Source organism: Escherichia sp. E3659, from assembly GCF_005781135.1.
Taxonomy (GTDB): Bacteria; Pseudomonadota; Gammaproteobacteria; order Enterobacterales; family Enterobacteriaceae; genus Escherichia.
This window is the reverse complement of the sequence record NZ_VATQ01000019.1, coordinates 57,672-115,342: the sequence shown is the minus strand read 5'-3', so window position 1 is coordinate 115,342 and position 57,671 is coordinate 57,672. Positions and strand designations below refer to the sequence as shown.

Below are 57,671 nucleotides of genomic sequence, written 5' to 3'. Positions count from 1 at the left end.
CAGGGGCAGATACGCTGCTGGGGTTCTGGCTTGGTCAACAATTATTACAAGGAACACCATGAAAACACTGGTTGTAGCTCTTGGGGGCAATGCCTTACTCCAGCGCGGTGAGGCGCTGACGGCAGAAAATCAATATCGCAATATCGCCAGTGCTGTACCCGCGCTGGCACGCCTGGCCCGTTCTTATCGGCTGGCGATTGTTCACGGCAACGGGCCGCAGGTGGGGCTGCTGGCGTTACAGAATCTGGCGTGGAAAGAGGTAGAACCGTATCCGCTGGATGTGCTGGTGGCAGAAAGTCAGGGGATGATTGGTTATATGCTGGCGCAGAGTTTGAGCGCACAGCCGCAGATGCCGCCTGTCACGACGGTGCTGACGCGCATTGAAGTTTCGCCTGATGATCCGGCGTTTTTGCAGCCAGAGAAATTTATTGGTCCGGTTTATCAGCCAGAAGAACAAGAGTCGCTGGAAGCGGCTTACGGCTGGCAGATGAAACGTGATGGTAAATATTTACGCCGGGTGGTGGCGTCTCCCCAGCCACGTAAAATTCTCGACAGCGATGCCATCGAGTTGTTGCTCAAAGAGGGACATGTGGTGATTTGCAGCGGCGGCGGCGGTGTTCCGGTGACGGATGACGGAGCAGGGAGTGAAGCAGTGATTGATAAAGATCTCGCCGCTGCGTTGCTCGCCGAGCAGATTAATGCCGATGGACTGGTGATCCTCACCGATGCTGATGCGGTATATGAAAACTGGGGAACGCCGCAGCAACGTGCCATTCGCCATGCCACACCGGATGAGTTAGCGCCATTTGCCAAAGCCGATGGTTCGATGGGGCCGAAGGTAACGGCGGTGAGTGGTTATGTCAGAAGCCGTGGTAAACCCGCGTGGATTGGGGCGTTATCGCGAATTGAAGAGACGATGGCGGGCGAAGCGGGGACTTGTATTTCGCTGTAGTGATGAGAGCATCCGGCAATCGGTGCACCATGCCTGATGCGACGCTTGACGCGTCTTATCAGGCCTACAATGGGTACCGGATCTGTAGGTCGGATAAGGCGTTCACGCCGCATCCGGCAAGAATATGAGCACCTGGTTAACTGAACTTACTCTGCGCCCACATCACGCCGCTGGCATACTCTGGCGGCAGCAGCGGGATTAAGGCTTCCAGCGTTGCGGTCAGACGCGATGTGTCGCTGTCGGTCAAATTCAGATGCCCCACTTTACGCCCCGGACGGACTTCTTTGTCGTACCAGTGCAGATGCACCAGCGGCAGTTTCAGCCAGTCATAATTCACATCGCTACCAATCAGGTTGATCATCACCGACGGACTATTCACTACTGGTTGCGGTAACGGCAGATCGGTAATCGCCCGCAGATGTAGCTCAAACTGGCTGATGCTGGCACCGTTTTGTGTCCAGTGACCGCTGTTATGCACACGCGGAGCCAGTTCGTTGATCAGCAGACCTTGCGGGGTGACAAAACACTCCATCGCCATCACGCCCACATAGCCCAGCTCCTGCATAATCGCCGACAGCATCTCTTCGGCTTGCGCTTGCTGCTGCGCATTGGCCTGCGGGAAAGCGACGCTGGTGCGCAAAATACCATCCTGATGCAGGTTATGCGTCAGCGGATAAAACACGGTGCTGCCATCAAAGCCGCGCGCGCCAACCAGCGATACTTCGCCAGAGAAGTTAATGCCTTGCTCGACAATACATTCACCGTAACATTCAGCCGGTAACTGTTCGGTTTCATCGGCGCGTAAACGCCATTGACCGCGACCGTCATAGCCACCAGTGCGACGCTTAACAATCGCCAGTTCGCCTGAACGATCAAACACCGCAGGCCACTCGCTGCGATTAGCAAGTAATTGCCACGGTGCGGTCGGCAGGTGGAGCTTGTCGAAAAGCTGCTTCTGGGTCAGACGGTCGGCAATAATCGGGAACACATCGCGGTTCACAAAGGCCGGATGGCGCGCCAGCTCGCGGGTTAATGCGGTTTCCGGCCAGCGTTCGATCTCAGCGGTAATCACGCTTTGTTGAACAGGCACCGCCGCCGGTTCAGCGTCCAGCCCGACCGGCCAGACAGCAATGCCTAACGGTTCGCCTGCCTGACGCAGCATACGGCCTAACTGCCCGTTCCCGAGGACGCAAACCTGTTTCATGCCGCACCTCGCGGGTCCGGGTTTTCCAGCACTTCGTTGGTCTGGGCTTTGCGCCAGTCATTCAGACGCTGGTGCAGTTCTTTATCGTGAGTTGCAAGAATTTGTGCTGCCAGTAACGCCGCGTTTGCCGCGCCAGCTTTACCAATCGCCAGCGTACCCACCGGAATGCCGCGCGGCATTTGTACGATGGAGTAGAGGCTATCGACACCGCTCAGTGCGGCGCTCTGTACTGGCACGCCCAGCACTGGCACTAGCGTTTTGGCGGCAATCATGCCTGGCAGGTGCGCTGCGCCGCCTGCGCCCGCAATAATCACCTGATAACCGTTCTCTTCGGCGCTTTCGGCGAAGCTGAACAATTTATCGGGGGTGCGGTGAGCAGAAACCACTTCAACGTGGTGCGGGACATTCAGGATTTCGAAGATTTCGGCGGCGAACTGCATGGTAGCCCAGTCGCTTTTGGACCCCATCACGATGGCGACACGCGCCGGATTATTGCGGGAAGACATGCGTCTTAAAACTCCTGTGGTGCACAACTCTCGGCTTTAGAGGGCACAGAGAATAGCACGGAAAGAGAGCAAGGAAAACGGTTGCGTGGCTGTGGAATCAGCAAAGTTGCGGGTTTTTTAAAACGGAAAATGAATCAGCTCAACGTCATCCGCCGTGACTTTCACCATCGAACCTTCCGTATGCCAGGCACCCAGTACCACGCGAAAAGCGGGTTGCTGGTTGGCGATAAGTTCATGTACCGCCGGGCGATGGGTATGCCCGTGAATCAGCCATTGCACCTGATGTTTTTCCATCGCACTGACCACCGCGTTTTGGTTAACGTCCATGATCGCCAGCGATTTACTGCTGTTGGCTTCTTTACTGTTCGCTCGCATTCGCGCGGCAATGCGTTTGCGCACAAACAACGGCAGGGCGAGGAATAGCGTTTGCAGCCAGGGTTTGTGGACTTTGGCGCGAAAAGCCTGATAACCCGCATCATCGGTGCACAGCGTGTCGCCATGCATAATCAACACCCGACGACCATAAAGTTCGAGCACCTTTTCTTCCGGCAATAACGTCATGCCGCTTTCACGGGCAAAGCGTTTGCCGAGCAGAAAATCACGGTTGCCATGAATGAAATAACAGGGAACGCCGGAATCGGACACCGCTTTGATCGCTGCCGCCATCTGGCGATGGAGTGGGTTGGGATCGTCGTCGCCAATCCACGCTTCAAACAGATCGCCAAGAATATACAGCGCGTCGGCATTGCGGGCTTCCCCCGCTAAAAAACGCAGAAAACCGGCGGTGATCGCCGGTTCTTCCACGCAGAGATGAAGATCTGCAATAAAGAGTGTCGCCACGATTACTCGCTAACGGTCACGCTTTCAATGATAACGTCTTCTTTTGGCACGTCCTGGTGCATACCGCTACGACCGGTTGCAACACCTTTGATTTTGTCTACCACGTCCATGCCTTCAACCACTTCAGCAAACACGCAGTAGCCCCAACCTTGCAGGCTTTCGCCAGAGAAGTTCAGGAAGTCGTTATCAACCACGTTGATGAAGAACTGTGCAGTTGCAGAGTGCGGTGCCTGAGTACGGGCCATTGCCAGCGTACCACGGGTGTTTTTCAGACCGTTGTTGGCTTCGTTTTTGATCGGTTCTTTGGTGGCTTTTTGTTTCATGCCCGGTTCAAAACCGCCGCCCTGAATCATAAAACCGTTGATAACACGGTGGAAAATGGTGTTGTTGTAAAAACCTTCGCGGCAGTAGTCCAGGAAGTTTTTAACTGTTTCAGGTGCTTTATCGTCAAAAGTTTTGATGACAATATCGCCGTGATTGGTGTGGAAAGTAACCATTTTTGCATCCTGTTCCGTTTGATTGGTGCTTCAACCCGGTTCGGGTCATATATAGGGTGGTGTTATAGCATAACCGCACGATCGGATCATCTCGCAATGTATGCTGATTCGCGCGGGAAATATGGGTATTATACGCAACTCAATTACCCACACATGTCTAAACGGAATCTTCGATGCTAAAAATCTTCAATACTCTGACACGCCAAAAAGAGGAATTTAAGCCTATTCACGCCGGGGAAGTCGGCATGTACGTGTGTGGAATCACCGTTTACGATCTCTGTCATATCGGTCACGGGCGTACCTTTGTTGCCTTTGACGTGGTTGCGCGTTACCTGCGTTTCCTCGGCTATAAGCTGAAATATGTGCGCAACATTACCGATATCGACGACAAAATCATCAAACGCGCCAATGAAAATGGCGAAAGCTTTGTGGCGCTGGTCGATCGCATGATCGCCGAAATGCACAAAGATTTTGATGCTTTGAATATTCTGCGCCCGGACATGGAGCCGCGTGCGACGCACCATATCGCAGAAATTATTGAACTCACTGAACAACTGATCGCCAAAGGTCATGCTTATGTGGCGGACAACGGCGACGTGATGTTCGACGTCCCGACCGATCCGACTTATGGCGTGCTGTCGCGTCAGGATCTCGACCAGCTGCAGGCAGGCGCGCGCGTTGACGTGGTCGACGACAAACGCAACCCGATGGACTTCGTTCTGTGGAAGATGTCGAAAGAGGGCGAACCGAGCTGGCCGTCTCCGTGGGGCGCGGGCCGTCCAGGCTGGCACATTGAATGTTCGGCAATGAACTGCAAGCAGCTGGGTAACCACTTTGATATCCACGGCGGCGGTTCAGACCTGATGTTCCCACACCACGAAAACGAAATCGCTCAGTCCACCTGTGCTCATGATGGTCAGTATGTGAACTACTGGATGCACTCCGGAATGGTGATGGTTGACCGCGAGAAGATGTCCAAATCTCTGGGTAACTTCTTCACCGTGCGCGATGTGCTGAAATACTACGACGCGGAAACCGTGCGTTACTTCCTGATGTCGGGCCACTATCGCAGCCAGTTGAACTACAGCGAAGAGAACCTGAAGCAGGCGCGTGCGGCGCTGGAGCGTCTTTATACTGCGCTGCGCGGCACAGATAAAACCGTTGCCCCTGCGGGTGGCGAAGCGTTTGAAGCGCGCTTTATTGAAGCGATGGACGACGATTTCAACACCCCGGAAGCCTATTCCGTGCTGTTTGATATGGCGCGTGAAGTGAACCGTCTGAAAGCAGAAGATATGGCAGCGGCGAATGCAATGGCATCTCACCTGCGTAAACTTTCCGCTGTATTGGGCCTGCTGGAGCAAGAACCGGAAGCGTTCCTGCAAAGCGGCGCGCAGGCAGACGACAGCGAAGTGGCTGAGATTGAAGCGTTAATTCAACAGCGTCTGGATGCCCGTAAAGCGAAAGACTGGGCGGCGGCAGATGCGGCGCGTGACCGTCTTAACGAGATGGGGATCGTGCTGGAAGATGGCCCGCAAGGGACCACCTGGCGTCGTAAGTAATTGCGCTATTGCCGGATGCGAGTTTTCGCATCCGGTTATCGTCTGTGCCACCACAACATTCCCATCAGTAGCATCCCCGGCAACCACACCCACATCAATTCAGAAATAATCACCTGATGCCCGTACGGCGTGGTGTAACGAGACAATGCAAACGGCGCGACTTTAATCACCTGCCAGGGAGCGAAAAAGCGTTCATCTGACCACGGCCACAGCCAGCCAACCCCTTTACCGCCAGTGGTTACCGAATCCAGCATGCTGTGCGATAGCAACGAGATGGTTAAAAATAGCCAGCAGCGAATCAACCCAGCCCTGAACCATCGGCGTCCAATCAGCACACATAACAGCGGGACAACAAACGCAAATACCAGCGAATGGGTAAACCCGCGATGACCAAAAACATTGCCGTAAGCAACGCCAAATTTAAACGACAATACGTCGGCGTCGGGCAGCATCGCCAGGATGATTCCGGCAAATAAAAGACGCGGAGGGATGACTTTCGAACCCAACCCTAAACCAATGCAAAGGGGAACGGCGGCGTGCGTAATAACGGTTGGCATGATGGTCGCTTCGGCAAAATGTCGATGCTATCAGCATGGATGAACGGGGCGTAGAGGGCAAAAGTCTGAAAAGAGAACCGGCCTGTTGATACAGGCCGGGAAAGGGATCAGGCAACAACCTGTACGCTGTGACCTGCAAAACTCACTGTCTGACCGGCGACGATTTTGCAGCGTTTGCGCGTTTCAACCGCACCGTCGACTTTCACCTGGCCTTCGGCAATTGCGATTTTCGCCTGCGCGCCGCTTTCGCTCCAGCCTTCCAGTTTCAGCAAGTCGCACAGCTCAACGTGCGGATGTTTACCTAAAGAAAATGTCGCCATGTTACTCACCCTGTGGATCATGATATTCAACGCACGCCTGTAGCGTGTTTTCAATCAGCGTGGCAACCGTCATTGGGCCAACGCCGCCCGGAACAGGCGTAATGTATGAGGCGCGTTTAGCCGCGTCTTCAAACACCACGTCGCCCACAACTTTGCCATTTTCCAGACGGTTGATGCCGACATCAATCACAATTGCGCCTTCTTTGATCCAGTCACCGGGAATAAAACCTGGCTTACCGACGGCAACGATCAACAGATCGGCATTTTCTACGTGATGACGCAGATTTTTAGTGAAGCGGTGAGTCACGGTGGTGGTGCAACCTGCGAGCAACAGTTCCATGCTCATTGGGCGACCGACGATATTCGATGCGCCAATCACCACGGCGTTGAGGCCGAAGGTATCAATGTTGTAACGCTCAAGCAGCGTGACAATACCGCGCGGGGTGCAGGGACGCAGACGCGGCGCGCGCTGGCACAGACGACCGACGTTGTAAGGATGGAAACCGTCCACGTCTTTGTCCGGGTGAATACGTTCCAGCACTTTGACGTTATCAATACCCGCCGGTAATGGCAGTTGTACCAGAATGCCATCGATGGTGTTGTCGGCATTCAGTACATCGATAAGCTCCAGCAGCTCTGCTTCGCTGGTGGTTTCCGGAAGGTCGTATGAGCGGGAGATGAATCCCACCTCTTCGCAAGCTTTGCGTTTGCTTGCGACATAAATTTGCGATGCAGGGTTGCTACCCACCAGCACAACGGCCAGTCCTGGCGCCCGCAGTCCGGCCGCAATACGCGCCTGAACTTTTTGAGCAACCTCAGAGCGCACCTGCTGCGCAATCGTTTTACCATCTATAATCTTTGCTGCCATCAGAGAGAGGATTCCATCTGTTACGTAGGTCGAAGGGGATGCGCCTATTTTGTCAGAAGCGGGGCGCGCTGTCAGGTTTCGTTTTCTGGACTATCCGTAATCCGCTGTTTTTTTTGGCAACAGCGCGTTGCTGGTTTGATAGTTACCCGGCTCATATAAACGCACAATTTTCTGTAACGTAAGAAAATAGTACTCTTTATAAATGAAAAACAGGTTTACCTGTTCCAGACAGAGGGCGGATATGTGTTTCCTTGCTTTCATGGTGAGATAAATAGACACCGCCGTACACTTGTTCAGCAACCGGTTCAAAAGCCATTGACTCAGCAAGGGTTGACCGTATAATTCACGCGATTACAGCATCTCGCGGTGTAATGCGCCCTTAGCTCAGTTGGATAGAGCAACGACCTTCTAAGTCGTGGGCCGCAGGTTCGAATCCTGCAGGGCGCGCCATTACAATTCAATCAGTTACGCCTTCTTTATTTCCCCATAATTTCAGAAATGGAACATCTTTGGGACATCACCACCAAAATGTCGTCTGTTTTCCTCGCGTGCTCCGTCAAATGATTCGGCGCAAGGTGAGCATATCTACGCACCATTTCAATGGATTCTCATCCGCCCATTTCCTGAAGCACTGATGAAAAACATCAATGAATGCACCAGGAGGAAACCAGTGAGTTAGGTTCAAACTGTAGTACAATTCTCTTCGGTATTAACAGGAAAGAATATGCTATGAACCCTTATATTTATCTTGGTGGTGCAATACTTGCAGAGGTCATTGGTACAACCTTAATGAAGTTTTCAGAGGGTTTTACACGGTTATGGCCCTCTGTTGGTACAATTATTTGTTACTGTGCATCATTCTGGTTATTAGCTCAGACGCTGGCTTATATTCCTACAGGGATTGCTTATGCTATCTGGTCAGGAGTCGGTATCGTCCTGATTAGTTTACTTTCCTGGGGATTTTTCGGCCAACGGTTGGATCTACCAGCCATTATCGGCATGATGTTGATTTGTGCCGGAGTGTTGGTGATTAATTTGTTGTCACGAAGTGCACCACATTAAAAATAGTTTCGTTCGAGTTTAATAAAATGCATCAGCCCGTATGTTTATACGGGCTGCTTTTTTACGCTGCAATAATTCAAGTGATAGTGGGCAATAAACACAATCAGTCGATGGGTTCACTGTAGGATGCAACTGCCTGAGCGGTGAAACCCCCGCTCAATTCCTGTCTGAATCCATCATTTTACAGCCAATAATAAGTATTATTTTCTTTATTAAAAGCGTAAATTCTACAAATACCTGCACCCTCACTATTTGTGTTCCATCCACTATTAGCTACATTGCCCCATTCCTGGTAAAGTCCTGCGTTAACTTCTCGCTTGATAATATGCCCTGAATTATGATCATTGTAATCGTAACTATCGATATCCTGCGCCTCAGGAAATTCTCCGTTCATGTTTTCAATCCACGGTAAAATATTTTTAACTGATTTATAAGTTTCTATGCTGTATTTGAAAAAACGCTTCACGAGAAAAGTATAAGCGCCGGCGGATTTATTCGTTATTTTATCAGTGGCAAAAATAGCAAAAATCTTCCAAACGCACTTTTCATCTACGTTCGGAAAAGTCACTGTGCCATCCTGACTCACCGCCAGAGCATTATTGTCTGCATCAGTGCTACAGCTCCATGTTACCTTATCATTATTAACTGGGTCATTATCAATGACCATCTTGAAGGTGGCGCCTGGGAACAGACTATTAGGAAAATTGTAACCACCCTTCATATCATTTTTAATATCATAGATATGGTTATCAACTAAAACACCTGTAATTTCACTCATCATTGACTCTCTTTGTGTATTAGATAAAAGTATATTTCCGTGTAAAGGAATATACTGATACTAATGCAACTGATGAATAATTGGTCTTATTTAAAAGTTATATGGTGGCATGAATATTATTATATAATGCCTCTGAGTAGTGGCTACACCGATTATTTGTGTCCAATTAATATTTGACCAGGAAAGTGAAAAGGAAAGGAGCAAGCAAAGTTGCTCCCTTAAATCATTAATACTCAAGAATGCCGTGAGCGACAGGCAAATAGCGCAGGGAGAAATAGAGCACATCTTTGCCGCAGGAGGAACGTTTCGCTAACAGCGAGGCAATTTCCGCATCCGGTTTCGGTTTTGCTTCAAAGGTTTTACCTTTACCGGCGACAAACAGTTCATAAACAATGCCGCTGGCGGGGGAGAAAGTCTGACAATCGGCACTGGCCTGCAGATAACGCTCACGCTGTTCGGCAGTAAGTTTATCGACGCCGCTACCATCCTGAACCCAGACGTGGATGCCAGTAGATTTCACTTGTTCAAGCAGCTGCCGATAGCCATCGGGTGACATGTTTCCGGCGAAAAAGCTACTGATATAAACCGGTTTTGCCGAAACATCACTGATCAGCCGTTGTGAGTTGTTTAACCACTTCAGCAATGGCTGGCGAGCGGCTTCGCTGCGCCAGTTCAGGTCGTCAATTTCTGCGCTGATATACCAGCCATCCGGCGTAACGCCGGGTGCGGCGCTCCATAATCTGGCCTGCTGGAGATCGGCGACCAGCAGGCGATTAAGATAGCTCTCCAGCGCCGCAGATGACTGCTTCTGATGCAGAAAAAATTCCGGATCGGCATTCAAACCAACAATCAGCTTCAGGCCAGCTTGTTGCGCAGCTGCGGCACGCTTAAACAATAATGCCCGCTGTTCTGGCTGGGTGAACGCATCGCCGTAACGGGTCCATTGCATAATCAGGGTGTCGAATCCTTGCAAATGCAACTGACTCATCAGCCCACGCCACTGGGCGTCGGTGACCTGACTATCGCGGTTTTGTGGTTGCCAGATAATACCTTTCATCGCAAAGGAAAAAGGACTGACCAACAAAAGTGTCAGCAATACGAAAATTAACTTACGCATTTACCAGTGCACTCCAATGGTGAGAAACGCGTTGTTGCGCTCCCCTGTACGTTGATTAATCGCCTTAAAGGTATGTTGATATTCGACGCCGAGACTGACTTTGTGCGGCCAGGCGTCGTAGTGCGTCTCGCCGGTCCAGATATTCCAGCGTACGCCGACGCCGCCCACCTGCGCGCCCTGAGTACCTTTATCCCGATAGCCGTTATCCTGTACGTGAGCGTAAGGTTCAATAGTCTGCCCGTTCGCTACCTTCTGATGCCAGCTCACTCGATAATCTGCCGTCCACGCTTGAATATCCTGACGAAAATATTGCGCCGCATCGAGATACAGATTTTGGGCAAACCAGCCTGAACCGTTCGGGTGCCACTCATCGCTGTATTTTCCGCCGTTAAAGAACGAGGCACTGGCACGCAGCATGGTGTCGGAGGCGCCATTTTGCCCGTTCAGTGGGAACTGCTGCTCAACGGCGAGGAAAAAGATCTGATCGCGCAGGGGCTTCCAGCGCAATCCGGTGCCGGACATCGGATTTTTCACCGGCATCATCACTCCGTTTTCTCCGGTATCGGCAAAGACGCGGCTATAAGCCGAGAGCAGGTCGCCTTCCAGCAGCATATTGCGCCCGATGCGGTACTCAGCTTCCAGTTGCCCGTAACTGCGATAGCTTTTACCTGGCGCCGAACCGCCGACATTATTGTTTGCCGAGCTCATTGCCCCTGAGCGTAACCCGATGGAGGAATCAAAATTAAAACTCCAGCGGCGACCGGTATCCTCATGCAAACGACGGAAATTAAAGCGTTGTTGATTTTGTTCCGGCGTTAGCGGTGTAATCAGCGCCTGATTATCAATGTCATCAATCACCAGCCGGGCGTAGTGCTGCGTCGCAGGCATGTCATCCAGACGCTGGTTCACGTAGGCCAGTTGTCGGATCAGTGCCGGATCGTCCGGTAGCCCTTTATGCGCCTGTTCCAGCATTTCCCGCGACTGCGCGATATCACCGCTATCCCACAGGGCGTAGCCGAGCGCCGCCTGGGTGTTGCTGTTATTGGGCTCCAGTTCAAGCGCGGCGCGCAAATCACTCACCGCCGCTGAAACATTATGACGTTGGCGATAAATTGTTGCCCGCGCGACGTAAGCGTTGGCAGAAGGGGCAATATTGATTGAGCGCGTGAGATCGTTCAGTGCGAGTTCTGGCTGAGCTGGGATATAACGTTGCGCATGCAGCCACCAGTATTGGGCATTGTTTCCCAGCCCACGTTGTTCTGCCTGTTGAAGCCAGCGATCGCGAGCCGCGCCATTTCCCGCTGCCTGAGCGGTATTGGCGGCGGCGAGCAGATCCTCATTGCTCATTTCGTGAAGGCTGATTTTCTCCCAGGCTGCCAGGGCGGTGCTGTAATCTTCCACCTGGTAAGCCTGATAAGCCACGGCGCGATGTTGCCAGGCGTTCGGTTGCCTTTTTTCCGCCTGAAGCCATGCATATAACGCCACGCCGGGGAGTGTTTCCCGATAACACTTCGCCAGGCGGTTCCAGGCGGCAGCATCGTAAGAAGGTGACATATCCCCAAGCAAACGAACGATTGCCGGGCAATTATCCGCAATACCTGGTAACTGGCTTTGCCACTGACGTTGCGCCGCCAGCGGCAAGGGTTTTGATAAAATCGCCACCTTCGCCGGAGTTGCCAGGTAAGGATGACTTTCCAGCAGAGACGCCAGTCGCGCCATTAAAGTCTGGCTGACACGCGCATCGCCCTGGAAAGGATAGCGTTGCAGCAATAAATCGGCAGCTTCGCGTGACTGCTCGTTCTGCATCAGTTGCCAGGTCAGTTGATCCAGGCGGGTAAGATTTGCCGGTTCTTGCTGATACAGCAATCGTGCCAGACGCAGGGCTTCAGCCTTGTTACGGGTCGCTACGCTAACGGCATAACGCTCTTCAAGCATTTCATCGGCGGGGAGGGTAGCGAGCAGTCTTTGCGCCGCGTCGTACTGACCTTCTTTTAACAGCACCGGTAGCGTTGCGCCAACAACATACTGGCGGTTATCGGCAAACTGTACCTGATGATTCGCCAATGCCTGCACGGGATTGGCGCTGTATTTCGATAACAGATAGAGCCAGCTTTTCTCTTGAGCATCAGTGGTAAACAGCGGCGTATTTTCAGCGAGATAACGCTGGAGGCGTGCTTTTTCGCCACGATAAGCCAGCGCGGTCGCGTAAGTAATGTACGACTGTGGATCGGTGAAGATCCCCACTGATTGCAGAGCAAGGATCCGATCATCCAGCTGCCCGGCAAGAAGCACGTCAAACCACTGACGGCGCTCTGCCGCGCTTAATGTGTTCTGCTGGCGTGCTTCATTGTATAGCGTATCTGCCTGCGACCATTGTTTCAGGTAGATTGCTCGTTGCAGCAGATCGGTCCGCAACGTTCTCCCTTCCGGCGATGCGGCAAACTTTGCATCGTCCAGTTGCGCCCTGGCAACAGGCAACTGCGCCAGCCGCAGCGCATTCTGCCCGACTTCGCTGCGACAACGCAGGGTCGGCGCAGCCTCGCACGCTTTTTGCTGGGCGAGCAACTCTTCAACAGTCGTAACGCTTTTCACTTCAACTGGAATTGCCGCCAGACTGCGCTCAAGTCGGGCATCTCCAGGGTGACGTTTCAGTTGATCCTCAAGCAATAATCGCGCGCGGTCATCATGACCAAAATGGCGATAAGCTTCCGCCAGATATAACGTCAACGGAATATTATCCGGCACCTGCTGATGAATATATTCAAATTCGCGGATGGCGGTTGCTTCGTCGTTATTTTTCTGTGCCTTCAGCGCCTTATCGAGACGGGGATAAATAACAAAATGGCGATAGTCACTCAGACCCAGCTCTTCTGCGCTGGTGCCGATATTGTCTGCGAGTGCGCTGGTACTCAATAAGGACGTCAGCAGCAAACCAGACCATCCGATGATGCGATTAAGGTTATTCTCCTTCATTTTCGGACTCCAGTTGTGCAACCTGTTCGGTGGTTAAACCTGCTTTTAGTAATAGTGATTGCATCGAAACTTGTAATTCGCGCTGAATTGACAGTACGCGATCCAGCGTTTCCTGGCTGATAACGCCTTCGGTGACCAAAAATTTGCCGAGCGGCAGAGAGCTGCGTTCATGGCGCAATAACAACACGTTAATGGCTGAACGATTAATATGACCGAGCGTGGTCAGTATTTCGGCGAACAGGAACTGATGCGGCACATATTGCCGCCAGATATCGCTGGCTTGTTGTTCCGTGAGCCACTGATGCTGAACCGCATTGTACAACATTGCCCGTGGATCGTGACCGCGCCGACGTGCATACCAGTGACGTAATCCGGTGACAATTTGTCCACGCAGAACAATGACGTAACGTACTTTTCGTCCGACCTTACGCGCCAGCGCCGCCAGCGAAACGGGGTCAATACCATCTTCACTGCCGACAATTAATTCATCATTTTCCAGACGCAGCGGCAGCACCGCATAATGCAGAGCCACGGAGGCCGGCATCGCGGCAATCAGCGAAGAAGGGATCTGCCAGGCATCGATGGATTCCCACGCTACGCCATTTTGTTCAGCCAGTGCTTGCGCCAGTTGTTCGGCGCTAATAAGTCCTTGCATTAGCATCGAGCCGCCGAGACGTAAACCTTCGACACGATTACGCAGTGCCGTATCGAGTTGTTCTTCGGTGATGACCTGATTTTCCAGCAGAATTTGACCTAACGGGCGCAACGAACGGGTATCGCCAGTTACGCTGGGGAAATCGTGCGTCGTTTTATCCCACGCCACGCGACGCGGATCGCCGTGCTGAAGAACCTGTTTCAGCGCGCGCCAGTTAGCCATAAAGTTAATCAGGTTGCCCCAGAACAGACGCAGGACGGAAAGCAGGCCCTGTGTCAAACCGTAGTAACCGGTGACAAAAATCACCCGCTGCACAATGCGGTTAACCATCAGGCCAAAGTTTAGCCACAGCAGGGTCATAAACCATGCACTGCCGCTGAAGATAGAAAGGAAATGCCAGGCATCGGGCCACAAGCTTTCATACGCCAGCAACAGCAAAAGCTGAATCATCACCAGCATCGCGAGGAAGCTGACAAAGTTACTGATTGCCCCTTTGCGATCGCGCCACAGAAAGTAGTTCAACGTCAGGCTGGAGGTCCATTTGTGGGTTTTAAAGCCCTGGAAAACAATACCGATGATCCAGCGAGATTTTTGTCGAACTGCGGTGGAAAAGGTATCGGGGAAATATTCGCGCACGCAGATCACGTTTGACGTCCGCGCCTGCTGTAAAAATTTACGCTGCTCGCGTTCTTTGGCTTCGTCGACCACTGGAAAACGGACAAAAATTTCCGTCATTCCTTTTTCTTTCAGGCGGAAACCAATATCGTAATCTTCAGTAAGACTCTGCACGTCGAAAGCGATACCGTCACCGTCGGCCAATAGTGCAGTCACGGCGCGGCGGCTAAAGCAGGTGCCGACGCCTGCGCTAGGCACCTGTCCGGCGAGAGCTTCACGCACCGGAACATCTTTGCCATGCAGTTCTGAAAACTCATCGATATAGGTCATGCTGGTGAAGTGCGTCCATTCGCGTTCGAACGGATACACCGGGATCTGAATCAGATCTTTACGCTCAACCAGATAATTGAACAGTCGCAATTCCATTGGCGAAATCACGTCTTCAGCATCATGCAGGATAAAACCAGCAAAGGCGAAATTGGCGCTACGTTCAAACTGGGTAATGGCATCCAGCACATTGTTCAGACAGTCTGCTTTACTGGTGGGGCCAGGACGCGCGCAGACTACCTTATGCACGTTCGGGAAGCGAGCGCACACTTCGTCAACATCACGCTGGGTATCAGGGTCGTTGGGGTAAGTGCCAACAAAGATATGATAGTTTTCGTAGTCGAGCGTGGTTGCCGCCAGTTCGGCCATATTGCCGATGACGCCTGTCTCGTTCCACGCCGGAACCATAATCGCTAACGGTTTTTCATCTGGTTTATACAGTTCGCGGTAACTCATTCGCGGGTAGCGACGATAAACACTCAACCTGCGCTTAATGCGGCGTACCCAGTAGACGACATCAATGAAAAAATCGTCCAGCCCGCTGATGAACATGATGACCGCTAACGTTATCGCGATTACTTTTAAGCCATATAGCCAGGTAGCAAAGACATCAAGAAGCCAGTCCACACAACAACCTTACATTCACTCTGGTTATGGTTAGGGTGGCGTATATTAAGGTTTTTTATGAGTCGTGACAGCTTTTTATCATTAATAGGTAGGATTATTGCGGCACGTTATTTTTACACTGGTTATAAAAGTTGCCTTTTGCTGAATGATTAAGCGGGTAATGTGATAACAAACCTTGTCCCCCGCGCATCTGACGTTACCGCAACCGTGCCTTTATGCGCGACAACAATCGATTTCACTATCGCCAGACCAATGCCGCTACCTTCACCTTTTCGCTGGCGGGAGGGGTCAACGCGGTAGAAACGGTCAAACAATCGCGGTAAGTGCTCGGGCGCAATGGGCGTACCGGGGTTTTCGACGGTAACTTGCACCTGGTGATCGACCGTCTGGCAGCGCACTACAATTGTCTCTCCGGTTGGCGTATAACGCAGGGCATTAGAAAGCAGGTTGCTTAACGCCCGACGCAGCATCAGCGGATCGCCCGCAACCTGACACTCGTCGCCAACAAACCGCAGCTCCACGCCACGATCTTCTGCTAACGCCTCGAAAAAATCGAACACTTTGCCGACTTCATCCGCCAGGTTGAGCATTTTCTTTTCGGGAATTAACTGGTTGTTATCGGCCTGGGCGAGAAACAGCATATCGCTGACCATTTTCGCCATTCGCGTCAGCTCTTCGAGATTAGAGTAGAGTACATCTTCCAGCTCTTTCTGGCTGCGCGACTGACTGAGGGCGATTTCCGTTTGCGTAATGAGATTAGTAATCGGCGTGCGAATTTCGTGAGCGATATCCGCTGAGAAATTGGACTGGCGGGTAAAGACATCCTCAATGCGCTCAATCATATGGTTGAACGACAGTACCAGCTGCTCCAGCTCAATCGGCACGGTCTGCGGGTCGAGGCGAACGTCGAGATCTTTCGAGGTGATATTCTGGATTTGACGGCTGACGCTGCGGATCGGCGCGTGACCTTTATGTACCGCCAACAGCACGATAAAGACGATCAGGATGCTGATGATCGATGCGGTCATAATAAGTTTATTCATCAAATCATTTATGTAATGAAGATGAAAATCGATCGAAAGCGCGATGTAGAGCGTATAAATCGGTTTGCCGTCCACCAACGGGCCAACCGGCAAGTTAATCATCCGCCAGTTGCTGTGTTCCATATGCCCGTGACCGTGGCCTGGCATCATAATCGTCGGGCCGGAAAGGAGATACACCTCGCCGCCCTGTGCGTCTTTATCGGGTATGGCGTCACGCGTAAACTCGCGGATATCCGGCGCACCGGGGGAGTGATACACCGTTTTACCGTGGCTATCTGCCAGGGAAATCAACACATTGGAATAACCACTGACGATATCTTCCAGCGTCATTAAGCGTCGGGCTTGCGTTTCGTCAGGGTGATTTAGTACCCGTTCAAGGGTGGCGCTAATCTCTTTTAAATCATTAATATCCTGCTCGGCAAAATGCACTTTTACCGAGTGGATCATGATCCAGGCAAAGGCGAAAAACGCCGCGATGGTGGCCAGGCTGATAAAAAAGGTCAGGCGGGTTGCCAGCGAAAACGGGCGCTGAAATGGCTTACTGACCATCAGGCACCTCTAGCATGTAACCCACGCCGCGCACGGTCTGAATCAGCTTTGGCTCAAAGTCGTTGTCGATTTTGCCGCGCAGCCGCTTCACCGCCACATCAATGGCGTTGGTATCGCTGTCAAAATTCATGTCCCATACCTGCGAGGCGATAAGCGAGCGGGGCAGCACTTCGCCCTGATGGCGGAGGAAAAACTCCAGCAGAGTAAATTCTTTACTGGTCAGAGTGATGCGTGTGCCGCTGCGGGTGACTTTGCGGCTGACGAGATCGACCATCAAATCGGCAACCTGAAACTGACTTTCGATAATGACCGCCGCTCCGCGCCGCAGTAGAGTACGCACCCGCGCCAGCAGTTCAGCAAAAGCGAACGGCTTCACCAGGTAGTCATCCGCCCCCAACTCCAGCCCCTTGACGCGATGTTCAATGGTGCCAAGCGCGGTAAGCAACAGAATCGGCATCCCTTTATTGGCGGAACGCAACATGCGCACGATATCCCAGCCGTTCACGTCCGGCAGCATAATATCGAGGATTATCAGGTCATAATCACCGGTCATCGCCAGATGGTAGCCATTCAGCCCGTTGTCGGCTAAATCGACCACAAAACCGGCTTCGGTTAACCCTTTGGTCAAGTATTCTCCGGTTTTCTTTTCATCTTCGACAATCAACAGTTTCATATTTCCTCCGCATGTTGCCCGGGCAATTCTAGAGTAGCGGGATCAGATGGCAATCGCTTATTGGCAAAATGACAATTTTGTCATTTTCCTGTCACCGGAAAATCAGAGCCTGGCGAGTAAAGTTGGCGGCATAAAATCACCAGAAATTATGAGCCTATGTCTCCTTGTAAACTTCTGCCATTTTGTGTGGCCCTTGCGCTAACTGGTTGTTCACTGGCACCGGATTATCAGCGTCCGGCAATGCCCGTGCCGCAGCTGTTCTCACTCAGCCAGAACGGCCTGGTTAACGCAGCGGATAACTACCAGAACGCGGGCTGGCGCACCTTTTTTGTTGATAATCAGGTGAAGACGCTGATTAGCGAGGCGCTGGTGAATAACCGGGATTTGCGCATGGCGACGCTGAAAGTGCAGGAAGCGCGGGCGCAATATCGTCTGACCGATGCCGACCGCTACCCACAGCTCAATGGTGAGGGCAGCGGTAGCTGGAGCGGCAATCTTAAAGGCGATTCAGCCACGACGCGGGAGTTCTCAACTGGCCTTAACGCCAGCTTTGATCTCGATTTTTTCGGTCGCTTAAAGAATATGAGCGAAGCCGAGCGACAAAATTATTTAGCCACTGAGGAAGCTCAGCGCGCGGTACATATTTTGCTGGTTTCTAATGTAGCGCAAAGCTATTTCAATCAGCAGCTGGCGTATGCGCAATTGCAAATAGCCGAAGAAACGCTGCGTAATTATCAGCAGTCATATGCGTTTGTCGAAAAACAACTGTTGACCGGTAGCAGCAATGTTCTGGCGCTGGAACAGGCTCGAGGAGTGATAGAAAGTACCCGCAGCGACATCGCTAAACGTCAGGGGGAACTGGCGCAGGCGAATAATGCATTGCAACTGTTATTGGGAAGCTACGGCAAGCTGCCGCAAGCGCAGACAGTAAACAGCGACAGCCTGCAAAGCGTTAAATTACCGGCGGGCTTGTCGTCGCAAATCTTATTGCAGCGCCCGGATATTATGGAAGCTGAACACGCGTTAATGGCGGCTAATGCCAATATTGGTGCTGCTCGTGCGGCATTTTTCCCATCTATAAGCCTGACCAGCGGAATATCAACCGCCAGCAGCGATCTGTCGTCATTATTTAACGCCAGCAGCGGGATGTGGAATTTTATTCCTAAAATTGAGATCCCCATTTTTAATGCCGGGCGCAACCAGGCCAATCTGGATATCGCCGAAATTCGCCAGCAGCAGTCGGTAGTGAATTATGAACAGAAAATCCAGAATGCCTTTAAAGAAGTGGCTGATGCGCTGGCATTACGTCAAAGCCTGAACGATCAAATCAGCGCCCAGCAGCGTTATCTGGCGTCGCTGCAAATTACTTTGCAACGGGCGCGGGCATTATATCAGCACGGCGCGGTAAGTTATCTGGAAGTGCTGGATGCCGAGCGTTCTTTATTTGCAACCCGACAAACTTTACTCGACCTGAATTATGCCCGTCAGGTTAATGAAGTTTCTTTATATACCGCCTTAGGTGGCGGTTGACAGCAATATACTCGTCATACTTCAAGTTGCATGTGCTGCGTCTGCGTTCGCTCACCCCAGTCACTTACTTATGTAAGCTCCTGGGGATTCACTCGCTTGTCGCCTTCCTGCAACTCGAATTATTTAGAGTATGACTTTTAACTCCAGGAGAGAATAAATGAAAAAAGCACTGCAAGTCGCAATGTTCAGTCTGTTTACCGTTATTGGCTTTAATGCCCAGGCTAACGAACATCATCATGAAACCATGAGCGAAGCACAACCACAGGTCATTAGTGCCACCGGCGTGGTAAAAGGCATTGATCTGGAAAGCAAAAAAATCACCATCCATCACGATGCTATTGCTGCCGTGAACTGGCCGGAGATGACCATGCGCTTTACCATCACCCCGCAGACGAAAATGAGTGAAATTAAAACCGGCGACAAAGTGGCGTTTAATTTTGTCCAGCAGGGCAACCTTTCTTTATTACAGGATATTAAAGTCAGCCAGTAACCCAGGTTTAATGAGATGAAAAAAATCGCGCTTATTATCGGCAGCATGATCGCGGGCGGTATTATTTCTGCGGCAGGTTTTACCTGGTTTGCAAAGGCTGAACCGCCCGCAGAAAAAACGTCGACCGCAGAACGTAAAGTCTTATTCTGGTACGACCCGATGTATCCCAATACGCGGTTCGATAAACCAGGTAAATCGCCGTTTATGGATATGGATCTGGTGCCGAAATATGCCGATGAAGAGAGTTCTGTGTCTGGTGTGCGCATTGACCCGACTCAGACGCAGAATCTGGGGGTGAAAACGGCTACCGTCACGCGCGGGCCGCTGACTTTTGCCCAGAGTTTCCCCGCCAATGTCAGTTACAACGAGTATCAGTATGCCATTGTGCAGGCTCGCGCTGCCGGGTTTATCGACAAGGTGTATCCGCTTACCGTGGGCGATAAAGTGCAAAAGGGCACACCGCTTCTCGACCTGACCATTCCCGACTGGGTGGAAGCGCAGAGTGAGTATTTACTGCTGCGCGAAACGGGCGGTACGGCGACCCAGACTGAAGGCATTCTTGAGCGGCTGCGACTGGCGGGAATGCCGGAGGCGGATATTCGCCGCCTGATCGCCACGCAAAAAATCCAGACTCGCTTTACGCTCAAAGCACCCATTGATGGCGTGATCACCGCGTTTGATCTGCGCGCGGGAATGAATATCGCCAAAGATAACGTGGTAGCGAAAATTCAGGGTATGGACCCGGTGTGGGTCACTGCTGCGATCCCGGAGTCCATCGCCTGGCTGGTGAAAGATGCCTCGCAGTTTACGCTCACCGTTCCGGCACGACCTGATAAAACACTCACCATCCGCAAATGGACGCTGCTACCTGGCGTGGATGCCGCGACCCGTACGCTGCAGCTGCGTCTGGAAGTCGACAACGCCGACGAGGCGCTAAAACCGGGAATGAACGCCTGGTTGCAACTCAATACCGCCAGCGAACCGATGCTGCTCATTCCGTCACAGGCGCTGATTGATACCGGCAACGAACAGCGGGTGATTACCGTTGATGCCGACGGGCGCTTTGTACCGAAACGCGTTGCTGTTTTCCAGGCATCGCAAGGCGTCACCGCGTTACGCTCTGGTCTGGCGGAAGGTGAAAAGGTGGTTTCCAGCGGCCTGTTCCTGATTGATTCCGAAGCCAATATTTCTGGCGCACTGGAGCGGATGCGCTCTGAAAGTGCTACCCATGCGCATTGAGGGAATAACCAATGATTGAATGGATTATTCGTCGCTCGGTGGCGAACCGTTTTCTGGTGCTGATGGGCGCGTTGTTTCTGAGCATCTGGGGCACCTGGACCATCATTAACACGCCAGTGGATGCGCTGCCTGATCTCTCCGATGTGCAGGTGATTATTAAAACCAGCTATCCCGGTCAGGCACCGCAAATCGTTGAAAATCAAGTGACTTATCCGCTAACCACCACCATGTTGTCGGTGCCTGGCGCGAAGACTGTGCGCGGTTTCTCGCAGTTTGGCGACTCTTATGTGTATGTCATTTTCGAAGATGGCACCGATCCGTACTGGGCGCGCTCGCGGGTGCTGGAGTACCTCAACCAGGTACAGGGTAAGCTGCCTGCGGGAGTCAGCGCCGAGCTGGGGCCAGATGCCACGGGTGTTGGCTGGATCTATGAATATGCGCTGGTGGATCGCAGCGGTAAGCACGATCTGGCCGATTTACGCTCATTGCAGGACTGGTTTCTCAAATATGAGCTGAAAACCATCCCTGACGTTGCGGAAGTGGCGTCGGTGGGCGGTGTGGTGAAAGAGTATCAGGTGGTTATCGATCCTCAGCGCCTGGCACAGTATGGCATCAGTCTCGCCGAAGTAAAAAGCGCGCTGGATGCTTCAAACCAGGAAGCGGGCGGTTCGTCGATCGAACTGGCGGAAGCGGAATATATGGTGCGCGCCAGCGGCTATCTGCAAACGCTCGACGACTTTAATCACATTGTTTTAAAAGCCAGTGAAAATGGCGTGCCCGTTTATCTGCGTGATGTTGCGAAGGTCCAGATTGGCCCGGAAATGCGCCGGGGCATTGCCGAACTGAACGGCGAAGGCGAAGTTGCGGGCGGGGTGGTGATCCTGCGCTCCGGCAAAAACGCCCGTGAAGTGATCGCCGCCGTGAAGGACAAACTGGAAACGCTGAAAAGTAGTCTGCCGGAAGGCGTGGAGATAGTTACAACATACGATCGCAGCCAGCTCATTGACCGGGCCATCGACAACCTCAGCGGCAAGTTGCTGGAAGAGTTTATTGTGGTGGCGGTAGTCTGTGCGCTGTTTCTCTGGCATGTGCGCTCGGCGCTGGTGGCGATTATTTCGTTGCCGCTGGGGTTGTGTATTGCTTTTATTGTCATGCACTTCCAGGGGCTGAACGCCAATATTATGTCGTTGGGTGGCATTGCGATTGCCGTCGGGGCGATGGTCGATGCTGCTATCGTCATGATCGAGAATGCGCATAAACGGCTGGAAGAGTGGCAGCACCAGCATCCTGACGCCACGCTGGATAATAAAACGCGCTGGCAGGTGATCACCGATGCATCTGTTGAAGTGGGTCCGGCGCTGTTTATCAGTCTGCTGATTATCACGCTGTCGTTTATCCCGATCTTCACCCTGGAAGGCCAGGAAGGTCGTCTGTTTGGCCCGCTGGCGTTCACCAAAACCTATGCGATGGCGGGCGCGGCGCTACTGGCGATCGTAGTGATCCCGATCCTGATGGGCTACTGGATCCGTGGCAAAATTCCGCCGGAAAGCAGTAACCCGCTCAATCGCTTTTTGATTCGTGCTTATCATCCGCTGTTGCTGAAAGTACTGCACTGGCCGAAAACCACGCTGCTGGTGGCGGCGCTTTCGGTGCTGACGGTTCTCTGGCCGCTCAATAAAGTTGGCGGGGAATTTTTACCGCAGATCAATGAAGGCGACTTGTTGTATATGCCATCGACGCTGCCGGGGATTTCCGCAGCAGAGGCGGCGAGTATGCTGCAAAAAACCGACAAGCTAATTATGAGCGTACCTGAAGTGGCGCGGGTATTTGGCAAAACCGGGAAAGCGGAAACCGCCACCGATTCTGCTCCGCTGGAGATGGTAGAAACGACCATCCAGCTTAAGCCGCAGGATCAGTGGCGGCCAGGCATGACGATGGACAAAATCATCGAAGAGCTGGATAACACCGTGCGTCTGCCGGGGCTGGCGAATCTGTGGGTGCCGCCAATTCGTAACCGTATCGATATGCTCTCAACCGGCATTAAAAGCCCCATCGGCATTAAAGTTTCCGGCACTGTGCTGGCGGATATCGACGCGATGGCAGAGCAAATTGAAGACGTGGCGCGAACGGTGCCAGGCGTGGCTTCTGCGCTTGCCGAGCGTCTGGAAGGTGGGCGCTATATCAACGTTGAGATTAACCGTGAAAAAGCCGCACGTTACGGTATGACGGTGGCGGATGTGCAGTTGTTTGTGACTTCTGCGGTGGGCGGGGCGATGGTTGGCGAAACGGTGGAAGGGATTGCCCGTTATCCAATTAATCTGCGTTATCCGCAAAGCTGGCGCGATAGTCCGCAGGCACTGCGCCAGTTGCCGATCCTGACGCCGATGAAGCAGCAAATCACCCTGGCAGACGTGGCCGACGTTAAAGTCTCTACCGGACCGTCGATGCTGAAAACCGAGAATGCGCGCCCGACGAGCTGGATTTATATCGATGCCCGCGATCGTGACATGGTGTCGGTGGTTCACGATTTGCAAAAAGCGATAGCTGAAAAAGTGCAGTTAAAACCGGGCACCAGCGTGGCATTCTCCGGGCAGTTCGAGTTGCTGGAGCGCGCCAACCATAAGCTGAAACTCATGGTGCCGATGACGCTGATGATCATCTTCGTGCTGTTGTACCTGGCGTTCCGTCGCGTGGGCGAAGCGTTGCTGATTATCAGCAGCGTACCGTTTGCGCTGGTGGGCGGCATCTGGTTGCTGTGGTGGATGGGCTTTCATCTTTCTGTGGCGACGGGCACCGGTTTTATTGCCCTTGCCGGGGTCGCCGCCGAATTTGGCGTGGTGATGCTGATGTATTTACGTCACGCCATAGAGGCCGAGCCGTCGCTGGATAATCCACAAACATTCAGCGAGCAGAAGCTGGATGAGGCGTTATATCACGGCGCAGTACTGCGCGTGCGCCCGAAAGCGATGACGGTGGCGGTGATTATCGCCGGTCTGCTGCCGATTCTGTGGGGAACGGGGGCTGGTTCAGAGGTGATGAGCCGGATTGCCGCACCGATGATTGGCGGCATGATCACCGCGCCTTTGCTGTCGCTGTTTATTATCCCAGCAGCGTATAAGCTGATGTGGCTGCACCGACATCGGGTACGGAAATAAAAGCAGGATACCCCGTTTAACCGTGTGGATTGTGTCTTGCGACGATGGGCACTAAATGTTAAAAGGTGCCCCTCAACAAAAAAGACACACAGGGGAAAGGCGTGAAAAACGCGTCAACCGTATCGGAAGATACTGCGTCGAATCAAGAGCCGACGCTTCATCGCGGATTACATAACCGTCATATTCAACTGATTGCGCTGGGTGGCGCAATTGGTACTGGTCTGTTTCTTGGCATTGGCCCGGCGATTCAGATGGCGGGTCCGGCTGTATTGCTGGGCTACGGCGTCGCCGGGATCATCGCTTTCCTGATTATGCGCCAGCTCGGCGAGATGGTGGTCGAAGAGCCGGTATCCGGTTCATTTGCCCACTTTGCCTATAAATACTGGGGACCGTTTGCGGGCTTCCTCTCTGGCTGGAACTACTGGGTGATGTTCGTGCTGGTGGGAATGGCAGAGCTGACCGCTGCGGGCATCTATATGCAGTACTGGTTCCCGGATGTTCCAACGTGGATTTGGGCTGCTGCCTTCTTTATTATCATCAACGCCGTTAACCTGGTGAACGTGCGCTTATATGGCGAAACCGAGTTCTGGTTTGCGCTGATTAAAGTGCTGGCGATCATCGGCATGATCGGCTTTGGCCTGTGGCTGCTGTTTTCTGGTCACGGCGGCGAGAAAGCCAGTATCGACAACCTCTGGCGCTACGGTGGTTTTTTTGCCACCGGCTGGAATGGGCTGATTTTGTCGCTGGCGGTAATTATGTTCTCCTTCGGCGGTCTGGAGCTGATTGGGATTACTGCCGCTGAAGCACGCGATCCGGAAAAAAGCATCCCTAAAGCAGTGAATCAGGTGGTGTATCGCATCCTGCTGTTTTATATCGGTTCACTGGTGGTTTTACTGGCGCTCTACCCGTGGGTGGAAGTGAAATCCAACAGTAGCCCGTTTGTGATGATTTTCCATAATCTCGACAGCAACGTGGTAGCTTCTGCGCTGAACTTCGTCATTCTGGTGGCATCGCTGTCGGTGTATAACAGCGGGGTTTATTCTAACAGCCGGATGCTGTTTGGTCTTTCTGTGCAGGGGAATGCGCCGAAGTTTCTTACCCGTGTTAGCCATCGCGGCGTGCCGATCAACTCGCTGATGCTTTCCGGAGCGATCACTTCGCTGGTGGTGCTGATTAACTATCTGCTGCCGCAAAAAGCGTTTGGTCTGCTGATGGCGCTGGTGGTAGCAACGCTGCTGTTGAACTGGATTATGATCTGTCTGGCGCATCTGCGTTTTCGTGCAGCGATGCGACGTCAGGGGCGTGAAACACAGTTTAAGGCGCTGCTCTATCCGTTCGGCAACTATCTTTGCATCGCCTTCCTCGGCATGATTTTGCTGCTGATGTGCACGATGGATGATATGCGCTTGTCAGCGATTCTGCTGCCGGTATGGATTGTATTCCTGTTTGTGGCGTTTAAAACGCTGCGTCGGAAAGCGAAATAATAGTGCAGGTTGGATAAGGCATTCACGCTGCATCCGACAACACGATGACAACAATCTGAAGCCGCTCTCATCCATTCGATGAGAGCGGTTTTTTAATTACTGCTTAAATGCTTCTGCCAGGGAGCGAATATCATTGCTGGTTGGCGACTGATGAAGTCGCAGACCAAACTCTTCGACGATCGCAAATATGTGATCGAATATATCAGCCTGAATGCTTTCATATTCCAGCCACACCACGGTGTTGGTAAACGCATAGATCTCGAGCGGTAAACCGTTATCACCAGGAGCTAACTGGCGCACCATTAAGGTCATATCTTTGCGAATCCGCGGATGATTGCGCAGATATTCGTTCAGATAGGCACGAAAGGTTCCAATATTGGTCATTCGGCGCAGGTTTAATACTGACTCCGTAGACCCTTGCAGGCGGTTCCACTCATTAATTTCCTGATGGCGACTGGTTAAATAAGGCTTTAACAAATGCGCTTTATTCAGCCGCTGCATTTCAGTTTCATCAAGAAAACGAATACTGGTGACATCAATACTGATACTGCGCTTAATACGTCGCCCGCCAGATGCCGACATCCCGCTCCAGTTTTTAAAGGAGTCAGAAACCAGAGACCAGGTGGGAATAGTGGTAATGGTATTGTCCCAGTTACGCACTTTGACGGTGGTTAACCCAATATCAATTACTGCACCATCCGCGCCATATTTTGGCATTTCCAGCCAGTCGCCCAGTTTCAGCATATCGTTCGCGGAAAGCTGAATGCCTGCAACCAGACCAAGAATTGGATCTTTAAATACCAACATCAGCACGGCGGCCATCGCGCCAAGACCACTGATCAGAATTGCCGGTGACTGACCAATCAGCAGTGAGATCATCAAAATGCCGACCAGAATCGCGCCGATCAGTTTAATCCCCTGAAATATCCCTTTTAACGGCAACTGCTTTGCCGCCGGGAATTTCTGTGCCAGATTCAAAATAACATCCAGCAGAGAGAAGACAGAAAGCAGCGCATACATCATGATCCACAACTGCGCGCAGGTGGTCAGAATATCTGCCGCTTCGGTGCCTTTTTGCAGCCAGAATACCGCCTGAATATTGACGATAATCCCCTGCAGGGTAAAAGCTAAACGGTGGAAGAGTTTATTCTGGGTAATGATTTGCAGCCACAGCCGTGAACTGGCAATGGCGCGTTTTTCGAAGGTCCGCAGTACCACCCAGTGCAAAATAATATGCACTACAACGGCGGTCAGAATAATAATACCGAAAATCATCACCATCGAGGTGGTGTGATCAAACTCAATACCCGCTAAATCTTCAACCTGGGATATTAAATCCTGCATAACGTCTCCTTTATACAACAGCGGCCTATGATGACGGCTGAAAGGGGGTTATGCAAATCAGGAGAATCTGAGGGAGAATTTCCTGCGAGGGCTGATGGCAAATATAAAATTGCCTGATGCGCTACGCTTATCATGCCTACCTGAATGAATTGGCACGAACTTGTAGGCAGGATAAGGCGGTCACGCCGCATCCGGCATAAACAAAGCGCACTTTGTCAGCAATCTGAGCCGGGATGGGGTCCCGGCTGTCAGGATAATTACACTTCGGTTAAGGTGATACTTTGCGGCAGACGAGATTTCGGCAGCGTAGCGTTAAAATCTTCAACGCTGTGATGACCTACCGGAACAACCACCAGACTGGTGTAGCCTTTCTCTTTCAAACCAAATTCTGCATCGAGGATGGCGGCGTCAAAACCTTCGATGGGTACAGCGTCCAGACCCAGCGCCGCCACGCCCAGCAGGAAATTACCGACGTTGAGATAAACCTGTTTTGCCATCCACTCAGCATCATCATGTAGATCTTTACGGTGCATATCGGCGAAGAACTTGCGACCTTTATCGTTCGCGGCTTTCGCTTCCGGCGTGGCAAAGCGGCCATCGGCATCTTCCTGGTCAACAACCAGCTTCAGCCAGGCATCGTCCATCGCGGTTTTTGCACAGAACACCACGACGTGCGAGGCATCAAGCATTTTACGCTCGTTGAACACGTAATTACCGGCAGCGGATTTGGCAACACGCGCTTTACCTTCTTCCGTGCTGGCAACAATAAAATGCCATGGCTGGGAGTTGGTGCTGGATGGGCTGTATTGCAGTAGAGTTTTGATCTGCTCGGCCTGTTCCGGGGTAAGTTTTTTGCTGGCATCAAATGCCTTAGTGGAATGACGCTTTAAGGCGACAGAAATAATATCCATAAAGACTCCATGTGTAAGTAATTTTGCGTGCCAGCAGATTACAAGGTTCAACGAGAAATGGTAAGCGAGAAAAATGCGCTATAGATTTCCGCTTTAGCCAGGGCGCAGCCTTTTTTGATCGCGTTTAGTTAAGCCATCAACCACTAAATTCCATGAATCGTTGATCAGATCGCGAAGTAACGCTTCGGAGATTTCTTCGCCGGGATACACCGAAATCCAGTGCTTTTTATTCATGTGATACCCTGGCTTAATGCTTGGGTATATTTGCTGATTTAACAGGGATTTTTGTGGATCGGACTTCAAATTGATAAAGGGAACGCCGCGCAGTTCTGACGACAACATAAAAATCTTGCCGCCAATTTTAAACACATCGAACTCCGGGCCAAAAGGCCAGCAAAGCTCGACAAAGGGTAACTCAAGGGCCAGGCGTTTCGCCGTTTCGTGCAGTGATTGCTTATCCATAAACGTTCCTTTAGGCGAAGGAGAATAAGCAAAGTATGCCGCGAAGTTCGGCGATAATCGACGTTTAATCCGCCAGCGAGAACCAGCGTCGCCAGATAAAGCGCAGAACAAAATACTCAATAGCGCCCAGTACTAAAAACCACAGGCAAAACAATAAAGTGTAAAGCTGGCTAAGATCCATCAGATGGAACGTGGTCACCAGTTTTTGTGCCAGCGTCAGCCCCAGTGCGGGGGCGGGCAGCAGCAGGCAAGAGAGGAAAGCCATCAGCAAAATGCCTGCTGCGGTGGTCAAGGTTTCTAAAGGGTGTTTCATGACATTGTTAAATGTAAGTTAAAACACCATTGTCAGGGATATTCTTCTGTAAGGCAATTCCCGGCTTAGTCACCGGCCCAGATCTCACAATGCTTTTTCACCAGCCCAATCAGCGAGCCGCCATCGGCGACGAAATCGCGCATCAGCTGCGCTTCATTCAGACCGCTGACGACCTGGCGATGCAGTGCTTCAATTGCGCTCGATGCGCCAATTTTATGTGCAGAAGGGGCGATTTTTTCCAGTAATCGCAAGGTGTCTTCCGTTAGCGGTCGACGATCGCCAGTGTGCGGATCGGTAATGACGCCTTCCAGCCCATAACGGCAGGCCTGGAAACGGTTGAATTTATACAGCAGGTAATCTTTCTCCTGATGTTTGAACGGGCGTTCCGTCAGTAACCAGTGGGCGGTAGCCTGAATTAATCCCGCCATATTTACCGCATGGCTAAGGGTTAAAGGGGTATCCATCACCCGAACCTCCACCGTGCCAAAATGAGGACTGGGGCGAATATCCCAGTGCAAATCTTTAATGCTGTCGATCATCGTGGTGTAACTCAGGCAGCGAAACAGGGCTTCAAATTGTTGCCAGTTACTGACCCACGGCATCGGGCCATTATCGGGAAAGGCGGAAAAAATATTCGGTCGTGAGGAGGCAAAACGCGTATCCGTTCCCTGCATATACGGCGACGCGGCGGAAAGGGCGATAAAGTGCGGCACAAACCGTGACAAGCCGTGCAGCAAATAAATGGCGTCATCGCCACTGGCGCAGCCAACATGGACATGCTGACCAAAAACGGTCGCCTGCTGAATGAGATAGCCAAAGTTTTCCAGCGTTCGTTGATAGCGTTCGTTATCGCATACCTCCTGACGCTGCCATTTCTGAAACGGGTGCGTGCCACCGCCGCAAATTTCCAGATGATGGTCTGCGGCTGCCTGCAATACGACTTTCTGCATCGCTGAAAATTGCCCGGCAGCCTGGTTGATATCACGGCAAACATCCGTCGCCAGCTCCAGCATACTTTCGGTGATATCGTGCTTTACCTCTCCGGCCGTGATCTCATTTTTAACCGCGTCAATCAGTGTTGAAGAGTCCTGGCTTAAGTCATAGCCCGGCGGATTAACCACCTGCATTTCCAGTTCAATACCGAGGGTAAAAGGTTCAGAAACATGAAAATCGGGTAATGGCATAGGTTTCTCTTATGTTGGCGTTTTCTATTCAGTATAGAAGTGGGAGCGGCTGGGCGAGATGCGGAAGTTCTGGAATGTTTCTTTCTTGTTGTGATTGCGAACTGATATAACAGTTTAAAACATTAGCAAAAGGGGAAGGTCGTGCCGGAAATTAATCAATATGGACAGACGGTCGGCGATGCGCTGCCGGACTGGCAAGGTGCAGCGGTTTTACCGCGTCATTTACTGGAAGGACAATGGTGTCGACTGGAGCCACTAGACGCGCAACGTCACGCAGGCGATCTGTTTGATGCATATGCTCAGGCGCCAGACGAACGTGACTGGACGTGGCTTGCCAGCAGTCGTCCGGCAAGTGTTGCTGCTACCGAGTCATGGATTGCTGGCAAAGTGAATGATCTTTCACTGGTGCCCTTTGCCGTGGTTGATAATCGTTCAGCGCGGGCCGTTGGGCTGGTCTGTTTTATGGCAATCGAACGCGAACATGGTTCGGTTGAAATCGGCCATGTTACCTGGTCACCGCGAATGAAAAATAGCGTGCTCGGTACAGAAGCGATCTGGTTACTTTTGCAATGCGCGTTTGCTCATAATTATCGGCGCGTGGAGTGGAAATGTGATTCGCTTAATCTGGCATCACGCCGCGCTGCTGAACGTTTAGGTTTTGTTTTTGAAGGTCGTTTTCGGCAGAAAATTGTGCGCAAAGGGCGTAACCGTGACAGCGACTGGTTATCGATTATTGATAGCGAATGGCCGCAATGTGGCAAGGTGCTGCAGAGCTGGCTGGCGGAGGAGAATTTTGACGAGCTGGGAGTGCAGAAAAAAAGCCTGGCCCAGTTGCGGATCGGATAATGAATGACGGAAAGTCCGAAACAGGATTTACTGTATAAATAAACAGTTATTTTGCTAAGGAAGGGTAAGATAACGGCGGGTGCCTGAAGCTTTCCGGTTTCAGGTTTACTCTGAGGTCTGGAAAGATGAAGCCCCAGGACGATATTTCTATCAACCCTGGGGCTACCTACCCAAACCTGAACAATTTGGATGGTAGTCCCTTCTTCGCATGGAGGCAATATAAACATGCTGACGAAATATGCCCTTGTGGCAGTCATAGTGCTGTGCTTAACAGTGCTGGGATTTACGCTTCTGGTCGGAGACTCGCTGTGTGAGTTCACCGTAAAGGAACGTAATATTGAGTTCAGGGCTGTTCTCGCTTACGAACCGAAGAAGTAGCCGTTGTGCGGGGAGTAATCCCCGCATATCCGGTTGTCAGGTCAGGGTGGTAAGGCACCTGCTTTACACTTTCGCCCGCGGTCAGTGATGGCTGCGGGCGATTTCGTTTTAAGGGCAATGATCAGTTTTGCCGACAGAAGTCCGAAACAGGATTTACTGTATAAATAAACAGCTATTTTACTAAGGAAGGGTAAGATAACGGCGGGTGCCTGAAGCTTTCCGGTTTCAGGTTTACTCTGAGGTCTGGAAAGATGAAGCCCCAGGAGATATTTCTATCAACCCTGGGGCTGCCACTCCAAACCAGACAATTTGGATGGTAGTCCCTTCTTCGCATGGAGGCAATATAAACATGCTGACGAAATATGCCCTTGTGGCAGTCATAGTGCTGTGCTTAACAGTGCTGGGATTTACGCTTCTGGTCGGAGACTCACTGTGTGAGTTCACCGTAAAGGAACGTAATATTGAGTTCAGGGCTGTTCTCGCTTACGAACCGAAGAAGTAGCCGCTGTGCGGGGAGCAATCCCCGCATATCCGGTTGTCAGGTCAGGAATGGTAAGGCACCTGCTTTACACTTTCGCCCGCAGTCAGTGATGGCTGCGGGCGAATCGCTCCGGGTATTGTCAATTAATCGTGTTGGCACAGCGTTATGACTATCTTTTCTTTTATCTGCCAGTGCACAGCAAACTTCTCACCATCTCGACGAATGATGATCCGCTGTTTATTCCAGTTAATTATTTGATAATTCAGAAAACCTTGTTCTGTCTGTAACTTGCTTGCCTTAAATGCACTTTCTTTTGCTGAAAATGCCAGTGTAAGCGCCATAGGGAAAGGTAAATCGCAACCTGTAATAATCTCGTGTTCAGTGTGGGTAATAATGTTGTCTGTCAATTCTGCCGCTGTTTGCGCAGAAAAAATTTCTTCGATATCAATGCCAATCGGTTGACGAGATACCACGGCTAATGCCGTAGTCCCGCAGTGGCTGATACTGCCATATAACCCCGCAGGCCACACAGGTTGGCGTAGCTCGCCGATTGCGGGCACACATTTATAGTCATATTCCCGCAACGCATAAACAGCAGCGATCCGCCCGGCCAAATGTTCGGCTTTGCGTTTCCGTCCAGCGTGTTGCAGTTGCGCGTAGTGCGGCAGCCAGAGTAAATCCTGCTCGCGAAAACTCGCCGGATCAAACTCAACAAAATGCAGCGTATGTCCGGCAAAGGGGAGGGCGGTATGCGTAGTTTTCATGTCGACCATATTTGAGACTGATGACAAACGCAAAACTGCCTGATGCGCTACGCTTATCAGGCCTACGTGATCCTGCAATATATTGAATTGGCAAGATTTTTGTAGGCCGGATAAGTCGTTCACACCGCATCCGGCATGAACGACGCGCACTTTGTCAACAATCTGACGTTAGCATCAGAAGTGAGTATTAACGCTCATGTACCACGTACGTCCCGGCTCGTTATAGGTATACGCCCCGGCACCGGCAATATAGTTGGCTCCTGCCAGATCGCCTGTGGTCTGGGCATTACCCGCACGCCACAAACGCTTGTCGAACAGGTTGTCCACGCCGCCGGTCAGACTGACATTCTTCGTCACATCCCAGGTCGCGCTCAGGCCAACAATGCTGTAAGGACTGATTTCTTTGGTTTCCGGTCCAACCGCTGGCTGACCTTTATAGTTGTACTTCTTCGGCTGCTGCTTGCCGTACCAGGTGAAGGTCGTTTGCATCGACAAATCTTCCCGTGCCTGCCAGCTCAGCGTTGAGTTCAACGTATATTCCGGGATGATCGACAAACGGTCGCCCGTGGTTTTGTTTTCACTCTTCAGCATATAAGTGATGTTATTGGTCCACATCACCGTTTCGCTAACCGGTACGTTTAACGATCCTTCCAGACCTTCAACCACCGCTTTCGGCACGTTATCCCACTGATAGAGATCGGTGCCGGCTGCGTTTTGCCCTACAGCCACATAGCCCGCTTCAATCTTATTGCGATAATCGTTACGGAACCAGGTGACGCCCGCCAGCCAGCCGTCGCGTTTGAACTCCAGACCAATCTCTTTGTTGATACTGGTTTCCGCTTTCAGGTCATCGTTCCCCTGCAGATAGCAGCCGCCCGCGCTGGCGTAACAGCCCTGACCTTTACTGTAGAGAATGTAGTTCGGGTTAGTCTGGTACAGGCTCGGCGCTTTATAGGCGCGGGCAATGCCCATTTTCAGCGTGAAGTCATCGCCTAAACCTTGCGATATGTTCAGCGCCGGGCTCCAGTTATCGCCAACAATGCTGTGATGATCGAAACGCAGCCCCGGCGTTACGATGGTGCTGTCAGTCAGCTCCATGTTGTTTTCGGCAAACAACGAGAAAATTTCTGCTTTTGAATATGGGCTACGGTCGGTGGCGCTCACGCCATCAATAGCACCACCGGTATTCGTTCCGGTCAGCGCCTGGGTGTTGGAACTTAAGTCCTTCATCCGTTGCTGATTCCACTCCGTACCCAGCGTCAGCGTCTGGTTAACAAGGAAATCAATCGGCAGGTTAATTTCGCTGTGCAGCATCACGTCATCAAGATCGATATCGACGAAATCCTGTGTCGCTTTTTCGTTAAATTTCCCTTCGGTGCCGCCCGCCAGACCTTCCGGAATACGTGAGTTACGCGTGTGTTCGTACTGTACCCAGTTGCTGGTGGTCACGCCGTTATCCCAGCCGCCGTTCCAGGTCAGCGAGTAGTTCTGGCGATACAAGCGGTTGGTTTCATCACCATATTTCGAGCGGGTATAGGAATCGGAGTTGGTGTTCTGTGTGTCGCCCGCATACAGGTTGCCCTGGCGGCTGTAGCCTGCTTCCAGTTCGAGTGATTGCAGAGGCGCGAAGTCCCAGCGAACTACGCCATTAATATCCTTGTTGATCACCCCTTCGCGCCCGGCGGGCAGCGTATCCGCATATGTACCGGCACGCGCGGACTGATGGCCCTGGTTGATATCCCACGCGTCAGCCTGGGTTTTGTCGAGGTTGCCATACAAGCGGAAGCTGAATTCATCGCCCAGCGGACCGGTCAGGCTGAAGTTGGTGCGTTTGGTGGCACCTTCCTCTTTATGTTCTGGCGCATTGAAATAAGCGTCCCAGGAGCCGTGCCACTCACCGCTGCCTTTTTTGGTAATGATGTTAACTACGCCGCCCGCCGCGCCGTTGCCATAACGCGCAGCTGCCGGACCACGCAGAACTTCAATACGTTCAATCATCTCCGGCGGCACCCAGGAGGTATCACCACGGGTATCGCGCTCGCCACGCCAGCCCTGACGTACAGAGTTACGGCTGCTGACCGGTTTGCCGTCAATCAAAATCAGCGTGTTTTCCGGACCCATACCACGAATATCAATCTGGCGGTTATTACCACGTTGACCACTGGTGGAGTTACCGGTCAGGTTAACGCCTGGCATGGTACGGATGATCTCCGACACATCGCGGGCAACGGGGTTTTTGCGGATTTCATCTGCGGTGATGGTCGAAACGCCAGGCGCCTGCAAGTTCTGCTCTGCGGCGGTAACGACAATGGTATCGTCATGTGAAACAGGAGTATCGGTTGGCTCTTGTGCCTGTGCTACCCCATAAATCCCCAGATTGACCAACAAGGCCAGGGAATGAATCTTCTTGTTCATTGTTTTATTCCTGCATTTTTGCCACGAATTGCAACTGTCGGGCATGGTCGTCATCAACACGACGCATCCCGCTACCGCGAAAACCTTTGATCCTGAAAGACACGCAGTGCAGTTGGTTAATAAATGTCCGCGCTTCCCACGGCGCGCCATTACGCTATTGCAAATGCAAATAGTTATCAATAATATTATCAATATATTTCTGCAATCAATGAAAAAAATCACAATAAACATAAGGTTATGATGTGGCGGCGTTAAAGGTGGGAAGTGATAGCTGGTGGCAGTCGAAACATGGCCCGGAATGGCAGCGTCTTAATGACGAAATGTATCAGGTCACTTTCTGGTGGCGTGATCCACAAGGTTCTGAAGACTACTCGACGATAAAGCGCGTATGGGTCTACATTACTGGCGTCACCGATCACCATCAGAACAGCAAGCCCCAGTCGATGCAGCGAATTGCAGGTACTGATGTCTGGCAGTGGACGACACAACTCAATGCCAACTGGCGCGGCAGCTACTGTTTTATTCCCACCGAACGCGATGACATTTTTTCTGCACCATCCCCCGATCGCCTCGAGTTACGCGAGGGATGGCAAAAATTACTCCCCCAGGCGATAGCCGATCCGCTGAATCCACAAAGCTGGAAAGGCGGGCGAGGGCACGCTGTTTCTGCACTCGAAATGCCGCAAGCGCCTCTGCAACCGGGATGGGATTGTCCGCAAGCGCCAGAAATACCAGCCAAAGAAATTATCTGGAAAAGTGAACGGTTGAAAAATTCACGTCGTGTATGGATTTTTACCACCGGCGATGTAACAGCAGAAGAACGCCCGCTGGCAGTTTTGCTCGATGGCGAATTTTGGGCGCAGAGTATGCCCGTCTGGCCTGTGCTGACTTCGCTGACCCATCGTCAGCAACTTCCTCCCGCCGTGTATGTGTTGATCGACGCTATCGACACCACGCACCGCGCCCACGAACTGCCGTGTAATGCCGATTTCTGGCTGGCAGTACAGCAAGAGTTATTACCCCTGGTGAAAGCTATTGCCCCTTTTAGCGATCGCGCCGATCGCACCGTGGTCGCCGGGCAGAGTTTTGGTGGGCTTTCCGCGCTGTATGCCGGACTGCACTGGCCTGAACGCTTTGGCTGTGTATTAAGCCAGTCAGGATCGTACTGGTGGCCGCATCGGGGCGGGCAGCAAGAAGGTGTTTTACTTGAGCAACTTAAAGCTGGTGAAGTTAGCGCCGAAGGTCTGCGTATTGTGCTGGAAGCGGGTATTCGCGAGCCGATGATCATGCGGGCCAATCAGGCGCTGTATGCGCAATTACACCCCATAAAAGAATCCATTTTCTGGCGTCAGGTTGACGGCGGACATGATGCGCTTTGTTGGCGCGGTGGCTTGATGCAGGGGCTAATCGACCTCTGGCAACCACTTTTCCATGACAGGAGTTGAATATGGCATTCAGTAATCCCTTCGATGATCCACAGGGAGCGTTTTACATTTTGCGCAATGCGCAGGGGCAATTCAGTCTGTGGCCGCAACAATGCGCCTTACCGGCAGGCTGGGACATTGTGTGTCAGCCGCAGTCACAAGAGTCCTGCCAGCAGTGGCTTGAAGCCCACTGGCGTACTCTGACACCGGCGAATTTCACCCAGTTGCAGGAGGCGCAATGAGCCAGCATTTACCTTTGGTCGCCGCACAGCCCGGCATCTGGATGGCAGAAAAACTGTCGGATTTACCCTCCGCCTGGAGCGTGGCGCATTACGTTGAGTTAACCGGAGAGGTTGATGCGCCATTACTGGCCCGCGCGGTGGTTGCCGGATTAGCGCAAGCAGATACGTTGCGGATGCGTTTTACGGAAGATAACGGCGAAGTCTGGCAATGGGTCGATGATGCGCTGACGTTCGAACTGCCAGAAATTATCGACCTGCGAACCAACATTGATCCGCACGGTACTGCGCGGGCATTAATGCAGGCGGATTTGCAACAAGATCTGCGCGTCGATAGTGGTAAACCACTGGTCTTTCATCAGCTGATACAGGTGGCGGATAACCGCTGGTACTGGTATCAGCGTTATCACCATTTGCTGGTCGATGGCTTCAGTTTCCCGGCCATTACCCGCCAGATCGCCAATATTTACTGCACATGGCTGCGTGGCGAACCAACGCCTGCTTCGCCGTTTACGCCTTTCGCTGATGTAGTGGAAGAGTACCAGCAATACCGCGAAAGCGAAGCCAGGCAGCGTGATGCGGCATTCTGGGCGGAACAGCGTCGTCAACTGCCGCCGCCCGCGTCACTTTCTCCGGCACCTTTACCGGGGCGCAGCGCTTCGGCAGATATTTTGCGTCTGAAAATGGAATTTACCGACGGGGAATTCCGCCAGTTGGCTATGCAACTTTCAGGTGTGCAGCGTACCGATTTAGCCCTTGCGCTGGCAGCCTTGTGGCTGGGGCGATTGTGCAACCGCATGGACTACGCTGCCGGATTTATCTTTATGCGTCGACTGGGCTCGGCGGCGCTGACGGCTACCGGACCCGTGCTCAACGTTTTGCCGTTGGGTATTCACATTGCGGCGCAAGAAACGCTGCCGGAACTGGCAACCCGACTGGCAGCACAACTGAAAAAAATGCGTCGTCATCAACGTTACGATGCCGAACAAATTGTCCGTGACAGCGGGCGAGCGGCAGGAGAGGAACCGCTGTTCGGTCCGGTACTCAATATCAAGGTATTTGATTACCAACTGGATATTCCTGGTGTTCAGGCGCAAACCCATACCCTGGCAACCGGTCCGGTTAATGACCTTGAACTGGCCCTGTTCCCGGATGAACACGGTGATTTGAGTATTGAGATCCTCGCCAATAAACAGCGTTACGATGAGCCAACGTTAATCCAGCATGCTGAACGCCTGAAAATGTTGATTGCCCAGTTCGCCGCGGATCCGGCGCTGTTGTGCGGCGATGTCGATATTACGCTGCCAGGTGAGTATGCGCAGCTGGCGCAGATCAACGCCACTCAGGTTGAGATTCCAGAAACCACGCTGAGCGCGCTGGTGGCAGAACAAGCGGCAAAAACACCGGATGCTCCGGCGCTGGCAGATGCGTATTACCAGTTCAGCTATCGGGAAATGCGCGAGCAGGTGGTGGCGCTGGCGAATCTGCTGCGTGAGCGCGGCGTTAAACCGGGCGACAGCGTGGCGGTGGCACTACCGCGCTCGGTCTTTTTGACCCTGGCGCTACATGCGATAGTTGAAGCTGGCGCGGCCTGGCTACCGCTGGATACCGGCTATCCGGACGATCGCCTGAAAATGATGCTGGAAGATGCGCGTCCGTCACTGTTAATCACCACCGACGATCAACTGCCGCGCTTTGCCGATGTTCCTGATTTAACCAGCCTTTGCTATAACGCCCCGCTTACCGCACAGGGCAGTGCGCCGCTGCAACTTTCACAACCGCATCACACGGCTTATATCATCTTTACCTCTGGCTCCACTGGCAGGCCAAAAGGGGTAATGGTCGGGCAGACGGCTATCGTTAACCGCCTGCTTTGGATGCAAAATCATTATCCGCTTACAGGCGAAGATGTCGTTGCCCAAAAAACGCCGTGCAGTTTTGATGTCTCGGTGTGGGAGTTTTTCTGGCCGTTTATTGCCGGGGCTAAACTGGTGATGGCTGAACCGGAAGCGCACCGCGACCCGCTCGCTATGCAGCAATTCTTTGCCGAATATGGCGTAACGACCACGCACTTTGTGCCGTCGATGCTGGCGGCATTTGTTGCATCGCTGACGCCGCAAACCGCTCGCCAGAATTGCGCGACGTTGAAACAGGTTTTCTGTAGTGGTGAAGCCTTACCGGCTGATTTATGCCGCGAATGGCAACAGTTAACCGGTGCGCCGTTACATAATCTGTATGGCCCGACGGAAGCGGCGGTAGATGTCAGCTGGTATCCGGCTTTTGGCGAGGAACTGGCACAGGTGCGCGGCAGCAGCGTGCCGATTGGTTATCCGGTGTGGAACACGGGCCTGCGCATTCTTGATGCGATGATGCATCCGGTGCCGCCGGGGGTGGCGGGAGATCTCTATCTCACCGGTATTCAACTGGCGCAGGGGTATCTTGGACGACCCGATCTGACCGCCAGCCGCTTTATTGCCGATCCTTTTGCCCCAGGTGAACGGATGTACCGTACTGGAGACGTTGCCCGCTGGCTGGATAACGGCGCGGTGGAGTACCTCGGGCGCAGTGACGATCAGCTAAAAATTCGCGGGCAGCGTATCGAACTGGGCGAAATCGATCGCGTGATGCAGACGTTGCCGGATGTCGAACAGGCCGTTACTCATGCCTGTGTGATTAACCAGGCGGCAGCCACTGGTGGTGATGCGCGTCAACTGGTGGGCTATCTGGTGTCGCAATCGGGCCTGCCGTTGGATACCAGCACATTACAGGCGCAGCTTCGCGAAACATTGCCGCCGCATATGGTGCCAGTGGTTCTGCTGCAACTTCCACAGTTACCTCTTAGCGCCAATGGCAAACTGGATCGCAAAGCCTTACCGTTGCCTGAACTGAAGGCACAAACGCCGGGACGTGCGCCGAAAGCGGGCAATGAAACGATTATCGCCGCGGCATTCTCGTCGTTGCTGGGTTGTGACGTGCAGGATGCCGATGCTGATTTCTTCGCGCTTGGCGGTCATTCGCTACTGGCAATGAAACTGGCAGCGCAGTTAAGTCGGCAGTTTGCCCGCCAGGTGACGCCGGGGCAGGTGATGGTCGCGTCAACCGTCGCTAAACTGGCAACGATTATTGATGGTGAAGAAGACAGCTCCCGGCGCATGGGATTCGAAACCATTCTGCCGTTGCGTGAAGGTAATGGCCCGACGCTGTTTTGTTTCCATCCGGCATCCGGTTTTGCCTGGCAGTTTAGCGTGCTCTCGCGTTATCTCGATCCACAATGGTCGATTATCGGCATTCAGTCGCCGCGCCCTCATGGACCCATGCAGACGGCGGCAAACCTGGATGAAGTCTGCGAAGCGCATCTGGCAACGTTACTTAAACAACAACCGCACGGCCCTTATTACCTGCTGGGGTATTCGCTGGGCGGTACGCTGGCGCAGGGCATTGCGGCGCGGCTGCGTGCCCGTGGCGAACAGGTGGCATTTCTTGGCTTGCTGGATACCTGGCCGCCAGAAACGCAAAACTGGCAGGAAAAAGAAGCTAATGGTCTGGACCCGGAAGTGCTGGTGGAGATTAACCGCGAGCGCGAAGCCTTCCTGGCTGCTCAGCAGGGGACTGCGTCGACGGAGCTGTTTACCATCATTGAAGGTAATTACGCTGATGCAGTGCGTCTGTTAAGCACGGCTCATAGCGTACCGTTTGATAGCAAAGCGACGCTGTTTGTTGCTGAGCGTACGCTTCAGGAAGGTATGAGTCCCGAACGCGCCTGGTCGCCGTGGATAGCAGAGCTGGATATTTATCGCCAGGATTGCGCGCATGTGGATATTATTTCTCCAATAGCATTTGAAAAAATTGGACCAATTATTCGTGCCGCGCTAAATAAATAACTTTATCTTAAATGCAAATCCATAATTACGATAAATAATTATGGATTTTGTTATTTGTTGTATTAATATTTGCTGAGTGGTTTGTCTGAAAATGCGCCAAACATTGCGTTTGCTGCGTGGAATTTACAAAGTTCAGCTTCGGATAATTCTCACCAACTGGTAAAGTGTGCGCCGTGGAAATTTACCCTCATTGGACTCATTTTCAGGTTATACCGTATGTCAACACTGAATATTAAGCAGGAAAGCGACTCGCATTTTCCCGATTATCATCTGGCGCCAGCCAGTAATAATGAAATTGATTTACTTAATCTTATCGAAGTTTTATGGCACGCAAAAAAACAGATCATGGCTGTCGTTTTTGCCTTTGCCTGTATCGGGTTGCTGGTGTCATTTATCCTACCGCAAAAATGGACCAGTGCGGCGGTTGTAACGCCGGCAGAACCTGTGCAATGGCAAGATCTGGAGAAAACATTTACTAACCTTCGAGTACTGGATCTGGATATTAAAATTGATCGTACAGAAGCATTTAACCTGTTTATCAAGAAGTTTCAGTCCATTAGTTTGTTGGAAGATTATCTTCGTTCATCGCCGTATGTTATGAACCAATTGAAAGAGGCGAAAATTGATGAACAGGAGTTGCATCGGGCTATTGTCACATTGAGCGAGAAGATGAAAGCGGTTGATGACAACGCCAGTAAGAAAAATGAGCCGTCCGCGTTATATACCTCCTGGACGTTAAGTTTCACCGCGCCAACCCGTGAAGAGGCGCAGACAGTATTGGCAGGTTATATCGATTACATCTCAGCTCTGGTGGTGAAAGAGTCGATAGAAAACCTACGTAATAAACTGGAAATCAAAACCCAGTTTGAAAAAGAAAAACTGGCCCAGGATCGCATTAAAACCAAAAACCAACTTGATGCTGATATTCAGCGCCTCAATTATTCGCTGGATATTGCGAATGCTGCCGGAATTAAAAAGCCCGTATACAGCAATGGCCAGGCCGTTAAAGATGACCCTGATTTTTCTATTTCGCTCGGTGCTGATGGTATAGCGCGTAAGCTGGAGATTGAAAAGTCAGTCACGGATGTTGCGGAATTGAATGGTGAGTTACGCAATCGTCAATATCTTGTTGAAAAATTAACAAAAACAAATATCGATGACATTAAATTTACTCCGTTTAAATATCAATTAAGCCCGTCATTACCGGTTAAAAAGGATGGCCCGGGTAAGGCGATTATCGTGATTCTTTCTGCCTTAATGGGTGGCATAGTTGCCTGCGGTAGCGTGCTTTTACATTATGCGATGGCATCCAGAAAACGGGATGCCATGATAGAGATGGATGGTCGGTTAGTTTAAATCTTCGCGGTTGAAGGTGCCGTTCGTCCGAGCGGCACCACGAGCGGCGTTCCGGCTACCGGATCGTCAATAATCATGCAGCGCAGACCATAAATGCGCTCAATCAGTTCAGCAGTGACAATCTCCTTCGGCGCTCCCTGCGCAACAATTTTCCCTTCCCGCAATGCAATCAAATGGCTGGCGTAACGACAGGCCTGATTAAGATCGTGCAGCACCGCCGCCAGGGTATAGCCTTTTTCGCGGTTCAGCTCGCTTAACAACTCCAGCAAATCAATCTGATGACTGATATCCAGCCAGGTCGTGGGTTCATCGAGCAGCATAATCGCCGTTTCCTGGGCCAGCACCATCGCGATCCACGCTCGCTGGCGTTGTCCGCCAGAAAGGGTATCCACGCTTTGATCCGCCAGATGGGTGATTCCCGTGGCTTGCATCGCTTTCGTTACCGCTTCTTCATCTTCTTTGCGCCAGCGGGTAAACAGCGGTTGATGCGGGTAACGCCCACGCGCTACCAGCTCCTGCACGGTGATATCTCCCGGCGTGGTAGCATTTTGCGCTAACAGACCAATCCGCCTGGCAACTTCTTTACTGGCGTAATGTTGAATGTGCTCGCCATCCAGCCAGACATGCCCGTGAGCAGGCGTCATCAGGCGGCTTAACGTGCGCAGCAATGTTGATTTGCCGCAGCCATTTGGCCCGATAATTGCCGTGAAGTGACCATCAGGTATTTCTACAGTCAGATTTTCCGCAACGGTATATTTGCCATATCCCAGGGTTAACTGTTCGCCGCGCAAACGGGCTACTGATTCGGTCATTTTTTGCGAGACTCCTGAATTAACAAGACGATAAGGTAAATACCGCCGAGGCTGACGGTAACGACGCCAACCGGAAGCTGATACGGCATAAACAGTTGTTGGGCGCAGAGATCGGCCGCCAGCAGTAACAGCGCCCCGCACAGCGCCGCCTGGGTCAGCCCCCAGCGAGCGGTGCCGCTAATGCGTCGGGCAATGTGCGGCGCGACTAAAGCAATAAAGGAAATCGGCCCGGCAAGCGCTGTTGCCGCAGCGGTAAGCACCACTGCAACCAGCATCATTAACAGACGCGAACGTTCGACGCTGACGCCCAGCGCACACGCGGTGTCATCGCCCATTTCCAGCAAGCGCATTCGCCGCACCAGCAAGGCGGCGGCAATGAGCATCAATATAATGATGGGCGCGGAAGGCGAGGTTTTTGCCCACGTCAGGCCGTTGAGCGATCCGGCATTCCACAAACCCGCTGTTAGCGCCGTTTCTAAAGACGCTTTCAGCAACAGCCAGGTATTAAAGGCCACCAGCATGGCGCGAACACCGATACCGATGATAATCAACCGAAAGGTATCGATACCGTTACGCCAGGCGAGCAGCCAGACCAACAGCGAAGTGACAATGCCGCCCATCATTGCTGCCAGCGCGATAGCCGTCAGGTCCTGACCAAACAGCACCATCGCCACCAGCACTCCACTCCACGCCCCGGTGTTAAAGCCCATTACGTCAGGGCTGCCGAGCGGGTTACGCATCAGCGACTGAAAAATCGCGCCGCTGACGCCCAGTGCCGCGCCAATCAACAGCGCCATCAGCACGCGTGGCAAACGCCATTCGGTGACAACCATCGTCATACTGCGCGGCGCATCGCCCATCAACGCGGCGAATACCTGCGAGGTTTCCAGCGTGACGGCACCGCTGCGTAATCCCCAGATACCTGCAACCACACAGGCGGAAACCAGCAGCAAACAGGTGATGATTAATCGGCGAGAGACGTAAATCATGCACCACCTCGCGTTTTACGTCGCACGAGGAAGATCAGCACCGGTGCACCAATAAACGCACTGACCACAGAAACGCGCAGTTCGCCGGGCACAACCACCCGCCCGATGATATCGGCAAACAGCAGCAGGGCAGGGGTAGCAAGCAGAGTGACGGGCAGCGACCAGCGATGATCGGCACCTACCAGCCAGCGCGCCATATGTGGCATCATCAGGCCAATAAAGGCAATCGGGCCAACTACCGCCGTCGCACTACCACAAAGCACGGTAATCGCCAGCAGACCAATCAACTGTGTGCGCGCCACGCGACTGCCCAGCGCCGTCGCGGTGTCGCTGCCAAGGCTCAAACTGTTCAGCGCGCGACTCAGTAATAGCGCAGTTGCTCCGGCGATCAGCACCGGGATCAGCACCACTTTTAAGGTATGTAGATTGCGAATATCCAGCGAACCGGCTTGCCAGAAACGCAGTTGATCGTAGACGTCAGGATTAAGCAGGGCGATGCCGCTGGTCAGCCCTTCCAGCACCGCCGCCAGCGCCACGCCCGCCAGGGTTAAACGCACCGGACTTAACTGCCCGCCGCCCTGACTGCCGGTAAAGGCAACAATCAATGAGGCCACCAGCGCCCCGGCGAAGGCCATCGCCAGTTGTTCCTGCGCGGATGAGTAACCAAACAGCGCCGCACCCAGCACAATGGCAAAGCTGGCTCCGGCATTCACGCCAAGCAAGCCGGGGTCGGCAAGTGGATTTCGGGTGAGGGTTTGCATCAACGCCCCGGCAAGGCCAAGCGCGCCGCCTGCCAGTAAACCGGCAAGGGTGCGCGGCAGTCGCGCGTCGAGCACGATGGTGCAGTCGGCGCTCTGGCAGGTGCCGGAGAAGGCCTCCAGCACTACGGAAGCGGGGAGTGATTTTGCCCCAATGAGCAGGCTTAATGCCGTCGCGATAATCAGTAATAACAGCAATCCGGGCACGGCAATGGCGCGTGTCACGGCAACAGAACCAGACATACGAACTTCCATGATAATGAAATTAATTATCGTTATCGATCTTATTTGGATATGTTAGCATGTGCAGCCTAAGAATAGGTATTTAAAATATTTGATGGCAAGGCATTGTAATGAATAAACAATCCTGGCTGCTTAACCTCAGCCTGTTGAAAACGCACCCGGCGTTTCGCGCAGTATTCCTCGCTCGTTTTATCTCAATTGTGTCTCTGGGTTTGCTCGGCGTCGCGGTGCCGGTGCAGATCCAGATGATGACGCATTCTACCTGGCAGGTGGGGCTTTCGGTGACGCTGACCGGCGGCGCGATGTTTGTTGGCCTGATGGTCGGCGGTGTGCTGGCGGATCGCTATGAGCGCAAAAAAGTGATTTTGCTGGCGCGCGGCACCTGTGGCATAGGCTTTATTGGACTGTGCCTGAACGCGCTGCTGCCGGAGCCGTCATTGCTGGCAATCTATTTACTTGGTTTATGGGATGGTTTTTTCGCATCGCTTGGCGTTACGGCGCTACTGGCGGCGACACCAGCACTGGTAGGGCGTGAAAACTTAATGCAGGCCGGGGCGATCACCATGTTGACCGTGCGTCTGGGGTCGGTGATTTCGCCCATGATTGGCGGTTTACTGCTGGCGACCGGCGGCGTCGCCTGGAACTACGGGCTGGCGGCAGCGGGTACGTTTATTACCCTGCTGCCGTTATTAAGCCTTCCGGCACTGCCACCGCCGCCGCAGCCGCGTGAGCATCCGTTGAAATCATTACTGGCAGGATTTCGTTTTCTGCTCGCCAGCCCGCTGGTGGGAGGGATTGCGCTACTGGGTGGTTTATTGACGATGGCGAGCGCGGTGCGGGTACTGTATCCGGCGCTGGCTGACAACTGGCAGATGTCGGCGGCACAGATTGGTTTTCTCTATGCGGCGATCCCGCTCGGTGCGGCTATTGGCGCGTTAACCAGCGGGAAGCTGGCACATAGCGCGCGACCAGGGTTATTGATGCTGCTCTCCACGCTGGGATCGTTCCTCGCCATTGGTCTGTTTGGCCTGATGCCGATGTGGATTTTAGGCGTGGTTTGTCTGGCGCTGTTCGGCTGGCTGAGCGCGGTTAGTTCGTTGCTGCAATATACAATGCTGCAAACGCAAACCCCGGAAGCGATGTTAGGGCGGATTAACGGTTTGTGGACGGCGCAAAACGTGACGGGCGATGCCATAGGCGCGGCGCTGCTGGGCGGTTTGGGAGCGATGATGACACCGGTTGCTTCCGCAAGCGCGAGCGGTTTTGGTTTGTTGATTATCGGCGTGTTGTTATTGCTGGTGCTGGTGGAGTTGCGACGTTTTCGCCAGACGCCGCCGCAGGTGACAGCGTCCGACAGTTAATGCTTAAAACAGCGCCTTAAGCCGTTCCAGCACTTGCATGGCGCTGTAGTAATCCAGTCGGAACGTCTCGGTTCCCAGCGCATAAACCTGCTTGTTTTGTACTGCAGGCAGGTGCGCGAGCAGCGGATTAGCATAAATAGCATCGGCATCTTTCTGATCACCGGCGAACAGGAATAGTGACTCGCCATTTAACCCCGCAGCCAGATTTTCCCCACCAAGCTGAATGATGTCATGGCGTTTGCCCTGGCTTTGGCTGGCGTTTAACCCTGCGGGTAACTTCGCCAGCGTAAAGCCGAGTTGTTCCAGCATCTGTCCTTGTGCTGATTCCTGCGTCCAGAGATTGGCACTGTGTGCAGCGGCGGTATAGACAATGGCAGTGACCGGCTGCGGCGGTAATTTGATTTGCTCTTTCGCCGCTGCCAGTTGCTTATCAAACTGTGCAATTCGCTCTGCCGCTTGTTTCTCATGCCCGGTAATTTCGCCAAGCTGCGTTAACAGCGACTGCCAGCTTTTGTCGTCGTAATTGATGATTAATGTCGGGGCGATGGTAGAAAGCTGATCATACAGCGCCAGCGCCGAATCCCCGCCAGTTGCGCTAATTAAAATCAGATCCGGCATTTGCGCGGCAACGGCTTCGGCGCTCGGTTCGCCGATATAGAGCCGTTGCAGTTTGCGTTCTTTCGCCACCTTGCTCCACTGGCGTAAAAAGCCCTGGTCATCTGCTACGCGGTTATTTGGCGTGGTCGCGCCGCTGGCGATCACCGGAGCATCAATCGCCAGCAGTGAGCCGGTCAGGGTGACGCTGGTGGAAACAATACGCTGCGGCTGGCTTTCCAGTGTATGAGTGCCACGGCTGTCAGTAATCTGACGCGGCCAGTCGGCGGCCTGAACTGCGGCTATTCCTGAAAGCAAAAGTCCTGTTAATAGAAGGGCGTTGCGGTAGAGCGGGGCGAGTCTCACAAATCAGCTTCCTGTTATTAATGAAGTTAATGCTTCTCATTTTCATTGTAACCACAACCAGATGCAACCCCGAGTTGCAGATTGCGTTACCTCAAGAGTTGACATAGTGCGCGTTTGCTTTTAGGTTAGCGACCGAAAATATAAATGATAATCATTATTAAAGCCTTTATCATTTTGTGGAGGATGATATGGATACGTCACTGGCTGAGGAAGTACAGCAGACCATGGCAACACTTGCGCCCAATCGCTTTTTCTTTATGTCGCCGTACCGCAGTTTTACGACGTCAGGATGTTTCGCCCGCTTCGATGAACCGGCTGTGAACGGGGATTCGCCCGACAGTCCCTTCCAGCAAAAACTCGCCGCGCTGTTTGCCGATGCCAAAGCGCAGGGCATCAAAAATCCGGTGCTGGTCGGGGCGATTCCCTTCGATCCACGTCAGCCTTCGTCGCTGTATATTCCTGAATCCTGGCAGTCGTTCTCCCGTCAGGAAAAACAAGCTTCTGCACGCCGTTTCACCCGCAGCCAGTCGCTGAACGTGGTGGAACGCCAGGCAATTCCGGAACAAACCACGTTTGAACAGATGGTTGCTCGCGCTGCCGCACTTACCGCCACGCCGCAGGTCGACAAAGTGGTGTTGTCACGGTTGATTGATATCACCACTGACGCCGCCATTGATAGTGGCGTATTGCTGGAACGGTTGATTGCGCAAAACCCGGTTAGTTACAACTTCCATATTCCGTTGGCTGATGGTGGTGTTCTGCTGGGGGCCAGCCCAGAACTGCTGCTACGTAAAGACGGCGAGCGTTTTAGCTCCATTCCGTTAGCCGGTTCCGCGCGTCGTCAGCCGGATGAAGTGCTCGATCTCGAAGCAGGTAATCGTCTGCTGGCGTCAGAAAAAGATCGCCATGAACATGAACTGGTGACTCAGGCGATGAAAGAGGTACTGCGCGAACGCAGTAGTGAGTTACACGTTCCCTCCTCTCCACAGCTGATCACCACGCCGACGCTGTGGCATCTCGCAACTCCCTTTGAAGGTAAAGCGAATTCGCAAGAAAACGCACTGACTCTGGCCTGTCTGCTGCATCCGACCCCCGCGCTGAGCGGTTTCCCGCATCAGGCCGCGACCCAGGTTATTGCTGAACTGGAGCCGTTCGACCGCGAACTGTTTGGCGGCATTGTGGGTTGGTGTGACAGCGAAGGTAACGGCGAATGGGTGGTGACCATCCGCTGCGCGAAGCTGCGGGAAAATCAGGTGCGTCTGTTTGCCGGAGCGGGGATTGTGCCTGCGTCGTCACCGTTGGGTGAGTGGCGCGAAACAGGCGTCAAACTTTCTACCATGTTGAACGTTTTTGGATTGCATTAAGGAGCGAGGATGAGCATTCCATTTACCCGCTGGCCGGAAGAGTTTGCCCGTCGCTATCGGGAAAAAGGCTACTGGCAGGATTTGCCGCTGACCGACATTCTGACCCGCCACGCCGCGAGCAATAGCATCGCGGTTATCGATGGCGAGCGTCAGTTGAGTTATCGGGAGTTGAATCAGGCGGCGGATAACCTCGCGTGTAGTTTGCGCCGTCAGGGCATTAAACCTGGTGAAACCGCGCTGGTACAACTGGGTAACGTCGCTGAACTTTACATTACCTTTTTCGCGCTGCTGAAACTGGGCGTTGCGCCGGTGCTGGCGCTGTTCAGCCATCAGCGTAGTGAACTGAACGCCTATGCCAGCCAGATTGAACCCGCATTGCTGATTGCCGATCGCCAACATGCGCTGTTTAGCGGGGATGATTTCCTCAATACTTTCGTCACAGAACATTCCTCCATTCGCGTGGTGCAGCTACTCAACGACAGCGGTGAGCATAACTTGCAGGATGCGATTAACCATCCGGCTGAGGATTTTACTGCCACGCCGTCACCAGCTGATGAAGTGGCCTATTTCCAGCTTTCCGGCGGCACCACCGGCACACCGAAATTGATCCCGCGCACTCATAACGACTACTACTACAGCGTGCGTCGTAGCGTCGAGATTTGTCAGTTCACACAACAGACACGCTACCTGTGCGCGATCCCGGCGGCTCATAACTACGCCATGAGTTCGCCAGGATCGCTGGGCGTCTTTCTTGCCGGAGGAATGGTTGTTCTGGCGGCCGATCCCAGCGCCACGCTTTGCTTCCCATTGATTGAAAAACATCAGGTGAACGTCACCGCGCTGGTGCCGCCGGCAGTCAGCCTGTGGTTGCAGGCACTGGCTGAAGGCGAAAGCCGGGCGCAGCTTGCCTCGCTAAAACTGTTACAGGTCGGCGGTGCACGTCTTTCTGCCACCCTTGCGGCGCGTATTCCCGCTGAGATTGGCTGCCAGTTGCAGCAGGTGTTTGGCATGGCGGAAGGGCTGGTGAACTACACCCGTCTAGATGATAGCGCGGAGAAAATTATCCATACCCAGGGTTACCCAATGTGTCCGGACGATGAAGTGTGGGTTGCCGATGCTGAAGGAAATCCACTGCCGCAAGGGGAAGTTGGACGCCTGATGACGCGCGGTCCGTACACCTTCCGCGGCTATTACAAAAGCCCACAGCACAATGCCAGCGCCTTTGATGCCAACGGTTTTTACTGTTCCGGCGATCTGATCTCTATTGATCCGGAGGGTTACATCACCGTGCAGGGGCGCGAGAAAGATCAGATCAACCGTGGCGGCGAGAAGATCGCTGCCGAAGAGATCGAAAACCTGCTGCTGCGCCATCCGGCGGTGATCTACGCCGCACTGGTGAGCATGGAAGATGAGCTGATGGGCGAAAAAAGCTGTGCTTATCTGGTGGTAAAAGAGCCTCTACGCGCGGTGCAGGTGCGTCGTTTCTTGCGTGAGCAGGGTATTGCCGAATTTAAATTACCGGATCGCGTGGAGTGTGTGGATTCACTTCCGCTGACGGCGGTCGGGAAAGTCGATAAAAAACAATTACGTCAGTGGCTGGCGTCACGCGCATCAGCCTGAAGGAGAGAACACGATGGCTATTCCAAAATTACAGGCTTACGCACTGCCGGAGTCTCACGATATTCCTAAGAATAAAGTCGACTGGGCCTTTGAACCGCAACGTGCCGCGTTGTTAATCCATGATATGCAGGACTATTTTGTCAGCTTCTGGGGCGAGAACTGCCCGATGATGGAGCAGGTGATCGCAAATATTGCTGCGCTGCGCGACTACTGCAAACAGCACAATATCCCGGTTTATTACACCGCCCAGCCGAAAGAGCAGAGCGATGAAGATCGGGCGCTGTTGAATGATATGTGGGGGCCGGGCCTGACCCGTTCGCCGGAACAGCAAAAGGTGGTGGATCGCCTGACGCCAGATGCCGACGACACGGTGTTGGTGAAGTGGCGCTACAGTGCGTTTCATCGTTCCCCGCTGGAGCAAATGCTCAAAGAGAGTGGACGTAACCAACTGATTATTACCGGGGTATATGCCCACATTGGCTGTATGACCACCGCAACCGACGCATTTATGCGCGATATTAAACCGTTTATGGTGGCGGATGCGCTGGCCGATTTCAGCCGTGATGAGCATTTGATGTCGCTGAAATATGTGGCCGGACGTTCTGGCCGGGTGGTGATGACCGAAGAATTACTGCCAGCACCTATCCCCGCCAGCAAAGCGGCGCTGCGTGAGGTGATCCTGCCGTTGCTGGACGAGTCCGATGAACCGTTCGATGACGACAACCTGATCGACTACGGTCTGGATTCGGTGCGCATGATGGCGCTGGCGGCGCGCTGGCGCAAAGTGCATGGTGATATCGACTTTGTCATGCTGGCGAAAAACCCGACCATCGACGCCTGGTGGAAACTACTCTCCCGCGAGGTGAAATAATGGATTTCAGCGGTAAAAATGTCTGGGTAACCGGCGCAGGTAAAGGTATCGGCTACGCCACGGCGCTGGCGTTTGTTGAGGCGGGAGCGAAAGTTACAGGTTTTGATCAAGCGTTCACTCAGGAGCAATATCCCTTTGCGACCGAAGTGATGGATGTTGCCGACGCTGCGCAGGTGGCGCAGGTATGTCAGCGACTGTTAGCTGAAACGGAGCGACTGGACGTGCTGGTCAATGCGGCGGGAATTTTGCGCATGGGCGCGACCGATCAGCTCAGTAAAGAGGACTGGCAGCAGACTTTTGCGGTTAACGTCGGCGGTGCGTTTAACCTGTTCCAGCAAACCATGAACCAGTTTCGCCGTCAGCGGGGCGGGGCGATTGTCACTGTGGCGTCCGACGCCGCGCACACGCCGCGTATTGGCATGAGTGCTTATGGCGCGTCGAAAGCGGCGCTGAAAAGCCTGGCGTTGAGCGTCGGGCTGGAACTGGCGGGTAGCGGCGTGCGCTGTAATGTGGTTTCGCCTGGCTCCACCGACACCGATATGCAACGCACGCTGTGGGTGAGCGATGACGCCGCAGAGCAGCGTATTCGCGGCTTTGGCGAGCAGTTTAAACTCGGCATTCCGCTGGGGAAAATCGCCCGTCCACAAGAGATCGCCAACACGATTTTGTTCCTCGCCTCTGACCTCGCCAGCCATATCACGCTACAGGATATTGTGGTAGATGGCGGCTCAACGCTGGGGGCATAAGCATGATCTGGAAACGCCATTTAACGCTCGACGAGCTGAACGCCACCAGCGATAACACAATGGTGGCGCATCTGGGAATTGTGTATACCCGTCTGGGCGATGATGTGCTGGAAGCCGAAATGCCGGTTGATACCCGTACTCATCAGCCGTTCGGTTTACTACATGGCGGTGCGTCGGCGGCGCTGGCGGAAACTTTGGGATCGATGGCCGGATTTATGATGACCCGTGACGGGCAGTGTGTGGTGGGCACGGAACTTAATGCCACACATCATCGCCCGGTGTCTGAAGGCAAGGTACGTGGCGTCTGCCAACCGCTGCATCTTGGGCGGCAAAATCAGAGTTGGGAAATCGTTGTTTTCGATGAACAGGGGCGGCGTTGCTGCACTTGTCGGCTGGGTACGGCAGTTTTGGGATGAACCCGACAGAATTAAATGAGATTGCAGGAAAACTCGGTTAACGGAGTGATCGAGTTAACATTGTGAAGTTAAATATTGGTTTCAACTCCGATTTACATGGTTGCTGTGTTGTTAAATTATCCAAAGATGTTATAGAAACAAAATGTAACATCTCTATGGACACGCACACGGATAACAACTATGAACAAATCAGGGAAATACCTCGTCTGGACAGTGCTCTCTGTAATGGGAGCATTTGCTCTGGGATACATTGCTTTAAATCGTGGGGAACAGATCAACGCACTGTGGATTGTGGTGGCGTCGGTCTGTATCTATCTGATCGCTTACCGTTTTTATGGCCTGTATATCGCCAAAAATGTACTGGCGGTTGACCCGACGCGTATGACGCCAGCGGTGCGCCATAACGACGGGCTGGACTATGTGCCGACGGACAAAAAAGTGCTGTTCGGTCACCATTTTGCGGCCATTGCCGGAGCAGGTCCGTTGGTTGGGCCGGTACTGGCGGCGCAAATGGGTTACCTGCCAGGGATGATCTGGCTACTCGCCGGGGTGGTTCTCGCCGGTGCAGTGCAGGATTTCATGGTGCTGTTTGTTTCTACACGTCGTGACGGTCGCTCGCTGGGTGAGCTGGTCAAAGAAGAGATGGGGCCAACCGCCGGGGTGATCGCGCTGGTGGCCTGCTTTATGATCATGGTCATTATCCTTGCCGTGCTGGCGATGATCGTGGTGAAAGCCCTGACTCATAGCCCGTGGGGAACGTATACCGTTGCTTTCACCATTCCGCTGGCGCTGTTTATGGGGATCTACCTGCGCTATCTGCGTCCAGGGCGTATTGGCGAAGTGTCGGTGATTGGTCTGGTGTTCCTGATTTTCGCCATTATCTCTGGCGGCTGGGTAGCAGAAAGTCCGACCTGGGCACCGTACTTTGACTTTACCGGCGTGCAGCTGACCTGGATGTTGGTGGGCTACGGTTTTGTGGCGGCGGTGCTGCCGGTGTGGTTGCTGCTGGCTCCGCGTGACTACCTCTCTACCTTCCTGAAAATCGGGACTATCGTCGGTCTGGCGGTAGGCATTTTGATTATGCGCCCGACGCTGACCATGCCTGCGCTGACCAAATTTGTTGACGGCACTGGCCCGGTATGGACCGGCAACCTGTTTCCGTTCCTGTTTATCACCATCGCTTGTGGCGCGGTGTCTGGCTTCCATGCGCTGATCTCTTCCGGTACCACGCCGAAGATGCTGGCGAACGAAGGGCAGGCGTGTTTTATCGGCTACGGCGGGATGTTAATGGAATCCTTCGTGGCGATTATGGCGCTGGTTTCCGCTTGTATCATCGATCCGGGCGTGTACTTCGCCATGAACAGCCCGATGGCGGTGCTGGCTCCGGCAGGCACGACGGATGTCGTGGCTTCAGCCGCGCAGGTGGTGAGTAGCTGGGGCTTTGCGATTACCCCGGATACGCTCAACCAGATTGCCAGCGAAGTGGGTGAACAGTCGATCATTTCCCGTGCGGGCGGTGCGCCGACGCTGGCGGTGGGAATGGCCTACATTCTGCACGGCGCGCTGGGCGGCATGATGGATGTGGCGTTCTGGTATCACTTCGCCATTCTGTTTGAAGCACTGTTTATTCTGACGGCGGTGGATGCAGGTACGCGTGCCGCGCGCTTTATGTTGCAGGATCTGCTGGGCGTGGTGTCTCCGGGTTTGAAACGGACCGATTCACTGCCTGCTAACCTACTGGCAACGGCGCTGTGCGTGCTGGCGTGGGGCTACTTCCTCCATCAGGGCGTGGTCGATCCGCTGGGCGGTATTAACACTCTGTGGCCGCTGTTTGGTATTGCCAACCAGATGCTGGCAGGGATGGCGCTGATGCTCTGTGCCGTGGTGTTGTTCAAAATGAAACGTCAACGTTACGCCTGGGTGGCGCTGGTACCAACGGCCTGGCTGCTGATTTGTACCCTGACCGCAGGCTGGCAGAAAGCGTTTAGCCCGGATGCGAAAGTGGGCTTCCTGGCCATTGCTAACAAGTTCCAGGCAATGATCGACAGCGGCAATATTCCGTCGCAGTATACTGAGTCACAGCTGGCGCAGCTGGTGTTCAACAACCGTCTGGATGCCGGGTTAACCATCTTCTTTATGGTGGTCGTGGTGGTTCTGGCGCTGTTCTCGATTAAGACGGCACTTGCGGCATTGAAAGAGCCGAAGCCAACGGCGAAAGAAACGCCGTATGAGCCAATGCCGGAAAATGTCGAGGAGATCGTGGCGCAGGCAAAAGGCGCGCACTAAAGTCAGAGTGAGGGGGGGATGTTGGTATAGTGCCGAGCGTTCCCCTTACTCTCAGCAATTCCAGTCCGGATAAGGCGTTCGCGCCGTATCCGGCAATATTTCAGCAACCTGATTACCGGAGGTATTGATGTTTGATTCACTGGCAAAAGCCGGAAAATATTTAGGTCAGGCGGCGAAATTGATGATTGGTATGCCTGATTACGACAACTATGTCGAACATATGCGGGTTAACCATCCCGATCAAACGCCGATGACCTACGAAGAGTTTTTCCGCGAGCGGCAGGACGCGCGCTACGGTGGAAAAGGCGGTGCGCGCTGCTGCTAAATGTGTACGTCAGGCTTTAAACGATTCCACTTTTTCGAACGCTGCACGCAACGTATCTGGTGTCAGCGTGACTGGCAGGTAATGAATGGATTCCACCGGACGTAAGGTGTGGGCAATCACTTTGTCGATCTCCGCCTGATTATTGATATCCACTTCCAGCTCCGCCAGCGTAGTCGGCAGATGAAAACGCTGATACGCCCCGGTTAATTGCGCCAGCACATCATCCTGACCCAGCAAAGCGCTTTGCACCAGAATTCCGTAGGCGACTTTGGTGCCGTGGAGAAACTTCTCGGTTTGCGGCAGGACAGTCAGACCGTTATGCACGGCATGGGCCGCAGCAACGCGAGTAAAACGATCGCCCAGACCACCGACCATTCCGCCTCCGGCGATAATCGCATCCACCACATCGCAAAATGATTGCGTTAACTGCTGATTTTGCTGATCGGCAAGCGCCTGTTCGCTACTGTTTAACAAAACGTCGCGAATGGCCTGCGCGTTATTAATCCCCAGACGCACGGTTAGCGGCAACGTTTCTGGTTGCGGAGCCAGCACCACCGCTTCATACCATTTCGCCAGCGTGTCACCGATCCCCGCCAGCAGATATTCTTGCGGCGCATTGAGGATAATCTCCGGTTCCACCAGCACCATAAAATTGGCGTCGTCGAAAATCTCATAATGCAGCGCCTGTCCGGCATCGTTATACCAGACGGAGAGCGGTGTCCAGGCGGCGCAGGTAGCGGCGATCGTCGGAACGGCAACAAATGGCAGACCGAGACGGCGGGCGAGGGCTTTCGCGGTGTCGAGCAGTGCACCGCCCCCGACGCCAATCACCACGCTGCGGTCATCACCGGACTCAGCCGCCAGTTGTTGTACATCGCTTTCGCTGCAATGACCGCGAAACAAAATATGCTTTGCCCCCCGCAGTTCAAACGCTGGAGGAAGTTTGGTTTGCGCCGCAGCAATGGCGCGTTCGCCGTAGATCCACACCGCGCGAGAAAGTTGTTCATCAGTGAAAAAATCGTGCAGGTGATTGAAACTTCCAGGATGAGAAAAGTAGTTAGCCGGGCCGACGACCACGCGGATAGGATTGTGAGGCATGTTGTGTTGTCCTTATTGTTTTATTTAGACATCTAAACGTCTTGATTGCCAAATACTAGCATCGTGTTATAGTGCCTTCAACACGCAACTTCGTCAGGTACAATAAAAATGACAAATAACCCTCTGATTCCACAAAGCAAACTTCCACAACTTGGCACCACTATTTTCACCCAGATGAGCGCGCTGGCGCAGCAATACCAGGCGATTAACCTGTCGCAAGGCTTTCCTGATTTTGATGGTCCGCGCTATTTACAGGAGCGGCTGGCGTACCACGTTGCCCAGGGGGCAAACCAATACGCGCCCATGACCGGCGTGCAGGCATTGCGCGAGGCGATTGCTCAGAAAACGGAACGTTTGTATGGCTATCAACCAGATGCCGATAGCGATATCACCGTAACGGCAGGGGCGACGGAGGCGTTATACGCGGCGATTACCGCATTGGTGCGCAATGGCGATGAAGTGATTTGCTTTGATCCCAGCTATGACAGTTACGCGCCCGCCATCGCGCTTTCGGGGGGAATAGTGAAACGTATTGCACTGCAACCGCCGCATTTTCGCGTTGACTGGCAGGAATTTGCCACATTGTTAAGCGAGCGCACCCGACTGGTGATCCTCAACACCCCGCATAACCCCAGCGCTACTGTCTGGCAGCAGGCTGATTTCGCCGCTTTGTGGCAGGCAATTGCCGGGCACGAGATTTTTGTCATTAGCGATGAAGTCTACGAGCACATCAACTTTTCACAGCAGGGCCATGCCAGCGTGCTGGCGCATCCGCAGCTGCGTGAGCGGGCAGTGGCGGTGTCATCGTTTGGCAAGACCTATCATATGACCGGCTGGAAAGTGGGTTATTGCGTTGCGCCAGCGCCCATCAGTGCCGAAATTCGCAAAGTGCATCAGTATCTGACCTTTTCGGTGAATACCCCGGCGCAGCTGGCACTTGCGGATATGCTACGTGCAGAACCTGAGCATTATCTTGCGTTACCGGACTTTTATCGCCAGAAGCGCGATATTCTGGTGAACGCCTTAAGTGAAAGTCGGCTGGAGATACTACCCTGCGAAGGCACATACTTTTTGCTGGTGGATTACAGCGCGGTTTCTGCCCTGGATGATGTTGAGTTTTGCCAGTGGCTGACGCGGGAGCACGGTGTAGCGGCGATTCCGCTGTCGGTGTTTTGCGCCGATCCCTTCCCACATAAACTGATTCGTCTCTGTTTTGCCAAGAAGGAATCGACGTTGTTGGCAGCAGCTGAACGCCTGCGCCAGTTGTAGTTATTTAACTGTCCAGGCGCGGGAATATTGACGGTCGGCAAACAGTTCTTGCAGGCCGTTAATTTGTTTCAGGCGCAGCACCTCGTCGCTGTCCATTCCCAGCTCTTTGCCGATTTTATTGTCGTCCCATCCCAACTGGCTGAGTTCACGGACGATTTCTGACATGGCGGTGATTTGATGGCGTCCACGAGCGCGGTTATGACGAATAGTTGCAGCGATGCGTTGATTACGCGTACCTTCCAGACAGGTCACCGGCAAATAACCTTTTAAGCGTAATTTTAACGATGATAAGCCTTTACCTATTTCATGGCGGTGAAAACCATCAACAATTTCCAGAGCATTTTTATCTGTATGCGTGACTACAATGGGTTGCGTAAAACCATCTATTTCAATGGATTTTTGCAGCAGTTTTTTCTCTGGTGGTGCCACATTATTGGGGTTGTAATCATTCGGCACGAGCTGGCTATTTTTCACCCACAAAACACAATCCACCGGCTCTTCACGAAAGGGGCTAACCTGATGGATCGCCATGCGGATTTCATTAATCGCTTTGATGCGATCGTCTTCCGGCAAGCTGGCGAGAAATTGGGTTAAATCCTGCGTTAATCGTTGTTGCATAGTATCCCCCATTCCTGACGTTTTCCTTTTATTCGTTCGTTATAACGTTGATAGTTCTTCGCTTTCGTAGGGCTAAACGATAATGCCCGACACCAGTAATCGTTATTGAGCAACGCTTTGCATATTCGCCGCCAGGAGGGGATATCTTTCGCGCCAATGTCCCCTTGCTGGGTTTGTGGAACCTCGATGCCTTTTTTCTGATACCAGTGCAAATAAATGGCGATTTTATTGCGGTAATGCTCCGCAGTTTTTTCCGGCATGCTATTGAGCAGCAATAATGCATACTCTTGCCAGTCTAAATGTTCTGGCTTGAGGAT

Annotated in this window: 52 protein-coding genes, 1 tRNA gene and 3 pseudogenes (2 of these 56 cut by a window edge); 26 read left to right on the top strand and 30 right to left on the bottom strand. The window is 52.9% G+C overall.

Annotated elements, in window-relative coordinates; genetic code table 11:
* Positions 1–62: the 3' end of a DUF2877 domain-containing protein gene (locus tag FEK47_RS14960; protein ID WP_135486545.1), read on the top strand. 754 nt of this gene lie to the left of the window's left edge; the window shows 62 of its 816 coding nt (coding positions 755–816); the start codon falls outside the window, past its left edge; it ends in the stop codon at positions 60–62.
* Positions 59–952: a carbamate kinase gene (locus FEK47_RS14955; protein WP_135486544.1), complete on the top strand. Its 894-nt coding sequence runs from the start codon at positions 59–61 to the stop codon at positions 950–952. The genes FEK47_RS14960 and FEK47_RS14955 overlap by 4 nt, the downstream gene beginning before the upstream one ends.
* Before the next feature lie 136 nt (positions 953–1,088).
* Here FEK47_RS14955 and purK read toward each other — a convergent pair whose 3' ends face one another.
* The 4 genes from purK to ppiB form a co-directional block, all read right to left on the bottom strand.
* Positions 1,089–2,156, bottom strand: coding sequence for a 5-(carboxyamino)imidazole ribonucleotide synthase (purK, locus tag FEK47_RS14950; protein ID WP_135486543.1), 1,068 nt, complete (start codon positions 2,154–2,156; stop codon positions 1,089–1,091).
* Positions 2,153–2,662, bottom strand: coding sequence for a 5-(carboxyamino)imidazole ribonucleotide mutase (gene purE / locus FEK47_RS14945; protein ID WP_116304404.1), 510 nt, complete (start codon positions 2,660–2,662; stop codon positions 2,153–2,155). Before purE ends, purK begins: the two co-directional genes overlap by 4 nt.
* A gap of 117 nt (positions 2,663–2,779) precedes the next feature.
* A complete protein-coding gene (gene lpxH / locus FEK47_RS14940; protein ID WP_000212266.1) occupies positions 2,780–3,502 on the bottom strand; it encodes a UDP-2,3-diacylglucosamine diphosphatase in 723 nt (240 codons plus the stop codon).
* 2 nt (positions 3,503–3,504) lie between these two features.
* Positions 3,505–3,999, bottom strand: a complete 495-nt coding sequence (ppiB, locus tag FEK47_RS14935) for a peptidylprolyl isomerase B (RefSeq protein ID WP_000256002.1) — start codon at positions 3,997–3,999, stop codon at positions 3,505–3,507.
* 173 nt (positions 4,000–4,172) lie between these two features.
* Between ppiB and cysS the strand changes: the two genes are divergently transcribed.
* Positions 4,173–5,558, top strand: a complete 1,386-nt coding sequence (gene cysS / locus FEK47_RS14930; RefSeq protein ID WP_000912345.1) for a cysteine--tRNA ligase — start codon at positions 4,173–4,175, stop codon at positions 5,556–5,558.
* 35 nt (positions 5,559–5,593) lie between these two features.
* Here the strand turns inward: cysS and FEK47_RS14925 are convergent, their stop codons facing one another.
* From FEK47_RS14925 to folD, 3 genes are all read right to left on the bottom strand, one after another.
* A complete protein-coding gene (locus tag FEK47_RS14925) occupies positions 5,594–6,115 on the bottom strand; it encodes a metal-dependent hydrolase (RefSeq protein WP_135486542.1) in 522 nt (173 codons plus the stop codon).
* Between the two features lie 107 nt (positions 6,116–6,222).
* A complete protein-coding gene (gene ybcJ / locus FEK47_RS14920; protein WP_000190288.1) occupies positions 6,223–6,435 on the bottom strand; it encodes a ribosome-associated protein YbcJ in 213 nt (70 codons plus the stop codon).
* 1 nt (position 6,436) lies between these two features.
* Entirely contained in the window at positions 6,437–7,303 is an 867-nt protein-coding gene (folD, locus tag FEK47_RS14915; RefSeq protein ID WP_064529024.1) for a bifunctional methylenetetrahydrofolate dehydrogenase/methenyltetrahydrofolate cyclohydrolase FolD, read from the bottom strand.
* A 373-nt stretch (positions 7,304–7,676) separates the two neighbouring features.
* Here folD and FEK47_RS14910 point away from each other — a divergent pair.
* Positions 7,677–7,753, top strand: a tRNA-Arg gene (locus FEK47_RS14910).
* Positions 7,754–7,779: 26 nt separating this feature from the next.
* Here FEK47_RS14910 and FEK47_RS14905 read toward each other — a convergent pair.
* A pseudogene (locus FEK47_RS14905) lies at positions 7,780–7,938 on the bottom strand (integrase); the annotation flags it as partial.
* A 94-nt stretch (positions 7,939–8,032) separates the two neighbouring features.
* On the opposite strand from FEK47_RS14905, the gene emrE reads away from it, so the two are divergent.
* Positions 8,033–8,365 carry a multidrug efflux SMR transporter EmrE gene (gene emrE / locus FEK47_RS14900; protein ID WP_001070440.1) on the top strand — a complete coding sequence of 111 codons (333 nt, stop codon included), beginning with the start codon at positions 8,033–8,035 and terminating at the stop codon, positions 8,363–8,365.
* 181 nt (positions 8,366–8,546) lie between these two features.
* On the opposite strand, the gene FEK47_RS14895 is transcribed toward emrE, so the two are convergent.
* From FEK47_RS14895 to cusR, 6 genes are all read right to left on the bottom strand, one after another.
* Positions 8,547–9,146, bottom strand: coding sequence for a hypothetical protein (locus FEK47_RS14895; RefSeq protein ID WP_240727724.1), 600 nt, complete (start codon positions 9,144–9,146; stop codon positions 8,547–8,549).
* A gap of 223 nt (positions 9,147–9,369) precedes the next feature.
* Positions 9,370–10,260 carry a DUF4434 family protein gene (locus tag FEK47_RS14890; RefSeq protein ID WP_135486541.1) on the bottom strand — a complete coding sequence of 297 codons (891 nt, stop codon included), beginning with the start codon at positions 10,258–10,260 and terminating at the stop codon, positions 9,370–9,372.
* Positions 10,261–13,233, bottom strand: coding sequence for a bacteriophage adsorption protein NfrA (nfrA, locus tag FEK47_RS14885; protein ID WP_135486540.1), 2,973 nt, complete (start codon positions 13,231–13,233; stop codon positions 10,261–10,263).
* Positions 13,220–15,457 (bottom strand): cyclic di-3',5'-guanylate-activated glycosyltransferase NrfB, encoded by a 2,238-nt coding sequence (gene nrfB, locus FEK47_RS14880; protein WP_135486539.1) that lies wholly within the window; start codon positions 15,455–15,457, stop codon positions 13,220–13,222. Before nrfB ends, nfrA begins: the two co-directional genes overlap by 14 nt.
* A gap of 149 nt (positions 15,458–15,606) precedes the next feature.
* A complete protein-coding gene (gene cusS / locus FEK47_RS14875; protein WP_138183232.1) occupies positions 15,607–17,049 on the bottom strand; it encodes a Cu(+)/Ag(+) sensor histidine kinase CusS in 1,443 nt (480 codons plus the stop codon).
* Complete coding sequence (cusR, locus tag FEK47_RS14870) at positions 17,039–17,722, bottom strand: copper response regulator transcription factor CusR (RefSeq protein WP_000770953.1); 684 nt, start codon at positions 17,720–17,722, stop codon at positions 17,039–17,041. The genes cusS and cusR overlap by 11 nt, the downstream gene beginning before the upstream one ends.
* Positions 17,723–17,878: 156 nt before the next feature.
* Here cusR and cusC point away from each other — a divergent pair, with 156 nt between their 5' ends.
* The 5 genes from cusC (at position 17,879) to pheP (ending at position 25,620) form a co-directional block, all read left to right on the top strand.
* On the top strand, positions 17,879–19,252 hold the full coding sequence (cusC, locus tag FEK47_RS14865) for a Cu(+)/Ag(+) efflux RND transporter outer membrane channel CusC (RefSeq protein ID WP_135486538.1): 1,374 nt from the start codon (positions 17,879–17,881) through the stop codon (positions 19,250–19,252).
* Positions 19,253–19,409: 157 nt separating this feature from the next.
* A complete protein-coding gene (gene cusF, locus FEK47_RS14860) occupies positions 19,410–19,742 on the top strand; it encodes a Cu(+)/Ag(+) efflux RND transporter periplasmic metallochaperone CusF (RefSeq protein ID WP_135486537.1) in 333 nt (110 codons plus the stop codon).
* A 15-nt stretch (positions 19,743–19,757) separates the two neighbouring features.
* Complete coding sequence (gene cusB, locus FEK47_RS14855) at positions 19,758–20,981, top strand: Cu(+)/Ag(+) efflux RND transporter periplasmic adaptor subunit CusB (protein ID WP_135486536.1); 1,224 nt, start codon at positions 19,758–19,760, stop codon at positions 20,979–20,981.
* Positions 20,982–20,992: 11 nt separating this feature from the next.
* Complete coding sequence (gene cusA, locus FEK47_RS14850; RefSeq protein ID WP_135486535.1) at positions 20,993–24,136, top strand: Cu(+)/Ag(+) efflux RND transporter permease subunit CusA; 3,144 nt, start codon at positions 20,993–20,995, stop codon at positions 24,134–24,136.
* Positions 24,137–24,237: 101 nt separating this feature from the next.
* Positions 24,238–25,620: a phenylalanine transporter gene (pheP, locus tag FEK47_RS14845; protein ID WP_064529014.1), complete on the top strand. Its 1,383-nt coding sequence runs from the start codon at positions 24,238–24,240 to the stop codon at positions 25,618–25,620.
* 96 nt (positions 25,621–25,716) lie between these two features.
* Here pheP and ybdG read toward each other — a convergent pair whose 3' ends face one another.
* From ybdG to FEK47_RS14820, 5 genes are all read right to left on the bottom strand, one after another.
* Positions 25,717–26,964 (bottom strand): mechanosensitive ion channel YbdG, encoded by a 1,248-nt coding sequence (gene ybdG / locus FEK47_RS14840; protein ID WP_130223097.1) that lies wholly within the window; start codon positions 26,962–26,964, stop codon positions 25,717–25,719.
* Positions 26,965–27,221: 257 nt separating this feature from the next.
* Entirely contained in the window at positions 27,222–27,875 is a 654-nt protein-coding gene (gene nfsB / locus FEK47_RS14835) for an oxygen-insensitive NAD(P)H nitroreductase (RefSeq protein WP_130223095.1), read from the bottom strand.
* Between the two features lie 93 nt (positions 27,876–27,968).
* Entirely contained in the window at positions 27,969–28,337 is a 369-nt protein-coding gene (locus FEK47_RS14830; protein ID WP_135486534.1) for an MmcQ/YjbR family DNA-binding protein, read from the bottom strand.
* Positions 28,338–28,401: 64 nt separating this feature from the next.
* Positions 28,402–28,650: a DUF1158 domain-containing protein gene (locus FEK47_RS14825; protein ID WP_000682524.1), complete on the bottom strand. Its 249-nt coding sequence runs from the start codon at positions 28,648–28,650 to the stop codon at positions 28,402–28,404.
* Between the two features lie 65 nt (positions 28,651–28,715).
* Positions 28,716–29,834 (bottom strand): YbdK family carboxylate-amine ligase, encoded by a 1,119-nt coding sequence (locus tag FEK47_RS14820; RefSeq protein ID WP_135486533.1) that lies wholly within the window; start codon positions 29,832–29,834, stop codon positions 28,716–28,718.
* 141 nt (positions 29,835–29,975) lie between these two features.
* Between FEK47_RS14820 and FEK47_RS14815 the strand changes: the two genes are divergently transcribed.
* Positions 29,976–30,680 (top strand): GNAT family protein, encoded by a 705-nt coding sequence (locus FEK47_RS14815; RefSeq protein ID WP_135486532.1) that lies wholly within the window; start codon positions 29,976–29,978, stop codon positions 30,678–30,680.
* A gap of 11 nt (positions 30,681–30,691) precedes the next feature.
* Here the strand turns inward: FEK47_RS14815 and FEK47_RS25750 are convergent.
* Positions 30,692–30,937: pseudogene (locus FEK47_RS25750) on the bottom strand (hypothetical protein); the annotation flags it as partial.
* Here FEK47_RS25750 and hokE (FEK47_RS25115) point away from each other — a divergent pair.
* Positions 30,906–31,058 carry a type I toxin-antitoxin system toxin HokE gene (gene hokE, locus FEK47_RS25115; protein WP_000956467.1) on the top strand — a complete coding sequence of 51 codons (153 nt, stop codon included), beginning with the start codon at positions 30,906–30,908 and terminating at the stop codon, positions 31,056–31,058. The pseudogene FEK47_RS25750 and the gene hokE (FEK47_RS25115) overlap by 32 nt on opposite strands.
* Before the next feature lie 131 nt (positions 31,059–31,189).
* On the opposite strand, the pseudogene FEK47_RS25745 reads toward hokE (FEK47_RS25115), so the two are convergent.
* Positions 31,190–31,439, bottom strand: a pseudogene (locus FEK47_RS25745) (hypothetical protein); the annotation flags it as partial.
* Between FEK47_RS25745 and hokE (FEK47_RS14795) the strand changes: the two are divergent.
* Positions 31,408–31,560, top strand: a complete 153-nt coding sequence (gene hokE, locus FEK47_RS14795) for a type I toxin-antitoxin system toxin HokE (RefSeq protein WP_000956467.1) — start codon at positions 31,408–31,410, stop codon at positions 31,558–31,560. The pseudogene FEK47_RS25745 and the gene hokE (FEK47_RS14795) overlap by 32 nt on opposite strands.
* Positions 31,561–31,682: 122 nt before the next feature.
* On the opposite strand, the gene entD is transcribed toward hokE (FEK47_RS14795), so the two are convergent.
* Together entD and fepA are read right to left on the bottom strand one after the other, a co-directional pair.
* A complete protein-coding gene (gene entD / locus FEK47_RS14790) occupies positions 31,683–32,303 on the bottom strand; it encodes an enterobactin synthase subunit EntD (protein WP_138183231.1) in 621 nt (206 codons plus the stop codon).
* Positions 32,304–32,477: 174 nt separating this feature from the next.
* On the bottom strand, positions 32,478–34,718 hold the full coding sequence (gene fepA, locus FEK47_RS14785; protein WP_135486530.1) for a siderophore enterobactin receptor FepA: 2,241 nt from the start codon (positions 34,716–34,718) through the stop codon (positions 32,478–32,480).
* A gap of 242 nt (positions 34,719–34,960) precedes the next feature.
* Here fepA and fes point away from each other — a divergent pair, with 242 nt between their 5' ends.
* The 4 genes from fes (at position 34,961) to wzz(fepE) (ending at position 41,618) form a co-directional block, all read left to right on the top strand.
* On the top strand, positions 34,961–36,163 hold the full coding sequence (gene fes / locus FEK47_RS14780) for an enterochelin esterase (RefSeq protein ID WP_135486529.1): 1,203 nt from the start codon (positions 34,961–34,963) through the stop codon (positions 36,161–36,163).
* A gap of 2 nt (positions 36,164–36,165) precedes the next feature.
* Positions 36,166–36,384 carry an enterobactin biosynthesis protein YbdZ gene (ybdZ, locus tag FEK47_RS14775; protein ID WP_000885782.1) on the top strand — a complete coding sequence of 73 codons (219 nt, stop codon included), beginning with the start codon at positions 36,166–36,168 and terminating at the stop codon, positions 36,382–36,384.
* On the top strand, positions 36,381–40,262 hold the full coding sequence (gene entF / locus FEK47_RS14770) for an enterobactin non-ribosomal peptide synthetase EntF (RefSeq protein WP_135486528.1): 3,882 nt from the start codon (positions 36,381–36,383) through the stop codon (positions 40,260–40,262). The genes ybdZ and entF overlap by 4 nt, the downstream gene beginning before the upstream one ends.
* 216 nt (positions 40,263–40,478) lie before the next feature.
* Positions 40,479–41,618, top strand: coding sequence for an LPS O-antigen length regulator Wzz(fepE) (gene wzz(fepE), locus FEK47_RS14765; RefSeq protein ID WP_135486555.1), 1,140 nt, complete (start codon positions 40,479–40,481; stop codon positions 41,616–41,618).
* On the opposite strand, the gene fepC is transcribed toward wzz(fepE), so the two are convergent.
* Genes fepC through fepD form a run of 3 tightly spaced genes read right to left on the bottom strand, consistent with a single transcriptional unit; the run spans position 41,615 to position 44,420 of the window.
* Positions 41,615–42,430 carry an iron-enterobactin ABC transporter ATP-binding protein gene (gene fepC, locus FEK47_RS14760; protein ID WP_000140646.1) on the bottom strand — a complete coding sequence of 272 codons (816 nt, stop codon included), beginning with the start codon at positions 42,428–42,430 and terminating at the stop codon, positions 41,615–41,617. The genes wzz(fepE) and fepC overlap by 4 nt on opposite strands.
* Positions 42,427–43,419, bottom strand: a complete 993-nt coding sequence (gene fepG, locus FEK47_RS14755; RefSeq protein ID WP_135486527.1) for an iron-enterobactin ABC transporter permease — start codon at positions 43,417–43,419, stop codon at positions 42,427–42,429. Before fepG ends, fepC begins: the two co-directional genes overlap by 4 nt.
* On the bottom strand, positions 43,416–44,420 hold the full coding sequence (gene fepD, locus FEK47_RS14750) for a Fe(3+)-siderophore ABC transporter permease (RefSeq protein ID WP_135486526.1): 1,005 nt from the start codon (positions 44,418–44,420) through the stop codon (positions 43,416–43,418). Before fepD ends, fepG begins: the two co-directional genes overlap by 4 nt.
* Before the next feature lie 110 nt (positions 44,421–44,530).
* Between fepD and entS the strand changes: the two genes are divergently transcribed.
* Positions 44,531–45,781, top strand: a complete 1,251-nt coding sequence (entS, locus tag FEK47_RS14745) for an enterobactin transporter EntS (protein WP_001041789.1) — start codon at positions 44,531–44,533, stop codon at positions 45,779–45,781.
* A gap of 3 nt (positions 45,782–45,784) precedes the next feature.
* Here entS and fepB read toward each other — a convergent pair whose 3' ends face one another.
* The gene (fepB, locus tag FEK47_RS14740; protein ID WP_135486525.1) at positions 45,785–46,741 is read right to left on the bottom strand and encodes a Fe2+-enterobactin ABC transporter substrate-binding protein; all 957 of its coding nucleotides are present in this window, start codon (positions 46,739–46,741) and stop codon (positions 45,785–45,787) included.
* Positions 46,742–46,929: 188 nt separating this feature from the next.
* Here fepB and entC point away from each other — a divergent pair, with 188 nt between their 5' ends.
* The 7 genes from entC (at position 46,930) to FEK47_RS14705 (ending at position 54,369) form a co-directional block, all read left to right on the top strand.
* On the top strand, positions 46,930–48,105 hold the full coding sequence (entC, locus tag FEK47_RS14735) for an isochorismate synthase EntC (RefSeq protein ID WP_135486524.1): 1,176 nt from the start codon (positions 46,930–46,932) through the stop codon (positions 48,103–48,105).
* Positions 48,106–48,114: 9 nt separating this feature from the next.
* Positions 48,115–49,725: a (2,3-dihydroxybenzoyl)adenylate synthase EntE gene (gene entE / locus FEK47_RS14730; RefSeq protein ID WP_135486523.1), complete on the top strand. Its 1,611-nt coding sequence runs from the start codon at positions 48,115–48,117 to the stop codon at positions 49,723–49,725.
* Positions 49,726–49,738: 13 nt separating this feature from the next.
* Complete coding sequence (entB, locus tag FEK47_RS14725; protein WP_001007121.1) at positions 49,739–50,596, top strand: enterobactin biosynthesis bifunctional isochorismatase/aryl carrier protein EntB; 858 nt, start codon at positions 49,739–49,741, stop codon at positions 50,594–50,596.
* Positions 50,596–51,342, top strand: coding sequence for a 2,3-dihydro-2,3-dihydroxybenzoate dehydrogenase EntA (gene entA, locus FEK47_RS14720; protein WP_130258596.1), 747 nt, complete (start codon positions 50,596–50,598; stop codon positions 51,340–51,342). The genes entB and entA overlap by 1 nt, the downstream gene beginning before the upstream one ends.
* A gap of 2 nt (positions 51,343–51,344) precedes the next feature.
* The gene (gene entH, locus FEK47_RS14715; protein WP_000637953.1) at positions 51,345–51,758 is read left to right on the top strand and encodes a proofreading thioesterase EntH; all 414 of its coding nucleotides are present in this window, start codon (positions 51,345–51,347) and stop codon (positions 51,756–51,758) included.
* A 180-nt stretch (positions 51,759–51,938) separates the two neighbouring features.
* Positions 51,939–54,044, top strand: a complete 2,106-nt coding sequence (gene cstA, locus FEK47_RS14710) for a pyruvate/proton symporter CstA (protein WP_001043161.1) — start codon at positions 51,939–51,941, stop codon at positions 54,042–54,044.
* 127 nt (positions 54,045–54,171) lie between these two features.
* The gene (locus FEK47_RS14705) at positions 54,172–54,369 is read left to right on the top strand and encodes a YbdD/YjiX family protein (protein WP_000460431.1); all 198 of its coding nucleotides are present in this window, start codon (positions 54,172–54,174) and stop codon (positions 54,367–54,369) included.
* A 9-nt stretch (positions 54,370–54,378) separates the two neighbouring features.
* On the opposite strand, the gene hcxA is transcribed toward FEK47_RS14705, so the two are convergent.
* Positions 54,379–55,467 carry a hydroxycarboxylate dehydrogenase HcxA gene (gene hcxA, locus FEK47_RS14700; RefSeq protein WP_135486522.1) on the bottom strand — a complete coding sequence of 363 codons (1,089 nt, stop codon included), beginning with the start codon at positions 55,465–55,467 and terminating at the stop codon, positions 54,379–54,381.
* 108 nt (positions 55,468–55,575) lie between these two features.
* Here hcxA and ybdL point away from each other — a divergent pair, with 108 nt between their 5' ends.
* A complete protein-coding gene (gene ybdL, locus FEK47_RS14695) occupies positions 55,576–56,736 on the top strand; it encodes a methionine-oxo-acid transaminase (protein ID WP_138183230.1) in 1,161 nt (386 codons plus the stop codon).
* Here the strand turns inward: ybdL and FEK47_RS14690 are convergent, their stop codons facing one another.
* Positions 56,737–57,366, bottom strand: a complete 630-nt coding sequence (locus FEK47_RS14690) for a ParB/RepB/Spo0J family partition protein (RefSeq protein WP_130219409.1) — start codon at positions 57,364–57,366, stop codon at positions 56,737–56,739.
* Positions 57,339–57,671, bottom strand: the end of a protein-coding gene (locus FEK47_RS14685) for a phosphoadenosine phosphosulfate reductase (RefSeq protein WP_135486521.1). The gene runs 888 nt beyond the window's last position; the window shows 333 of its 1,221 coding nt (coding positions 889–1,221); its start codon lies beyond the right edge, outside the window; the stop codon is at positions 57,339–57,341. Before FEK47_RS14685 ends, FEK47_RS14690 begins: the two co-directional genes overlap by 28 nt.

What these genes read in the sequence shown, in the direction of transcription:
- FEK47_RS14955 (WP_135486544.1), top strand. Translation starts at nt 59, where the DNA reads ATGAAAACACTGGTTGTAGCTCTTGGGGGCAATGCCTTACTCCAGCGC.
- purK (WP_135486543.1), bottom strand. Translation starts at nt 2,156, where the DNA reads ATGAAACAGGTTTGCGTCCTCGGGAACGGGCAGTTAGGCCGTATGCTG.
- purE (WP_116304404.1), bottom strand. Translation starts at nt 2,662, where the DNA reads ATGTCTTCCCGCAATAATCCGGCGCGTGTCGCCATCGTGATGGGGTCC.
- ppiB (WP_000256002.1), bottom strand. Translation starts at nt 3,999, where the DNA reads ATGGTTACTTTCCACACCAATCACGGCGATATTGTCATCAAAACTTTT.
- cysS (WP_000912345.1), top strand. Translation starts at nt 4,173, where the DNA reads ATGCTAAAAATCTTCAATACTCTGACACGCCAAAAAGAGGAATTTAAG.
- FEK47_RS14925 (WP_135486542.1), bottom strand. Translation starts at nt 6,115, where the DNA reads ATGCCAACCGTTATTACGCACGCCGCCGTTCCCCTTTGCATTGGTTTA.
- ybcJ (WP_000190288.1), bottom strand. Translation starts at nt 6,435, where the DNA reads ATGGCGACATTTTCTTTAGGTAAACATCCGCACGTTGAGCTGTGCGAC.
- folD (WP_064529024.1), bottom strand. Translation starts at nt 7,303, where the DNA reads ATGGCAGCAAAGATTATAGATGGTAAAACGATTGCGCAGCAGGTGCGC.
- emrE (WP_001070440.1), top strand. Translation starts at nt 8,033, where the DNA reads ATGAACCCTTATATTTATCTTGGTGGTGCAATACTTGCAGAGGTCATT.
- FEK47_RS14895 (WP_240727724.1), bottom strand. Translation starts at nt 9,146, where the DNA reads ATGATGAGTGAAATTACAGGTGTTTTAGTTGATAACCATATCTATGAT.
- FEK47_RS14890 (WP_135486541.1), bottom strand. Translation starts at nt 10,260, where the DNA reads ATGCGTAAGTTAATTTTCGTATTGCTGACACTTTTGTTGGTCAGTCCT.
- nfrA (WP_135486540.1), bottom strand. Translation starts at nt 13,233, where the DNA reads ATGAAGGAGAATAACCTTAATCGCATCATCGGATGGTCTGGTTTGCTG.
- cusS (WP_138183232.1), bottom strand. Translation starts at nt 17,049, where the DNA reads ATGGTCAGTAAGCCATTTCAGCGCCCGTTTTCGCTGGCAACCCGCCTG.
- cusR (WP_000770953.1), bottom strand. Translation starts at nt 17,722, where the DNA reads ATGAAACTGTTGATTGTCGAAGATGAAAAGAAAACCGGAGAATACTTG.
- cusC (WP_135486538.1), top strand. Translation starts at nt 17,879, where the DNA reads ATGTCTCCTTGTAAACTTCTGCCATTTTGTGTGGCCCTTGCGCTAACT.
- cusF (WP_135486537.1), top strand. Translation starts at nt 19,410, where the DNA reads ATGAAAAAAGCACTGCAAGTCGCAATGTTCAGTCTGTTTACCGTTATT.
- cusB (WP_135486536.1), top strand. Translation starts at nt 19,758, where the DNA reads ATGAAAAAAATCGCGCTTATTATCGGCAGCATGATCGCGGGCGGTATT.
- cusA (WP_135486535.1), top strand. Translation starts at nt 20,993, where the DNA reads ATGATTGAATGGATTATTCGTCGCTCGGTGGCGAACCGTTTTCTGGTG.
- ybdG (WP_130223097.1), bottom strand. Translation starts at nt 26,964, where the DNA reads ATGCAGGATTTAATATCCCAGGTTGAAGATTTAGCGGGTATTGAGTTT.
- nfsB (WP_130223095.1), bottom strand. Translation starts at nt 27,875, where the DNA reads ATGGATATTATTTCTGTCGCCTTAAAGCGTCATTCCACTAAGGCATTT.
- FEK47_RS14830 (WP_135486534.1), bottom strand. Translation starts at nt 28,337, where the DNA reads ATGGATAAGCAATCACTGCACGAAACGGCGAAACGCCTGGCCCTTGAG.
- FEK47_RS14825 (WP_000682524.1), bottom strand. Translation starts at nt 28,650, where the DNA reads ATGAAACACCCTTTAGAAACCTTGACCACCGCAGCAGGCATTTTGCTG.
- FEK47_RS14820 (WP_135486533.1), bottom strand. Translation starts at nt 29,834, where the DNA reads ATGCCATTACCCGATTTTCATGTTTCTGAACCTTTTACCCTCGGTATT.
- hokE (WP_000956467.1), top strand. Translation starts at nt 30,906, where the DNA reads ATGCTGACGAAATATGCCCTTGTGGCAGTCATAGTGCTGTGCTTAACA.
- hokE (WP_000956467.1), top strand. Translation starts at nt 31,408, where the DNA reads ATGCTGACGAAATATGCCCTTGTGGCAGTCATAGTGCTGTGCTTAACA.
- entD (WP_138183231.1), bottom strand. Translation starts at nt 32,303, where the DNA reads ATGAAAACTACGCATACCGCCCTCCCCTTTGCCGGACATACGCTGCAT.
- fepA (WP_135486530.1), bottom strand. Translation starts at nt 34,718, where the DNA reads ATGAACAAGAAGATTCATTCCCTGGCCTTGTTGGTCAATCTGGGGATT.
- ybdZ (WP_000885782.1), top strand. Translation starts at nt 36,166, where the DNA reads ATGGCATTCAGTAATCCCTTCGATGATCCACAGGGAGCGTTTTACATT.
- entF (WP_135486528.1), top strand. Translation starts at nt 36,381, where the DNA reads ATGAGCCAGCATTTACCTTTGGTCGCCGCACAGCCCGGCATCTGGATG.
- fepC (WP_000140646.1), bottom strand. Translation starts at nt 42,430, where the DNA reads ATGACCGAATCAGTAGCCCGTTTGCGCGGCGAACAGTTAACCCTGGGA.
- fepG (WP_135486527.1), bottom strand. Translation starts at nt 43,419, where the DNA reads ATGATTTACGTCTCTCGCCGATTAATCATCACCTGTTTGCTGCTGGTT.
- fepD (WP_135486526.1), bottom strand. Translation starts at nt 44,420, where the DNA reads ATGTCTGGTTCTGTTGCCGTGACACGCGCCATTGCCGTGCCCGGATTG.
- entS (WP_001041789.1), top strand. Translation starts at nt 44,531, where the DNA reads ATGAATAAACAATCCTGGCTGCTTAACCTCAGCCTGTTGAAAACGCAC.
- entC (WP_135486524.1), top strand. Translation starts at nt 46,930, where the DNA reads ATGGATACGTCACTGGCTGAGGAAGTACAGCAGACCATGGCAACACTT.
- entE (WP_135486523.1), top strand. Translation starts at nt 48,115, where the DNA reads ATGAGCATTCCATTTACCCGCTGGCCGGAAGAGTTTGCCCGTCGCTAT.
- entB (WP_001007121.1), top strand. Translation starts at nt 49,739, where the DNA reads ATGGCTATTCCAAAATTACAGGCTTACGCACTGCCGGAGTCTCACGAT.
- entA (WP_130258596.1), top strand. Translation starts at nt 50,596, where the DNA reads ATGGATTTCAGCGGTAAAAATGTCTGGGTAACCGGCGCAGGTAAAGGT.
- entH (WP_000637953.1), top strand. Translation starts at nt 51,345, where the DNA reads ATGATCTGGAAACGCCATTTAACGCTCGACGAGCTGAACGCCACCAGC.
- cstA (WP_001043161.1), top strand. Translation starts at nt 51,939, where the DNA reads ATGAACAAATCAGGGAAATACCTCGTCTGGACAGTGCTCTCTGTAATG.
- FEK47_RS14705 (WP_000460431.1), top strand. Translation starts at nt 54,172, where the DNA reads ATGTTTGATTCACTGGCAAAAGCCGGAAAATATTTAGGTCAGGCGGCG.
- hcxA (WP_135486522.1), bottom strand. Translation starts at nt 55,467, where the DNA reads ATGCCTCACAATCCTATCCGCGTGGTCGTCGGCCCGGCTAACTACTTT.
- ybdL (WP_138183230.1), top strand. Translation starts at nt 55,576, where the DNA reads ATGACAAATAACCCTCTGATTCCACAAAGCAAACTTCCACAACTTGGC.
- FEK47_RS14690 (WP_130219409.1), bottom strand. Translation starts at nt 57,366, where the DNA reads ATGGGGGATACTATGCAACAACGATTAACGCAGGATTTAACCCAATTT.